The organism is Shewanella sp. MSW (assembly GCF_007636515.1).
In the GTDB taxonomy this organism is placed as follows: Bacteria; Pseudomonadota; Gammaproteobacteria; order Enterobacterales; family Shewanellaceae; genus Shewanella; species Shewanella indica.
On the sequence record NZ_LVDR01000015.1, the window covers coordinates 1 to 57,671 of the forward strand.

Below are 57,671 nucleotides of genomic sequence, written 5' to 3' on the forward strand. Positions count from 1 at the left end.
CGCTCCCATCAGTCTTGATATCGATAACTTTGGCGGAACTTTTATAACTAAATGAACATGGTCTACCTGAACATTTAACTCTACTACTTTGCACCCAAGTTGCTCACTGTAAACGTGAATACAGCGGTAAACGTCCTTACCTACTTTGTTTTTGAGAATCCTAAAACGGTACTTTGGAGTCCAAACTATATGATATTGACATCGCCAATACACATGCGATGCTTGCTCGTATCTACTCATGCTTTTTGTCCTTTGACTTCGCTAAAAATCAAAAGAGCAATTAGCATGGGTAGCCTTTACAGGCCAAGCCTAAATTGATGATAACCACCTACTGAAGTAGGTGGTTTAGGGGCTGAAAACAAAAACGCCCGCTGCTGCGGGCGTTTTTCATCTTAAGCGGTTAAAAGCTCAGGCTGGTGCTGGCCTTTTGTTTATCATTGTCGGTCACGGTCAAGGTCACTTCATTGGCACGACCGCCAATACGCATGGCAACCGGGCCGTTGAATCTTCGCCCATCGTTGAAGCGCCACTGCTGCTTTTTGATATAACCGTCAGGATCATAGCTCTCGGAGATAAACACCTGCAGCAACCAAAGATCCAGATGGCGGATAACCGCCACAGGCTCGGTCGGCTCAGGGGCTATCTCAACGGTCACCTCACGGCTGACACTGTGCTGGGCACCTTTGTCGTCAGTCACAGTCAGAGTGATGAGGTAGACGCCGCTTTGCTGGTATTCATGACTCACCTGCTCGCCAAAGGCTTGAGTACCATCCCCCAGATCCCACTCCTGGCTCACCAACTCACCGTCGCTATCACTCGACGTGCTAGAGAGCGCCACAGCAGCACCATTTTGCTGCACTGAAAACTCGGCAACCGGTGCCTGATTGGCCGCGGCAAAGTCCAGCGCGATGATCACAGGGTCGTGATCCGATGAACGGAAGGCATCGTTGCTGTAGAAACTTTGCAGTTGCTCCGGCGTCTTGAACTCAGTGTTATAGTCCAGCACTCTGGGTTCATCGGTATTGATATGCCAATCGGTCACATCACGAACATTGGTCAGCATGGCTTCATTGGCCAGTGCATGATCTAACTGTCCCGACTCACCTGAGAACACATAGGAGTATGCTGAAGGCTTACCAAGCTCGCCAAACAACTCGGCGTAACCGGCATTGGCCAGGGTTGTCAGTGGATCTTCCTTGGCATAGGCATTGAGATCCCCTATCACCAGTACCTTGTCACCCTGATATTCAGTCTGCAGGAACTGGCCTATCGCCATGGCAGCGCGGGTTCGGGTCAAATTACAGTTACCCTGGCCGTCGTTCATGTCGGGATCGCCCAGCGCATTACAATCACTGCCCTTGGACTTGAGGTGGTTGACCGCCACCACAAAGTTATCCTCACTGTCGTTGACGCTAAACTTCTGGGTCAGCATGGGACGGTTCTTGCCATCGTTGAACAGCACCTGACCATTGTCATCCAGCGCCGAATTACTGCTGTCCAGAATCGCCGCTACCCCTTCCGGGGTGACTCTGTCCTGACGATACAGAATACCGACGCTGATCTCATCGTTGCCAATGCGATTAACCTGTGGCGCCAGATAGCGATAGCTGTCAGTGCCAATGGCGTCGTTGAGACCGCGGGCCAGATCGGCAATTGCCGAGTTACGGTCGAAACCATCGTTCTCGATTTCCATCAAACCGAAGACATCGGCGTTAATGGTTTTCATCGCCGCGATTATCTTGGCTCGTTGGCGCTCAAACTCCGCTTGAGTATCGGCGCCACGGGAGGTGGGGAAACCGCCGCCCTGGCCATCGCCGTTAAAATAGTTGAGCACGTTGAAACTGGCAACTGTCAAGGCATCGAGACGATTCAACTCAGGCTCGGACGCTCTGGGATTGGCGGCAACAAAGTTGACGGTATCGACCGGCATCAAACGGTAAATACCAAAACCGTAATGCATCACCGCGGTGAGGTTTGTGACAGTATCACCGACTCTGAGCGGGTTAGCGGCGCTCAGACCCGGGGCCGGATAAATAACAGGATCCGGGTTTTGTGCCGTCAGGCCATCGTCAAGCACTATGGAATCCAGGGCATTGGCTGCCGTAACCGCCAAGGCATCGGCGCCGGGATTGGCTACCTGAGTACCGATAAAGTGACGGCTTGAACCCAACAACACCTCACCATAACGGCCAAGGTTGTAGACTTCGTTTACCGTAAGATGCTGCTCAAAGCTGACCAGCATGCCTTCGAAGGCTTCAAGTGCACTGCTGTCATTGACCGGCAGGCTCACTCTGGCTGCACTCGGCAGAGGTTGTGATGTGGCACACAAGGCCTTGGCACTGACATTGGTCAGTTCGGTCAAGCCTTGATATTCAGTGACCTGAGCCCGCACCCGAATTCGGTCGCCTGCCTGATAACCACTGGCGCTATTGCCTGTGTACAGGAACACCCCTTCCGAGGTTAAAGGATCGGCATCCGCTTCGGCATCGGCCATCTGCAGGAACAATCCCTTGAGACCCGCTTCCTGGTTACTGGTGACTATTGCTTCCACTTCCAGGGTTTCACCAGCCAATGGACTGGCCTCGCCGCTACCCTGCAATGCATGAATGGGTGTAGCCGCATCGCCGCAAACCAGGGCGCCATTACCGGGATCTGTCGGTTCACCCGGCTCGCCGGCATTACCGCCAAAGGCCCCCAGATCGTCGATATTATCGATGGCAAAGCCGTCCCAACCACTGAGGTCGACCGCATCGAAGGGGTCGAGATCCGCACTCAAGTTGTCCAGCTTACGCCTTATGGTATTGTTTTGAGTGGAAACATCACCGCTGCCCCACTCGGAGCCTGGATCCACCCCAACCTGGCCGAGACTGTCGACCACCTCACCATTACGGCTCAGCACCAGGGCATCATCACCGTTGAAGAAACTGGCGCTGCTGGTTTGCTGCGCCAACGCCAGGATTGCAGCGTCGGCATCATTGTCGGCCAATACATGAGTGCCACCGGCGGCCAGCATGCCGCTCAGGGCAATGCTGCTGCCAGCACTGCTACTGCCATTGAAGAAGATATCCAGCTGATACTGGCTGAGATCGACAGCTTGACTGCCGGTGTTAAAGAGCTCGATGGCCTTATTATTGCCTGAACCTTCAACGTATTCGGAAATGATCACTTGCTCACTCGCCTGAGCCTGGGCAGCAATACTGCCCACGGCCAGGGCAAGCAGACTTGCCTTGGTTAACATATTGACCCCTGAAATATATCCTGATTATAGTGATTTTCTTATTTATCAATAAGTAATGTTATTTCCACATCTCCGCATCCGGAGAAGCAGCCACTATAAAGGCCACAGGTTACAATCAAGTTGCAATATGTAAAATATTTATCAAACTTTAGTGCTAGTTAATTAGTCTTATCAATGAGTTAGCTTGGAGGAAAACGTAAAAAAACCTAAGTCACTCTAGTGGTTTAATGAACACGGCCTTACCACTCTTAGGTTCAAAGCGGTTTAAGTTGGCCGTCACGCAGGCCCACTAACATCAGCTCCCCGTCAGTGCCCAATCTCAGCTCGCCATAACGTCCCTGACTGAAATGCTCCGCCTGGCCCTCCTCAAAGAAAAAAGCCTGGCTCGCCAATTGCACATCTCCCTGACGGACTTTAAACGGCAAGCGTCTTTGCTGCTGCAACAAAGGAGCATCCGGGTCACTCTCCAGCGCCACAAAAGCGGCGCGCTGCTGCTCATCGAGACTCACTCTGAGCCAGCCCTGCATATTGTCCTGAAACAGCCCTTTTGCGCGCAGCTCATTGGCCAATTGCCGGGCCAATTTATAGTCGAGTTGCATATAATCCCCCTGCATCAGCGAACGGGGATCCACAGGTGCAAGCTCAAGCAAGATGGGCTCACCGTGCTGCCAGAGTTGCTCTTTCTGCCACACGGAAATGTTGATGACCAGCAAACAAAGCAGCCCCCACACGAGGCACAACCCCATGATTTTGGGCGTCAATTTGGGTTTCATCACTGCTCACCCCCATTCTGCGCCGCCAGCCACTCAGGCCTGTCGCTCAAAGGCTTCAGCGCAAACCAAAGCAGTAGCAGGCTCACGCCAAGCAGCATCAGCAGCAAGGATTTTTCCAACAAGGTTTGCTGCAACGAGTAATAGTAATAACCGCAGTAAACCGGCATCGCCAGTACCCCGAGCCAGAGCAGCAAGCGCTCGGCCAGCACAAAGCCGAAAACCGCCACCAATGCGCCGGCGATAAGCCCGGGGATCCACCAAAACCAAACCAAGGCCGACAGCAGTCCCAGTAGCAACAGCATCTGCGAACGCCCATCCAATTGATGCCGGATTGCGTTCATTCGACTGCCGAAAAGACGCCAAAGTTGCCACAGCAGCAAAGCTTCAAGTAACCATTGCGCGCCCTGCAACATAGCCGGGCTCATACCGGGATCCTTTAACTCCCAGACGCCTTCCAGCCAAACCAATTGCGGCGTTTGACAAAAGAGCAGTGCCAAGGTCATGGCCATGGCAAGGGAGCGCCAGCGAAGCGGCGCCTTGCCCCAGTCGGCCTCATGGCGCCAGAGCAGCACAAAGCCCAGTAGCAGTGCCGGCGTCACCAAGGGTGGTGATAAAAGTGTCTGCAGCAGCGCAGTCAAGGCCAATAATGCCAGCAGCGCGCAACTGGACCGGGTCAAATAAGGTGGCAGCAGATACCAATGAAGCGAGGCCGCCAGGGCCAGCATCAACCACCAGCGCCAGGAAGCCACTTCAAACAGCAGCTCATCAAAGGCGATGCCATAGAGCACCAAGGCGGCCACGGCAAAGCTCAAGGCAAACTGAGAGATAAACAGTCCACTTTGACCTCGGCTCAAACCAAAGGCCACTGCAGATGCCGCCAGCGCCAGGCTCAGCAGCAACCCAGGCTGAATATCGTCCAACAATAACGCCAGGCCGGTGCCGATGAAACCCAGTAAACAGATCCCGGCTAACCAGCCAAACAGGATAAGCATCGCCTTGAGATACCAGGGACTTTGCAACTCTGGAGTCTCTTGTGCCACATCCCCCGAGACAATGCCTGCCTGCTGCAGCCGTTGCCAGAAAAGGCTGCCCGCATTAGGGACGATTTTCTCATCCTCCCTGGGCTCTGTGTTGGCAGTCGCATCTTTGTGTTTTTGGGCCTGTTGCTCCGGTACCGCGGCCAGATAGTCAGCCTGCAAGCGCTTTAGCAGCAAGGCGGCGACTGAGGCACTGAGCAGCACGCAAAGCGTCATCAGGGCAAACAGCAGTACCACGGCATCACCGTCAAACACTTCAGAAAGCAAGCGCAGCAACCAGAGATCAAATAACGCTGCCGTGCTGAAAAGCCCGAGCGCCATGCCGTAGAGTTTACGCCTTGTGTGGTAGCCTCGTATCAGCGCCGCGGCAACCACCCCGTAGAGAACCACAGCAATAAACTGCTCTTTGCTCAAGGAGTCGAACAGTGTCCAACAACTCGCCAGCAACAAAAAGCCCCAACCGAGCAACCCGCTGGTTACCTCGCTGAGGGGGATGCCTTGCTTGTCTGTCAGCGCAAAACGAAGCAGGCATTGATGCAGCAGCCAATTAAGCGCAAACAGTGACCAAGGGATGGCGAGCCTGTCATCCCCCAGCAAGCTAAACAGGTCTGCAAACGGCAATGAGGTTATCTGCAATAACAAGTACAGGGTCAGGTTCAACAGCAAGATAAGCAGCAGATAACCGGCTTCCAGTTTCAAAAATACCACCCAGGGCAGAATAAGCAGTGCCCACACGGCAAACAACTGCCAGTTGTCGGCCCCTTGCTGATAGCTCTGGCCGATAAAGGCCAGCAAGACGCCGACAAACACACAGGCCACAAACAGGAGCCAGGGCAAAGCGGCTTGTGCCTTGTCGGCAAGGGGTGACTTTAACCATCGGCTCAATGCAAAGGCCAGCAACAAACAGCCCAGCAAACCGGTTTCCAATAACGCCAACTTGCCCATGCGCGGCAAAGCGGCCCAGTTGTAGGCAAAAAAGCAGATAAGCGCCGAAGCAAAACAGAGCGCAGCACACCCCAGCAGCAGAGGGTTAAAAAAGCTCAGACTCTGCTTGGCCCCTGGTGATGGCAGCAATCCCAAAGCTTTGCGCCACGCCGTCCCCGAGACAAGATGTTGCGAATGCCATAAATAGAGTCGCTGCTTGGCCTGGGCTCTGTGTTGTTGCAAAGCATCCATGAAATGACCTGCCCACTTTCCTTGAAAGAATTAGGTTCCTATATTTAATCACAAGATCAAACAGATCAGCACAGTTGTAGGCAGAGCCTGTGTGCCGACAGTTTCTATCCAGAGGAACATCGACACAATGACAATAAAGCGCCTGTCTAACCGTTGCCGCTTTTGCAGAACACGCCCTTGCGAGCGCCGTCCATGGCGCCAAAACCTCTGACAGCGAAGAAAGAAACCTCTGTCAGTCCCGTTGCAAGGCAATTATGGGATCCAGTTTGGCCGCCTTCTGCGCCGGATAGAGGCCGAAGCCGACCCCGATACTCATACAAACCCCAAGCGCCAGCAGTATCGCAAAGGGAGACCAAGCCACAGGCCAACCGGCCGCTGTTGAAATAAGCAGCGCCAGTCCCAGCCCCACAACTATGCCAAACAGACCGCCGGTAGCAGAAATAGCGATACTTTCAATCAAAAACTGCCGGGCGATATCCTTACGCCTGGCCCCCAGCGCCCGCAGCAAACCTATCTCGGCGGTACGCTCCAAAATGGTGGCCAGCATAATGTTCATAATGCCAATCCCGCCCACCAGAAGCGAGATCCCGGCGACACAGGCCATGACGATATTGAAGATCTGTTGGGTCTTCTGATGTTGGGCCAAAAGGTCGGCCGGCACCACTATGTCATAGTCCTTCTCACCGCCATGACGGCGCTGCAACAAATGATTCAGGCTCTTGGCCGCCAGCGAAGGCTCAACCTCTTCCCTGAGCGACAGCTTGATCATATCCAGCTCATCTTCAAGCGCCTTGAACTGCATCTTTTTCAGGGCGCTCGACAGTGGAATGAACACCTGATTGCGCTCGCCCCCAAGCTTGACGCCCTGGATTTTAGACTTACCGCGATTGGCATCGGCCAAGATACCCACCACGGTAAACCATTGATGATTAATCTTGATGTGCTTGCCAAGGGCGTTGCCCTTGGGAAACAGGCTGCGAGCCGCCTCTGGTCCCAACACGGCGACCTGGCGGTAGTAGACCTCATCCTGCTCGGTAAAAATCTGCCCTTCATTGAGCTTTAGCGACGTCAGCCCAAAATAGCTGGGAGTCACCCCCATCACACTGGCATCGCTACGCCCTTCGGCGGAAAACAGACTGAAGACTTTTACTTCCTTGGCGGCGCCCCAATCCTGAATAAAAGGCAAGGTGTCTCTGGCACTGTCGATATCACGCAGGCTCAGGCCAACACTATGTTCACGAATCGATTTCAGCGCCTCGCCGTCATTGCTGCGGCTGTTGACCACCAGATTTCGAACCCCCATGGATTCAATCATCTTCAAGGCTTCACGCTCGGCACCTTCACCGACGCTGAGCATGGCTATAACGGCGCCGACACCGAATATCATCCCCAGCAGTGTCAAGGCGGTACGCAGTTTGTGGTGGCGCATCTCATCGAACGCCTGGGTAAATCCTTGCCATAGTCCTATTATCGAACTCATAGCTGACTCCTCTTGGGTGGAGTTGTCAGGGCTATTACATCACCGGGATTGAGCCCAGCGATAATTTCGGTGCGGTTAAGGGATCTGTGCCCCGGAGTCACATCCCGGCGCATAAAGCCGCCGCCCTGCTTAAGATACACCCAGTAGCGGCCGTCTTTTTGAAACAGGGCCTGATTGGGCACAGTCAATACATCATTGAGATCCAGCACCTGCACCTTGGCATTCACTTGCCTTCCCGGCTGCATAATGGCCGGCAGAGTTTGCTCCAGGCTGATGGTGAACTGGAAATAGTTCACCGGGCTATCTCTGTCTTTGGGCTTGGCCAGCGCATCGACCTGGGTCACAGTGCCGCTAAAGGGTCGCTCAGGATAGGCATCCAGAGTCACTGTGGCCTGCTTGCCGATGGCCAGCCCCACAGCTTCTGATTCAAGCACATAGACTCTTGCCTGCATCACGGAAGTATCCGGCAATATGCCTATGGGGAATCCGGACCAGATCATGTCCCCCACCACGGGAAAGGCGCCATCCCAGCCTGCCTGATAGACAAACAGCCCGTCGTGCGGCGCGATAATCTCCATCTGTGTCAGATTGCCCTGATACCTGTCAATCTTGGCCTGATGGCCTTTCTGTTTCAGCTTGATAAGCGCCTGCTCGGCATCGGCCTGCGCCTGGTGCTGAGTGCCGCCCCACTGGAAATAATCCAGCTTGGCATCCAAATATTCCTTGTTGCGCATCTGATCTATGATGTTGATTTTGGTGTAAACCCGCTCATCCGCACTGAAAAAGCGCTCGGCCAACTGCCGCTCATTACCTGTGACCTTGCTTCCCAAAGTCAAACTCTGGCTCAAGGTGAGATCTTTCTCTGTCTGGATCTTGGCATCCTGCGCCAGGCGCTCAAAGTCGAAGGCTTCCATCTGCAAGCGAAACGACTCCCTTGTATCATCGAGCCTGGCCACCACATCACCGGCCTTGACCTGGGTAAAGTTGTTCTGGATCCAGGCCAGGGACTGAGGCCCACGTAACCCCGTGGGCACCACAACGGGAGTGGACTGCGCCGCTTCCAGCTCACCGCTGGCGGGGATATTAACCTGAAACTCGCCACGGCTGACTGTCATGGTGAGCACACCATCATTACTGCTCGGTTGGCAGCCACTCAAGGCCAAGGCTATCAAGGCCTGCATTATCAAGGCAAAGGTGATTAGCAAATGATTCTTCATGGCAGCAATACCTCATCGCCCACTTGCAAGCCGGTGAGTATTTCAACCTGATCGCCCCCCATGGCACCGACCCGCACCGACTGTTTGCGAGCCCCCAAGAGCCCGTCCAGCAGCACATAAGGATGACCGGCCTCGTAATGCACCGCATCCTGAGCCACCAGAGTACGCTGACTGTCATCGGCAATTTCTATGCTGATCTTGGCGGTCATTCCCGGGCGCATCAACTCGGTATCCGGCTCGTCTATACTGGCAACCGCATCGAACACCACCAGAGGAACCTCCTGGCTTTTGTTACGAAAAACTGCACCCAACTCTTTGATTTTTCCTGTAAAGACTTTATCAGGATTGGCATCCAGACGGATCTTGAGTTGCTGGCCCAGTTTGACTCTGCGGGCTTCTACCTCAGGGATCGCCATATTGACCTGCATGCTGTCGAGATCAGGAATGGACAACATCACATCACCGGCAAACACAGATTGGCCCTCTTTGAGCTTGTTGCCCTGAGGATCGTTGCCATAGACCACCATACCGGCACGGGGCGCCACCAAGGTCATCGAGGCGATACCCTTTTTCAGCGCCGCCACTTCGGCGGCGAACTTCTGCCTGTCTCCGTCGAGCATGGCTTCCCGTTGCCTGGCGCTCTGGGCCTCCAGCACCAGTTGCTGCTGCACCAGAGCCACCTTGTCACGGGCGATCACCGCGTCACGCTGGTACTTTTCTTTATCCAGCGCCGCAACAGTGTCATCAGAGAGGGCAAACTTACGCTCGGCCTTGTCCAAACCCATTTTGGCCTCAGCCAGTTGCAACTTGAGCTCCTCCATCTTCTTGGCATTACGCAGCTTGGAGGTCTGCAAGTCCTGCACCGTAGCCTCAAGCTCGGCCGATTTGACCGACAGCCTTTGAGTCAGTTCCGAGGTATCCAACTGAGCCACCATCTCGCCACTTTCCACCTCGCTGCCTTCCGGCGCCAGCTGCTTGACCTGGTATTGCCAGATCCGCCGCATTACAGGCGGCATTAAAGACACGGTATCGGCCGCCACCAGCTCGCCGGTGACTTCTATTTTTTGACTCAAAGGCCCCTGCACTACCTGAGTGCTCACCCCATCACTGCACGCGCTCAACGCAAGCAGTGCCAGCCAGGCCAAACTAAAGCGCTTCATGTTTGCCTCCGGTTTCCACCAGTACACTCATGCCGGGGATCATGGCGATATCATCAGGCGCCTTGAAACGGATCCCCACTTCAAACCAGTTACTGCGGCCCCAGGCCGGTAGATTGATGGCCTGGCGACCGATACTAGCAACTTGTCCGGGAAAGGCGCGCTCAATTTCCGCATCCAGACGCATGATCACGGCTTGCCCGGGTTTCAGGCGATCCACATCCACCTCATTGACCCAGGCGATCACTTCCAGATCTTCCATAGCAGGCACAGTGGCGATTTGTCGCCCCACTTGCACCGTATCTCCCACCTCGAATTTTTTATTGCTCCAAGGCTCCCGTCCAAGCAGCAAAGGGCCGGCGATTTCGGCTTTCAGCTCCAGGCTGTCCAAGTCCTTGAAGGCCTGGGCCAACTCGAGCGCCGCCTTTTCCTTGTCAATCTTCAGCTGTGCCAGGGTCGCCTTCTCGGTATCCAGAGCTTCGGCCAGTGCCTGCTTGGCCTTGGTCACCTCGGCATTTAGCTGCAGCAGCTTGAACTGATTGTCGGCGTACTCCTTGGCAGCGATAAAATCTGCCGGCACGGCCGCCACCAGTTGCGCCTTTTCCTGCTCCAGTAACTGCTTTTTCAGCTCGAACCTGGCTTGCAATACCTTGGATTTGAGCTCTATGGTCTGGCTTTGCTCCTGCGCCGACACCCTGAGCATGCTGGCTTCCAACTGTTCTATCTGGTTGGCCACCTGACTCTTGTCAAACACCACCACCACTTGCCCGGGAGAGACCAAAGAGCCCTCGGGTAACATCCACTGAATTTGATAGCGCCAGGCATCACCGGCCTTGGGGACGCTGAAGGTCTGCGACTTGGCGGAACTGACTTTACCTGTCAGTAGCAGCTGCGCGGCAGGCGGCGACTTGGCATCCGCTCCCTTGTCCGTTAAAGGCTCCAATGGAGAAACTATCGAAAAAGACGAGCCGGCCGCCGCCGGTATCGCGATTTCTGAAACAGCCAAGCTTGAAAAAGTCAGGCCAGAGACCGCCAGGCTCAAAAGTAAAAGAGAATCAGGCCGCATTAGCCCTCCTGTCACTCTGCAGGCAACCATCACGCATACGGATAACCCGCTGGGCGTAAGCGGCCACTTCCTCTTCGTGGGTCACCAGAATAATGGTTTGCCCTGCGGCATGCAGCTCGGTAAACAGCGCCATGATCTCAAGCGAAGTCTTGCTGTCCAGCGCCCCGGTGGGCTCATCGGCCAGTAAAATGGCCGGGCGATTGACCAGGGAGCGAGCTATCGCCACCCGCTGACGCTGACCGCCGGAGAGTTGGTTGGGCCTGTGATCCAGTCGCTCTCCCAGTCCGACACGCCTCAGCAATTCTATGGCGTGGGTTTCATCGCCCTGCCCTTCTGGGCTGTATCGCAGCGGCAGCATCACATTTTGCAGCGCTGTGAGTCTCGGCAAGAGGTGAAAACTTTGGAATACGAAACCTATCTGGCGGTTACGCACCGCAGACAAGGCATCGTCATCCAGTTGTCCCACCTCTTCGCCATTGAGCAGGTAACTGCCACTGCTGGGTTTATCCAGGCAGCCGATGATATTCATCAGCGTCGACTTGCCTGAACCTGAAGGCCCCATAATGGCCACAAATTCATTGGCTTGAATGTCGAAACTGACTTCATCGAGCGCTCGCACACAGGCGTCGCCCATCTGATAGGTTTTGCAAAGTTGTTGAAGCTTTATCATTGCTCTTGTGGGTATTGCGACAGGCGCTCAACCACTCCTTGTTATTGTCTGCAGCTTTGAACCTTGGATAAAGGTGCAAGTTCCCTATTTAATGCCAAATTCCAGCGCCGGGCCGCAAGCTAATTGTAAGCTGACATTTCAGCGCCCGAGAACCAATGCTGTGATGCCCTCAAACAGCTTGAGGCCGATGCAACGCTTCTTGGTGTAATTCGGGCCGGGCTCATGAATTCTTGCCTAGGAATCGGGCTTAGGGCCTGACTTACGGCTTGACTTACGGCATAGCCCCCATCCAGGCAAACAGGGCCGCGAGGCCGTAAAGCAGCGGCGGCAAGAGGCTCTGGCCACTTTTTTGCCCGCCAAGCAGTCTGGCATAGAGATGCCAGACCATCAACAGCAGTAGGTTGAGAACAATAAAGAGTATTAAACCAAATACATAAGTTTCCGGCATCAACTCAAATGCGCAGGCTATCAAGGCCAGACTGGCAGTAAGCAGGAAAGGTGTGAAACTGAGATCCGCAAAGCATCCTTGCTGTTCACGCCCGCTGGCGCGGCTATGGTTTTCCAGTGACCACAGGCCGCCTTGCCGGCGTTCGCGGGCAGAGGAGCGGATCCTGGGCCAGAACTCAATCGCGAGCGCGAGCAAGATGATAAAAGCGGCCAGTAACAGACTCAAAAGCATATTGCCTCCCTTCCTTGGACAAAGAGACAGGCGGCGGCCGCATTTTATTGCATCACATGTTAGCCATTATCCAGTAGTCGAGGCGCTTTTGCGGCTCGGCCAAGATGGTTTTACAGCTGTCTTTGTATTGGCTCATCAAACCGCCCAAACTCTTGCTGTTGCCCATGGTTTCCAGCATTTCGGCACGGGCTGCTGCCACGCCTTTCTCGGCATCTTGCGCCGAACTGTACTGGGCAGCTAAAGCTTCGGCATCCTTGGCGGATTGCTTGAGTCTATCTCCAACGGCGGCCATCTGAGGTGCATTCATTGCCCCTATGGCTTCAGAACTTATCTGATAATAGGCGGCGCATTGTTGCAACTCGGCGCTAAAGGCCTCCTCGGCGGGGCCGGCGAGCACATTGGCACTGGAAAACAAGCCGATGGTGGCAAAGACAGACAAAGCAGTTTTTTGGGACATCTTGGTGATCCTCTTGATATCGATGAAGGCAAGCTACTTTAGTGCCTAATGAATTTCAAGGTTTTAGAGTCAGACTGTAATGGAAAAATTCATTGTCCCGGACAAAACCAATGGACTCATAGAGCGCCTGCGCCCTGACGTTATTACGCAGGGTTTCGAGGATCAACTCATCAATGCCCTGCGCTTTGGCATAATTCAGCGCGGCATCGAGCAGCGCACGACCTATGCCGACACACCTGGCATGTTGAGTAACATAAATATCATTGAGGATCAGCAGCGGCGCCGCCCGCAGCGAAGAAAAGCCGGGATAGAGCTGCACAAACCCCAAAGCCTGGTTTTGCTCATCCGGCAGATAAAAGATCACGGATTCATCCCGCTTAAGCCTTTGGCTGATAAAGCTTAACGCCAGTTCGGGCTCGCTGGGATAACCATAAAACTGACGATACTCATCAAACAGCGGTGAGATAATCTCGGCATCCTGTGACTGTGCCCGAATAACTTGCTTTAGCATGAATGGTTTCCCTTCGATTCAATATTGTCCTAAGTGGCGCTTACTCACTGTGCGAGTTCGGCACGGTACTGATCACTGTAAAATGCCAGCCTGTCCTTGAGGCCTTGCTTCACCTCTGGCCATTCGCTGTCAATGATGGAATAAACCACTGTATCCCTGACGCTGCCGTCCTTGAGCAGTCTGTGATTGCGTAAGATACCATCTTGCTTGGCCCCCAGGCGGGTGATGGCCTCCCGCGAAGCCTGGTTGTGAAAATGGGTTCTGAACTCCACCGCCATCACATCCAGAGTCTCAAAGGCGTACTCCAGCAACAACAGTTTGGTTTCGGTATTGATGGCGCTGCGCTGCACACTTTTGGCATACCAGGTATACCCAATCTCCAGCCGCCGGTTGGCTTGATCCCAGTTGCAAATGCGGGTACATCCAACGATTGCACCGCTGCCTCGGCTACGTACTGCAAAGGCCAAGGCTTCACCGCGCTGCTCACTGTCCAAAGCCTGCTGGATATAGTCCTTCATCTCATCCGGATGCGGCACGTTGGTGTACCACAAGCGCCACAACTCACCATCGGCAACCGCCAACGACAGCGCCGGCAGATGATCCTGACTCAAAGGTTCGAGGATCACATGTTCTCCGGTCAAGCATGCTTCCAGTCCCATGATTTGCCTCCCTAATAATGCAAGATAATGATTTAACGCTTGTTTAAATACCAGACTAACATGAATAAATCATTAAACCAGATTAAATGTTAACAAATGGTTTCTTTCAAAACGACTGTAAAAATCAAAGCCAATGATAACAGCAGGTCAGTTCAAAGGGCACGGCAATAAATTGAAATGCGGAGGGGAAATAGCTAACAGCAAAGAAAGCACAATGACCCAAATAAAGCTCGGTCAATTAAGAAATACTATGATGCCCAAGCCTCCCTAAACTATGTCACACACGGAGAGACTTGGGCATAAACAGGCAACCTTGTTAACGCAGGATCATCTGCGCCCGCTCTGGGCCAACAGAGATCATTTTCACCGGAACACCCATCAGCTCTTCAACCCGCTGCACGTACTTTTGTGCCGCCAGTGGCAGGCTCTCAAAGGTGCGGCAAGCCGTGATGTCTTCGCTCCAGCCTTCCATCTGCTCATAAACAGGCGCCAAAGCAGAGGTTTGTGGCCAAATCGGGTTTTCGCTGTGATCGCCCTGATAATCGATGCAGATTTTCAGATCCTGCATCCCACTCAAACAATCCAGCTTGGTCAGCGCCACTTCGGTCGCCGCCTGCAGCTCGACACCGTTGCGGGTGGCCACAGCATCGAAATAGCCCATATCACGGGGACGCCCGGTTACCGCGCCGTACTCATTGGCGGCTTCGCGGAAGTTGTCCTGCTCTTCCATGGCGGTGATCAAGGTGCCGGTTCCAACGGAGGAGCTGAAGGACTTGGCTACCGCAATCACCCGCTCGGGGCGCAGTGCCGGTAAACCACTGCCAAGACCGGCATAAGCAGCGGTCACGTTGGAAGAAGTGGTCCAAGGGTATTCACCGTAAACCAGATCACGACCCGCGCCCAACTGGGCTTCAAACAGCAGGTTTTGATCTTTTGCCTGCAGCGCTTTCAGCGGCTCACTCACGTTGCAGATGGCATCACGCCAAGGGGCGGACACTTCCAGCAACCAGGCGGTCATCTCTTCTGCGGTTTGCGAAAATTCAAAAGAGGGATACAGCGCCTTAAGCTGCGGCAGTTTCCAGTCCAGCATAAACTGGATACGTTCACGCAGTACTTCAGGCTGCTTCAACCAACCCACCAGAATGCCTTTTTTCATTACCCGGTCACCGTAAGCCGGGGCAATGCCCTGGCGGGTAGAACCATAAGCGCCGTCACCGAGACGCTCTTCTTCCAGAGTATCTTCAATGGCGTGGATTGGCAGGCACAGAGTCGCCCGGTCGGAAATACACAGATTGACATTGACGCCGGCGGATTTCACCTCGGCAATCTCTTCGGAAAGTGGCGCAGGACTTATCACCATGCCGGGGCCCAATACCGCCAAACAACTTGGATTGAATACGCCGCTAGGCAGTTGATGCAGTTTGAATGTCCCATAGTCATTCACAACTGTGTGGCCGGCATTGTTGCCGCCCTGAAAACGTATACTCGCCGCCGCGCTATCTGCCAGATAGTCCACGATACGGCCTTTACCTTCATCACCCCAGTTTGCACCAACTACAACAATAGACGACATTTCCAGTTCTCCTAAACAAAAACCTGTCTATCCTATGACCACGGCATGAATAAGAAAAATTAATAATCATTATAAGCTTGATAAGAAATCCATATCAGGATATTTTGCATCGGAATCGAAGATAGTGGGCAATTGCCATGACCAAGCCGCCAACCATAAAGCGCCTGCCCCTCAAACGTCAAAAGTACCGTTTAAAAAACCCTTAAAGAGGCTGCTATGCTCGAACTCCATTGGCTTAAGACCTTTGTCACCCTGGCCCGTCTGGAACACTTCGGCAAGGCAGCCAATGAGCTGCATATGACTCAACCCAATGTCAGTTTGCATATCAAGCAGTTGGAGCAAACCACCCGGGTAAAGCTGATTGAGCGTAATCCATTTCGGCTGACCCAAGCCGGTGAGCGCTTGTTAAGGAGTGCACACAACACCCTGATGGAGCTGCAAAGCTGCCAGGCCGATCTCAACGCCATCAATGATCTGTGCCAGGGCACCATGACCATAGCCGCCAGCGATATCATTTCCAGATGGCTGCTGATAGGCCCTTTTCAGTCGTTCAAAACCGAATTCCCCGGCATCGACCTGACGTTGCTGAACACCACATCCTCCCAGGCAGCAGACCTGGTAAAAAGTGCCAAGGCCGATCTCGGCTTTGTTATGGCGCAAAAAGAGAGTCAGCCGCTGCATTTTACCGAGCTGAAACAAGTAAAATGGTACGCCTTGGGCAATGATCTCAAGACCTGGCAGAAGGGTAAAGTCCCAAGCCCGCAGGAAGCACCTACCTTGATACTGCTGGGACATGATACCCGCACCCGGGATCTGATTGACCCGGCGCTTCCCGAGCTCAAACTACCGGAATATCGCATCATGGAAGTGGGCAGCGTGGATGCCCAAATAGACTGGGCCGAAGCCGGTTTCGGTATTGCCATAGTGCCGGACTTTGCCCTGCATCCCAAACTCAATTTGCAGTCCTGCATGACGCCACTGCCCAGTTTCCCCTCGGCCAGCCTGGGATATATAGTGCGCCAGAACCAAGTGCTATCCAAAGCCATCAAAAAACTGCTCCATTGGGTAGATGAAGAGATTCTGCGCTCACCGAGTGTTAGCTGAAGCTACTGCATAAGCCTGATGCCCCTGGATTTAGCTTGTGCTCAAAAATACCGCCCAGAGGCAACATGCCAGTAGTGTTATTTATGGTAGTTCATAGCTACCGGCTACCCGAAACCAACCGGCTATGCTGGCGCGATCTTTATGGGTTGGCAGTACTTCATGGGGGAAACGCTCGCTCAGGAAGATCACCAGAGTGCCCATTCTCGGCGGGATCTGCTCAAGCAAAGCGTCGTCCTCTTCATAGAGCATCAGCTCACCGCCATCACCCTGTTGCCAATCGGGGTTCAAAAAAAATACCGTGGTCAAGATCCGGTTGCGACTGCCCCGCAGCGCATCTAAGTGTTTACGGTAAAAAGTACCAGGGCGATAAAAGGCGTAATGGCTTTCATAATCGAATAGCCCCATAAACAGGCGCTGGTTAAGCCCATGACGCAAGTAGGCCATATACTCCAAATAGTCGGCATCCGGCTGTTGTGCTTCATGCAACCAGCGGATCCTGTCTGAACGTATCTCCTGCTCACGCACGCGCTCATTGCCTCGGCCGATTTCAGCCCAGCGAAAACTCTCTACCGGCGAGTGGTTAACCTTATCCAGCAACGCGCGGCTCAATGTCTCCGGCAGCACATCCTCAAGCACTATGTATCCCCTGTCTGTAAGTGCATCGGCAATCCTGTCCAATAGTTCATCGTCTAACAGCGAAACCAAATGGGTATCCTCTCTGAAATGCTGCGGCTGTTGTTGCCTGTGTACTGACAAAGCCACAACCTAAAAAGCCCCCACTCGAATAAAGCAGGGGCTGGTTCTGATAGTTGCGGATACTAGAGCATTCGATTTGGGCTGACAATCAAAATAAAACTTTCAATTCATATGGTTACAACACTAAGCATCTATTCTCAAAGAGGCTCTTCAAGCTAAACAGGGTGCAAATTCAAGCGCTTGAGTTGTAGCTTGAATCCATTGGTGGGAAAAATCAGCTCGCGCCTGTGGGCAAGTTAATTATCTTCTATACTCTCAAACAGGATTATGACTGTAAAACAGTGAATTATGGGATCAGAACGTCAACCAACGCGTCAGTTCTATGTTCGTGCCGCCATCATAGCCGCCGAACTGGAAAAGACTCAGGGCCACTGCAAAGAGATTAATATCATCGCCAGCAATGCCCAGGCGGCATCGATTCGTGCCGGCAGTATGGCGCTGGGCTTTAAGGCGCTGACCCACTCCATCGACGAACTGGCGCATTTCACCACCCACTCAGCCGCGAGAATCAATCATCTGGCACAGACCATCAGCCGCCTGACCAGCGAGCAGACCAGAGTCCGCAAGGCGATGCTGCAATTTGCCCGCGCCAGGGAGAAAGCCCGCAAAGCCCGTTATGGCGACAGCATCATGTCGGCGCTGGAGAAGAACAGCCAACACTTTATGGCCCTTGAGCAGCAGTGCAAACGCCTGAGCCTGGATATTGAATTGCAATTGGAAGAACTCTGCCAGCAGCTGAAAACCGCTAAAGTGCTGGCCTCGCTGTGCCGCATCGAAGCCTGCCGGATAAAACCCGCCGATCAGGCCACTTTCAACCATGTTGCCAACCGGGTCGATGCCGCTGCCGGCGCGATCCGCACTCAGGTAGATAAGGCGATTCAATTACTTGAACAATAAGGGAGTACAGGGATGAAGAGCCAACTCTTGTTGGAAACCCATAGCCACAAATGGATCTATTTTGGCCGTGATCCGGACAAACCCGACGGCATCATAGACACCAATCAATATATGTTGGTCACTGCCGAGCAGGCTCTGCTGATGGACCCGGGGGGTATAGAGCTATTTGCCCCCATGCTGGCCAATGTGGTTTGTCACATCCCCATTGAACAACTCACCCATCTATTCGCCTCCCATCAGGATCCCGATATCATCTCCTCCCTGGGGCTGTGGGATCAGACGCTGGAGCGTGCCCAGCTGCACGCACCCTGGATTTGGGAAGGTTTTATCCGCCATTTCGGGATGGAGCATATCCAATACCAGGCCATTAAAGATCAAGGCGGCAAGCTGACGCTCGATGGCGTAGAGGTGCAGTTTATTCCGGCTCATTATCTGCACGCTTCCGGCAATTTTCATGTCTACGACCCTGTCGGCAAAGTGCTGATGTCGGGCGATATAGGTGCGGCACTGGAAGACACGGATGCCGGGCTATTTGTCGATGACTTTGGCCGTCACACCGAGAAGATGCGCTTTTTCCATCAAAGATGGATGCCCTCCAACCGCGCCAAGCAGGACTGGATAGCCAGAGTGAGAGAACTGGAGCTGGACTATTTATGTCCGCAGCACGGACGGATATTCAGGGGCGAGCAGATACCTGAGTTTCTCGACTGGTTTGAACGCCTGGAAGTGGGGGTTGCGGTCACAGGCAACTGAATGTAATAGCTTGATGCCATGAGCTTAGCTCATGGCAAATTCTCCGCCATTAAGTGTCCTGCAGCAATCAGAGATAGCGGGCAAAGGCGCTGCCCTCTTTGGTGGCTTTGAGCGGCGCTTCAACCACAGGGGTGCCCAGATAGAGAAAGCCCACTATCTGATCGCTGCCATCAAGCCCCAGCGCCGTATTGACAGTAGAGTCAAAGGCAAAGGCACCTGTGCGCCATATTCCGCCAAGTCCCTGGGCAAATGCGGCCTGTTGCATCGCCATTACGGCGCAGCCGGCTGCCAATTGCTGCTCCAGCTCAGGCACCTTGGGATGATCTTTGGTCTTGGCAACCACGGTTATCACCATAGGCGCCCTAAGCGGCATACCGGCAGCCTTGTTGATAAATCCCTCGTCGGCACCATCTGCTGTGGCAGCCGCCACAAAAATATCCGCCAGGCGATTGAGTCCTTCACCGGTAGCAATAATAAACTCCCAAGGCGCCAAGCCACCGTGATCCGGTACTCTGGCCGCGGCATCCAGGATAATTTTCAGTTGCGCCTCATTCGGCGCCGGAGCCTGCAGTCGTGGACATGATTGTCGGGTAAGAAGAAGAGTAAGTGCGTCCAATGCGCGATCCTCAGCTGAGATATCAATGACTTCACAGGATACCAAATCCGCCCCGGAACGCCAGAGTTTAAAAACCGGGACTCAGCAACAATCAGCCGAGATTAGCGGTTTTGGGCAGCCATTTACGGCCAATAAAATAGTCCACACTGGTGTAACGGCCGCCGCCCATAAACAGCAATACCAACAGCATAATGAAATAGGTGGCCGCAAACTCAATGCCGTTGTTGAGGATCACCAGGTTACCCGAACTGGTCAGCCAGTCGTAATTGCCGTGTTGCTGCAGTATCCCCTTGGCCCGCTCAAGCTTCTCCACCGAAGCCATCACCCTGTCGTTTGCGAGCCAGGATGAGGGGTCGGCAATCGCCAGCCAGCCGTTGGACCAGTGCACACTGAAGGCCGCCACCAACATGGTAATACTCATGGGGATAGCCACCAGCCGAGTGGCCAACCCGAGCAGAAGCAGCAAGCCACCAAAAAATTCGGTCCCGGCGGCCAGCGCCACCATCACTTCAGGCATGGGCAAGCCCAGCCCCCAGTCCGGATTACCAAACCAGGCCGCTGTGTCACTGAAGTGGCTGAGTTTGTTGTAACCGGCCTGCACCAGCACCGGCGCCAGATAGAGCCGCAGCGCCAAAGGTGCCAGGCCATCGAAGTGGCGCAGGGATTTGAAAAATGCCGCATAGGTTTGAATGATGGCTTGCATGAAAACCTCCTTATTCGGGGGAGTATTCCTGTCATGTTGCAGTTGACCCGACAATAAACGATTTTATTTCAGTCTTTACTTTAGGAAGCTGCAAACAAGTCCCATGCCTGCTCTGCGTCCGCTTACGGGCCTGGATGCAAGGCGTGGTTCGCGGGCAAATGCCCCTTCTACAGACCAAAGACTCGCTTTACGACCCCATAAGCTCAGGGCTATGTCTGCCTCATAAGCTCAGGGCTGTGCCTGACTCAGTTCATCCAGATCGTCAATCAAGTTGCCCAGCTTACGCTTGAAGTGTTTTTGCTGGCGCTCACTCAGGCTCTGGTGCAATTGCAATAACAGCATGCCGAAGTTTTCCGTGTTCTGCGCCAATTTCTGCTTGTGCACATCTGACTTGAGCTCATCGGGCGTTGTTATCAGCAGCCGTAAGCGCTGTGCCAACAAGTCAGAATCACTGCGTTGCAGCAAGGCTTGTTTGAACTGCCGGAGCCACTCGTGACGATACTCGAGCCACATATCCAGGGTCGCCAGTCGGCGGCTGTTGTGCTCATGGATCAGGGCCTTTTGCTGCTCACTCAAACGCCCCAGCCAATCGGCAAACAGCTCCTCCAGCCGTTCATCCGCATCTTCAATCAGTTGTTCCTGGTTCTTGTCCTTGTATTCATCCACCAGCTCCTGCTCATCGGCCTCCAGTTTGGCAATCACCTGGGCGACCTGTTGGTCACTCAAAGAAGCGATAAGGGGCAAAAGATCGTCAAACACCTGGGCAAACAGCCGAAACCAGTGATCTCTTGCCGTATCCACATGACGACGCCAACTCTGTGGCGTTAAAGTGCCATCGGCAAGCTCGGTTTGCAGCGTTTTTAACTGGGCACTGTATCTGGGTAGCTCCTGGCGGCGATGCCAGGCGAGAAAAGGGTCGAGAATGGCGTCAAACGCCTGCTCCTGTTGCCGGTCGAGAGTGACATAATCTTCCAGCTGCCACTCTATGGCCCAATCGAGGAAATAATAGCTGACCTTGGTGGAGCAGGCACTGAGCGCAATAAGCAGCGCCAGGGCAATAACAATGCGTTTCATCCATTAAATACTTTAAGTTGGCTAAGGCCAGGCGACCGCTTCCCTGCCTGACTCATTGATGCTTTACAAGATGCCAGAAGTCATCAAACCAGTCGAGATAAGACTGCTGCTGATTGTCCCAGGCCATCTGCAAGGCCCAGCAGCAGGCAAACAGCCAGTAGACATCGACGGCTGCAGCCACGGCCAGGTGGGCATCGTCGGTTAAATGCGGATGCTGCTCAAGATAGTGATAGATGAGCCACTGCTGCCCCTCGGCGCTCAGTTGATGGGATGACAGCACCCCGGCCAACTCAAACAGCGGGTGGGAAGCGCAGGCATATTCAAAATCGACGCACTTGAGTCCATCCTCGGCCAGCAGCAAATTATGAGGATTGAGATCCCTGTGACAATACTGCGGCCTCAGCAGACAGGCCTCCAGCCGAGTGTTGCACTGCTCGAATAACCCTTGGGCCGAATGAAGTTGCATGAGCCGTTGTTGCCAGCTTGAAGGCTGCCCCCGGCTCAGTGCCATGTCATCGAGCCGCTCCAGATAGATGCGCCACTGCTCGGCAACACTGATTTCGAGCTTGGGGGCCGGCAATGCCCTCAGCCCCAGCAGCAACTCCAGCAGTAAGGCCTGAGGTGATTTGCCTTGCCTGGCTCCCAATACAGCGCCTGAGCCAACTTCATGTTTAGGCTCATGTCTAGGCTCATGTTTAGAATCATGTTTAGGCTCATGTTTGCGCTCAGGCAGGTCAGAGAAGCTGTTGCGATTAACAAAGGCATTATGAGCCGCGCTTGCGATCTCGGCCGCGCCTTTGGATGCGAGTAACTGCTGCCAGTTGGCTTGCGGCGCTTGTTCGATAAAGCGGCTCAGATATAACCCCTTGTCAGCGCTGACCCAAATCAGCCCTGGTGCCAAATTCGCCTTCTCGGCAACCCGCCAACATGCCAGTTCGTTGTTTCTGTCGCAGATACGGTCTGAGCCCGGGGAATTGACTCTCAGCACCATTGACTCGCTACCGGCTTGCAAGAGCCAGTTTTGGTTGCTTAGCCCAAGGGGGAGCGGCTTGGCCCCCTCAAGCGGCCACAACTGTAGCCGCTTGAGGGCGGCGTTGAGCTCGCAGCTCAAACCTTCACCCAGACTGGCCTCAAGTTCTGTCAGCGGTTTGCCTTTCATGCCGCGCCGCTTTCAAGCTGTGAGGAGTCGCGACCGCGGGATTCCTGGGCTCTGGCGCGCCAGATAAAGTATCCGGCTACCGCCATCCCCACGTAGAGCACAAACAAGAGTGAGGTCAACATCAAGCCCTTGCTTAAATAGAGATAGATGGACACCAGATCGATAACCACCCAATAGAGCCAGTTTTCCAGCACTTTGCGCGCCACCAGAAAAGTCGTCATCACAGCAAAACAGCTGGTTGCCGCATCCAGGTAGGGGAAGGCTGCCTGAGTGAAAGTCGCCATCATATGACCGACAAACAGAGACACCAACCCAGTCAACAGAATCAGCACCAGGTGCCGCTGCCAGGGCCAGGAGGTCACGGCCACTCCTTGATGGTTTTCCCCACCCCGGCGCCAGAGCCAGTATCCGTACAGCGCCATCGCCATGTAATAGACGTTGAGCACTGACTCCATCAGCAGCGCGACTTTCCAGAACAGCACAGTGTAGATGGCGGTGCTGGCAAAGGCTGCCGCCCAACACCAGATATTGGCTTTCATGGCCAGCAGCAGATAGGCCAAGGCCAATACCACGGCTACCGCTTCCCAGGCGCCCATCCCCTGGGCCTGAGAGCCGGCCTCGGCGAGCCAGTGCCAGAATTCACTCATGGGTTATTCCCTGTGGCCCAAGTTCAGCTCACCGCCGATAAATTTACAGACAAACACCGCCTTGCCAAATTTCTCGTGCGCTGCCTGCATCTCAGTGGCCAGCATGGTCATCACCTCGGCATAATCTCCGCACACCTGAGTCGCCATGGCATTGGTGGTTCTCTCAATGTTGGCATAACTGTCCAGGCGCTTGATAAACCATTGAATAGGTTCCAGATACTCATCGTGGAGCGGATACATGCTGATTTCGGCAGTTAACTTCATTTTACATCTCCTGTAATGAACCGGGGCGCTGCAACACGCCCCGGCCGACAACGGCTTATGCCATCAGATAAATTTGACGTTGAAGGTCACACCAATCTGGCGTGGGTCCCCGTAGCGGATATATTGCTTCTCGGCCCAGTTTTGATCCGGCTCATTGCCGAAGTAGAAACCGCGCACGCCGTATTTTTCATCGAACAGGTTGCGGCCCCAGAGGTAAACCGACCACTTGTCGGCCTCATAGCCCAGCTTGGCGTTGACCACTTGATAGTCTTCAGAGCGAGAGTCATTGCTGTCTGAGTAGTAGAACGCACTCTTGCCACTGCTGTTGAGGTTGGCAAACCAGCCCATGTCATTGCGCCAGGTCATGCCGAGACTATAGGTCCATCTCGGCGAGTGGGCCAGTTCCCGGCCGCTGAGATCCACAGGGTTGCCATATTTATCCTGATACAGGTAATCACCGTATTCTGTCTGCAGATACCCAAGGCTGGTGTAGAACTGCAGTGAATCTGTGGGATACCAGTTGGCTTCCAGCTCGGCGCCATAGTTATTGGAGCTGCCGGCGTTTTCGGTGAACAGAATAAAGCGCTGGGGATCGACAGGATCCTGCAGCGAGGCCGCTACCTGCTGATCTTCCCTGTCCATAAAGAACAGTGCCAGACGGGTATCCAGCAAGCCATCGGCCCAGCTGGATTTCAGCCCCAGTTCATAGTTGTAGAGGATTTCGGTATCGAACTCTTTCTTGTCGGCCAGCTCCTGGGGCAGCGTCATATTAAAACCACCGGCCTTGTAGCCTCTGGCTATCCGAACATAGGCTTCATGGTGTTCAGCCAGCGCCTTGGATAGGGCGATATGGCCGCCCCACATGTTTTCCGATGGGCTAAAGGCATCACCATTGCTGTCGCTGTAGTCACTCTCACGTCGCTCGATACGAGCACCGATAGACAGGCTGTAGCCCGCCCCCAGATCTGAGTCCAACTGGGCAAACACCGCATAGTTACTGGCGCTGTAGCGGGAAGTCAGCACTTCATCCGGCCCGCCGTTGTATTCAGAGTAGAGATCATTGTCCTCATCGAGATCCATAAAATAGAGCCCGGCCAGCCAGTCGGTGCTGCCGCCGAAAATCCGCCCGGCCTCGTTGGAACTGAATCTGAACTCCTGTGACAGAGTGCGCCGCTCGCCACGCTTATCCCAGGTGTAATCGTACTCACAGGGTGCGCCGCCGCACTCTTTTCCGGCCCAGTAATCCGGGTTGGCCCAGTCACCGTCGTAACCGTGGTGATGATCTGTGGCGGCATAGCTTGACAGGGACACCAGCTCAAAAGCCTCAAAGCCGGTATAACTCAGCTTGAGGCTGGAACCCGTGGTGCGCTGTTTGTCGACGCCCGGCGCATCGGTAATGGTATCGAAGCCGTTATTGTCCAGAGTCCAGGCATCATAACCATTGTCAAAATCGGCGTGCAGTAGAGTGAAGTCTGCCTGCAACTTGTCGGTGGCGTACCAGCGCAGCTTGATACGGCCGCTGAATTCATCACGCTCATTGGTATCGTCACGGCCCAGATACAGGTTGTCGCGATAACCGTTCTGCTTGTGTTGCTGCAGCGCCACACGATAGAGCAGCTTGCCGGAATCTGTCACTGGGCCGGAACTGAAGCCGCTGAAGGTTTGCAGATTATCATTACCGAGCGAGACTTCGGCGCCGTGCTCGAATACGTCTGTGGGATCATTGCTCTTGAGATAGATAAGACCGGCCAGGGCATTGGCGCCATAGCGGGTGCCCTGAGGGCCGCGCAGCACTTCAAACTGCTGCAGATCGTACAGGCTGGAAACGCTGCCCAGCCCGGAGAGATCGATATCATCGATAATAAAGCCCACAGAGGAGTTGGGCGCTCCCTGGTATTGCTCCTGCTCACCGACCCCGCGGATCTGGAAGTATCTTGGCCGGGAGCTGGCACCTGACCAGTTGAAGTTGGCTACGTTACCCAGCATATCTTCGAAATGCTCGGCGCCTTGATCTTCAATGCGCTGCTCGTCGATAACAGTCACGCTGGAGGGCATCTTCTCCAGCGTCAGGCCACGAAAGTCGCCGCTGACGACTATCACTTCCATGGCTTGTTGCTCATCTTGCTTTTCAACGCCGGGATTATCGGCGGCATGAACGGGTGCCCACAGCAGCATCTGAATGGTACTGGCGAGCAGAGTAGGTACGGTAAACTTGGACATAGGACCTCAAATATTCACAGTTTGAGATCCGGCAATAAGAAAGCGAGTTGAAAGTGCACGAATTGTGGCCCATTCCTACGCCGGTACTAGCCGGATCAGGTTCTAAGGGTTCGTCATACGACATCTCAGTCAACCGCAATGCGGTAAACACCCCTTGGCGAGGGCCAGTATACACGAGTTACCAACAAAAGTGAGCCAGGTTGCCAAATTGTATCTGGGGGGATAAAAAACCGCCCACTCCATTAGTCCCATTCGTTGAGCATCAACTGGAATAATGGTTCGGGCGGCAGTGGTGCCGAGGTTGCAACTTTTAGTTTGAAAAGGCCTCGCGCACATAGATCTCAAAACGACTGGCAGTCGGATTCGGCGCCACGGCGCTCACCTGCAACTGCTGTTTGCCATGTAGTTTGACCGACTTCCAGGACACACCTTCATCATCCAGGGTATAACCGCTGGCGTCATACCAGGTGAATTTGTACTGAACACGCATATCGGTAGCGACTTTGCTGCTGATGGTGGCAGTACCTCTGAGCAAACCGCCCTCACCTCTGGCCATAAGATCACCCACACTCACCGAGCGGGCAAAGCTGCTGTTGTCGATGCGACTTTCACCGGTCGAGCTGGCATACACCCCGGCCGTATGGTTGGCGCAGCCTGCCAGAGCCAGCAGGGTTGCTGCTATTACCAAGACTTTTTTCATCTGCCAATCCCTTATTCTCAATCAATCAAAAAGTGTGCCCGGGCGGTTGCAATCAGCTGCTTGCGGTTGGTCTGCCAGCAGTCGATATTGACATTGGCCACTCGCCGTCCCTGACGGGTTATTCGGCACTCGGCGAAACTATCCTTATGATAACCGGCACGTAAGTAGTCGATGGAAAAATCAACCACCTTAGGCACCTTACTGGTTTGCATAAACACCATAAGCTGGATGATGGCCGACATCTCCATAAACCCGGCTATCACGCCGCCATGAATGGCCGGCAGTACCGGGTTACCTATGTTGTCATCTTTGGCCGGCAAGCGAAATACCAGCTCATCGCCAAACCGTTCTACCAACATGCCAATAAAGCGGGCGTAGGGAACATGCTCAAGTAAATGACTGAAATCATTGGTTTCTGTCACTTTGGCAACTATGCTTTTTACATCCAGGGATGCCTTGGGATCTGTCATTTCGTCTCCTCACCCATCAGTGCCTTACGGAAAGTGTCCCCAATCATTTCAGGGCTTATCCGCATAAAGGAGCCAACCGCATGGGCGATGGGGTCGTCTATGCTGTCCTGATAGGCGATGGCCCGGGTAAACGCGACGCTGGATGACAACTTATAACACTCGGCAAAACCATACACCGGCTTGTGGGGCTCGGCGGGCTTCATATAGTCGACCCGCAGATCCAGAGTCGGCGAGATCTCCAGCGAACCGTATTTGTCCTTGATGGCACAAACCACGGCGCAACCACTGGCAGTATCCATCAAAGTGGTGATAACCCCACCATGGATAACTCCGGTTTCAGGGTAACCCACCAGCTCAGTGCTGTAAGGCAACTCTATCAGTACATGGTGTTCACTGCCCTCATGCACCTTGAGCCCGAGGCGACGGCACTGGGCCAACTGGTTGACAAAACGGCTCGCCAGGGTCGTCAGCGGGAAAAACTCCGGATTGACTTTCATGACGCTGAACTCACCATAGGCCCCAAGGCTTTACCGCCAAGCAGATGCATGTGGATGTGGAACACTTCCTGGCCGCCATGCTCATTACAGTTAATGATTAAACGATAGCCGTCCTTCGCGATCCCGGCTTCGGCGGCCAGCTTGGCCGCCACTGTCACCATACGGCCTATGGCCTGCTCGTCGGAAGCCTTGGCGTCATTGACTGTGGGGATCAGATGATTGGGCACTATCAGCACATGGGTGGGAGCCTTGGGATTGATATCCCGAAAGGCAGTCACCAACTCGTCCTGATACAGTATGTCCGTGGGTATTTCACGGCGAATAATTTTGCTGAATATGGTTTCTTCGGCCATTTTGCCACTCTCCGGTGTATCGGTTCAGACTCGGCCCAAGGGCCAAATCACTGTGTTCTTGGCAGTATAATACCATTCGGCCCAGAGATGTAATCGGCCGCGGCGATTTGCCCCCCAAGCCTGTTAAAACTCGGCAAGTAATTGCCGCGGCCTGGCTTTTTTGGCAGCATTGTCGCCATGCTCAGCCGGAGATGAACCAATTTGGCTCCCGGCACTCGCCAACGATTCATACGGATATCAGATGATCAGTTATCAGATTTGCCCCATAGATCCACACGCTCACCTGTTCGAGGTCAAAATCACCATTCAGGCACCGGCCCCGAGACAGGAACTTTGGTTGCCATCCTGGATCCCAGGCAGCTACATGGTTCGCGATTTTTGTCGCAATATCATAGATATTCAAGCCTTTGATGAGCTGGAGCGTCCACTCAGCATTACTCAGCTCGACAAGCAGCGCTGGCAGATAAATTCCAATGCCGAATCACTGCAACTGCGCTACTCGGTTTATGCCTGGGATATGTCGGTGCGCAGCGCCCACCTGGATCAGACCCACGGCTTTTTCAACGGCAGCAGCGTCTTTCTTGCGGTGGCCGGCAAAGAGCTTGAGCCGCTGGAGCTGGAAATTCTGCCTCCCAAAGAGGAAGCCAACTGGCAACTGGCAACAACCCTGAGTCGAATCGAAGGTGAAGAGTGGCAGTTCGGCCGTTTCAGCGCCGCCAACTATGATGAGCTTATCGACCATCCGGTGGAGATGGGCACTTTTACCCACGGCAGCTTTGAGGCCTGTGGCGTGCGCCATGATGTGATACTGACCGGGCGTCACCGCTGCCACATGCCCAGGCTGCTTGACGATCTCAAGGCTATTTGCGAGAGCCAAATCCGCCTCTTCGGTGAAGCGCCGTTTGAGCGCTACCTGTTTATGACTCAGGTATTGGGCAATGGCTTTGGAGGGCTGGAACACAGAGCCTCCACCGCCCTGCACTGCTCCCGCAAAGATCTGCCGCTGAGTATGGAGATGCCGGTCAATAAGGATTACCGCACTTATCTGTCGCTCTGCAGTCACGAATACTTCCACAGCTGGAACGTCAAACGCATTAAGCCGGCCAGCTTTATTCCCTACGCGCTGGAAGCCGAGAGCTACACCCGTCAGCTGTGGGCTTATGAAGGCATCACTTCCTACTATGATGACTTGATGACACTCAAAGCCAACAGGGTTTCCAGTGAGCAATATCTGGAGATGCTATCCCAGACTATGACCCGGGTATATCGCATGCCGGGCAGGCAGTTGCAGAGCCTGACAGAATCAAGCTTCAACGCCTGGACCAAGTTCTACAAACAGGATGAAAACGCCGCCAACGCCATCGTCAGCTATTACACCAAGGGAGCTTTGTTTGCCCTGTATCTGGACTTGACTCTGAGACTGGAAACCCAGGGAAAATACACACTGGATAACCTGATGCAAAAGCTGTGGCAGGCCTTTGGCAGCCAGGGGATAGGCACTGAAGATGACTCCCATCGCCGCCTCTATGAGGAGCTGCTTGGCCGGGATGCCAGCGCAGAATTTGCCTTTCTGGATAATACCCAAGAGTTGCCACTGGCGCCCCTGCTGGCGCAATTCGGAATCGAGATGCAGCTTCGCAGTGCCCAAGGCGCTCAGGATCAGGGCGGCGGGGATGTTGAGGGGCAAAAAATCGGCTTGGGAGCCCGCTACAAGGCTGAAGCCCTGGGATTAAGGATTGTAAGTGTGACCAACGGCAGCGCGGCTCACAGCGCCGGGCTCGCGGCTCAGGATTTGCTAATCGCCGCCAATGGTCTGCAGGTCGGCGCTCAATTTGAAAATGAACTGCAACAATATGAGCCCGGCGATAGTCTGGAGTTGCACTTCTTCCGCCGTGATGAGCTGATGACAGGCCTGCTGCCTATCAAACCGGCGGCAATAGATACTGTGTCACTCAAGCTCACCGAACCAGCCAAAGCCAAGGCCTGGCTGGGTTAAGGAAGGTGCGAACAAGTCCCATGCGTGCTCTGCGTCGGCTTACAGGCCTGGATGCAAGGCGTGGTTCGCAGCAAATGGCCCTAGTCCTTTGCAAGAAGCATAACACAGCAGGCAGGCCTGTAAGCCACGCCCTTTGGGGCTTTCACAGCAACCGGCTCTCTACGTTATCCGACTTCGACAGGCCCCGGCATGCCTTCAGTCAGATGCCTTGAACGCCAATTGCTGTGTAAGCCAGAGTGCCGCGAGGACTTATTCGCACCTTCCCTAACTCTCGGCCACAGCGGCCATCAAGTGACGCTGGGCCCAGGTCATCACCTGGGCCCGGTTGCTTAAATTCAGTTTGCGAAATACCCGCTAAAGATGGTTCTTGACCGCAGACGGCAACAGCAGGCATTCATACTCCACCCTTTTGGGGATACCACTTTGCGACCGCGACTCCTGGCGACCTGTTTAAGAATCTTATAGCCCAAGGCCAACGCCACTGTAACCAAATCCAGCAACAGAGTGTCGACATCACATCAGTGTCCATCTATCGGGAGATAAGCAGGACAAGCGTATCAGAAACTCCTGCGGCCAAGGGATATTCATCAGCTCGGTCAACAGAGCAGTTCTGGAAACCACCAGCCACTGCATCACCTTGAACATAGGTTGCCCTCAGCTAAACACCCGCGAAATTTGCATTAACGAAACATAAGCATCAAATCAGACAGCTGCTTGAAACGGAAGTACAGATCTCTGCCAAAAAACTCAAAATGAATAAGAGTTAACTGAACAAGCGCCGCCCCAGGCATTAACATAAAGGGGTAAAACAGATCTGGGGGATCAAACATGGAAACAAATACTGCGGGCGAAGTGCGCCTGTCTCGCTATAAGGCCTGGGATCTTCCCACTCGCCTTTTTCATTGGATAAACCTACTTTTGGTGCTGCTGATGATGACCATCGGCGGGATAATGATGTTCAAATCTAACTTTGGGATCAGTGGTCTCGACGCGAAAATCGGCTTAAAGACACTGCACGTCTGGATAGGTTATGCCTTTGCCATCAACCTGGCATTCAGATTGTTGTGGGGATTATTCGGCCCCATCAAGGCGCGTCTAGGTAAACTACTCCCAAAGAAAGGGGAATTGGCAGGCTATCGCGCAGCCCTCAAGAAAGGCGAAAATCCACAATATCTCGGCCATAATCCGGCGGGCAAACTGGCGGTTATCGCTCTGTTTGGTCTGCTGACCCTGATCATGGTGACAGGTTTAGTGCGAGCCGGTACTGACATCTTCTATCCACCACTGGGCGGCATGGTTCAGGAATATATCGCCGCGGATGGGGTTGAACCTGCCAGTCTCAAACCCTACGATGACACAGGCGTTAATCCAGACAAGGCTGCAGCGATTAAGGGCGCCAAAGGCTTGGCAGGGAAAGTCCATGTCTACAGCGTATATCTGTTACTTCTCTTGGTATTGCTGCATATAGCCGCGGTGATCCACGCCGAGCGTAAGCGTCAGCCCGGTATTATTTCAGCTATGTTTTCCGGCAATAAATATCTGCCAACAACGCCGCTGGATAAAGACTGACAGTGATATGGGCTCACCACACAGAGCCAGAGATAAGCACAAGCCAGAAACAATAACGCCGGCATCAAGCCGGCGTTGTCATTCGTGCGATATGCGCTTACTTCAGAGTGCTTTCCGAAGTACGGCCGTCATCGTGGCAGCTATCGCAGGTAGGCTTCTGACCTACGTTCATGTCATGGGGAGCGTGGCAGTCAGCACACATCAAAGCGCCATCGTGTGGCTTGTGTACCGCGTCCATTTCTGCCAGCGAACCGTGACAGCTCTGACACTGTTCAAATTCATAGGCGCCATCAGCTGAAGGGGAACCATCGGCATGACAGCTTTCACAGCCACCCATATCCGCGTGGAAATCTGACAGTTTCTGATCTTCTGCAAAAGCAGATGGTGACATGGCCAGCGCGGCCAAACCGGCACCGAACAACACACTTAAGAGTTTCTTGCTCACAATAATATCCTCCGATGATGACAGTCGAGCAAAGGTTCTTATGTCAGGTATGACCTTTGTCTCACTATCAGTAAATAGCACGACTTGGATTAACTTAGCCAAGCTTTTGCCAATTGGCAAACTAATTCTGAGTCGCCGCCACTTTAACAACTTGCGCAAAAGCAAAATGTGCGCTGAATCATGTAACCATCGGTTAATTACGGAATTTTACATTTCGTTTACCTATAAACATCTGTATCAATAAGCGTTTCAAGCGCATAAAAAAGGAGACCAACAGGTCTCCTTTAGAGAAAGTATCGCTGAATTATCCGCGGTTTCTCAGCGCTTCAATACGCTTTTCAAGCGGTGGGTGACTCATAAAGAGTTCAGTCATTGAACGCTTGCCATTGATACCGAAGGCCGACATATTGGCCGGCATGGCACCGGTTTCCGGCCCGGTACGCAGACGTTCAAGGGCAGCAATCATCTTGTTCTTACCGGCAAGGCGAGCGGCACCTTCGTCGGCGCGGAACTCACGAATGCGGGAGAAGTATGCCACCACAATGGATGCCAGAATACCAAACAGCATATCCAGCACAAATACCACAGCCATGTAAGCGATAGTGCCCAGGCCTTCACCCTCTTCATCGTTGCTGGCAACAAAGTTGTTGACGATACCGGCAACCACGCGGGCGGCGAAGATAACAAAGGTGTTCACCACGCCCTGGATCAGGGTCAGTGTCACCATGTCACCGTTGGCCACGTGGCTGACTTCGTGCGCCAGTACGGCTTCGACTTCATCGGCGCTCATACCGTAAAGCAAACCTGTACTCACGGCTACCAGAGAGTTGTTTTTACTTGGGCCTGTAGCAAAGGCGTTCAGTTCAGGCGATTGGTAGATGGCCACTTCCGGCATCTTAATCCCGGCCTGCTGCGCCTGACGGGCTACGGTCTCGAGCAACCAACGCTCTGTGTTATCACGGGGCTGAGTGATCACCTCACAACCCATAGTTTTCTTGGCCATCCATTTGGAAATCGCCAAGCTGATAAAGGCGCCACCAAAACCGAAGATCGCCGCAAATACCAGCAAGCCACCCATGGTTTGAGTATTGACACCCAAAATAGACATGACAATCGATGCCACCAACAGAATGGCAAGGTTAGTCAAAATCAATAGAAATACACGCTTCATATCAGCTCCTGTAAGGTACCCTTGTACCGGAATTGCGTCATTGCAGACATAATATGTCCACTTGGCGGGAATTCAAGAGGAAAAAGGTAAATTATTGTTTAGCTTTCTGCCTAAACGCCCCGGCTACGCAGAGGAAGCAGTCTAGGTAGAGTTGATTAAATCAAACTTAATCAATTGCCGAGTGCGGCTTTTTAACGCGACCAAAAGCACCTGTGGCGATTGTTGAGTGTAAAGGCTTTTTGTTACCATCAAGCAACGCAAATCAATCTGAAGGACAGCGACGATTATGACAATAAATACCCTGCTGCTCAGCAGCTCCCGCGCTGGCGATACCCCCTACCTGGAACATGCCCTGCCCTATATTGAGCCCATGGCAGAAAAAGCCCGCAAGTGGATATTTATCCCTTATGCCGGTGTCAGCATGAGCTACGACAACTATCTGGAAGCCGTGGTTAATGGCCTGGCACCATTGAGGCTGGATATCTCCTCTATCCATCAACATGGCGACCCCAAGCAGGCCATTCGCGATGCTGACGGCATTCTGGTTGGCGGTGGCAACACCTTCCACCTGTTGCATGAGTTGTACCGCTACGACCTGCTGCATCTGATCAAAGAGGAAGTCGCCGCCGGCAAACCCTATATCGGCTGGAGTGCAGGCTCAAATATTGCCGGCCTCAGCATACGTACCACCAATGATATGCCTATTATAGAGCCGCCATCATTCAGTGCCCTTGGCCTGCTGCCACTGCAAATCAATCCGCATTACAGCAACTACAAAACGCCGGGGCACAATGGTGAAACCCGGGCCCAGCGCTTGCTTGAGTTTACTTGTGTCGATCCCAAGACGCCGGTACTGGCCATCCAGGAAGGCAGCGCCCTGTTGCTTAAGGACAATAAACTGAGTCTTTTGGGAGATAAGGAAGCTTATCTGTTCAGCGGTGTAGAGCAGGAGATCCCCGTGCCTGTAGGCAGTGATCTTTCCAATCTATTGAGCTAAAAAAACCTCGGCCCCACGGGGCCTTGCTGCTTTTTAACTCCAGGGCTCAAGCATGCGCTTTGGCCAGCAGAGGGCTCAAATCCAGGTGCTGAGACATGGCCTCGGCACTGGGATGAGCCAGATGCGGCACCACTCCCAACAGCGGCGCCTGCATCAAGTCTTTAAGGCTGGCCAGGTTTTCATCGAAGCGACTCATATCGGCTTCGGCGCGGTTGGCGACCCAACCGGCGATTTCAAGTCCATCGGCGCGGATCACCTCCTGGGTCAACACCGCATGATTAAGACAGCCAAGCTTCATTCCGACCACCAGAATCACGGGCAGAGCCAGTCCCTGCACCGCTTCCGATAAGAAACGCCCCTCCCCCAAAGGCAAACGCCAACCGCCGGCCCCTTCTATCAGGCAGAAATCAGCCATGGCAAACTGGGTAAAATCCAGCGCCGCCAGTACCGCCTCTGGGCTGATATCCAGGCCGAGATCGGCGGCAGCAATATGAGGGGCAATCGCCGGCTCAAAACTGAAAGGATTTACCTTGTCGTACTGCAGTTTCAGAGTGGATTCATCCATCAAGGCCAGGGCGTCCGGGTTTCTCAGCCCGTAAGGAGTGTTATGGCAACCCGAGGCCAGAGGTTTGACCCCCAAGGTTTTCAAGCCATGCTCGACTCGTGCCTTATGCAGCAGAGCGGCTCCGACCTGAGTCTTGCCACTGTCGGTATCTGTACCTGTTACAAAAAAAATCATCGCTGAACTACCCCTACAGCCAAAACATCAATGGTTATTTTCGAGCCTGAACCATTACTATCCTGTATGTCAGCGGCAATCCCTTGTCCGTTCTAAGGACCTCGGCCTGCCCGTTAAGTGTATGCCAAAAACCCTTTCCCTTGAGCCCGGCGCCTGAGTTTTTGTCGGCGCCGACTGAAGCGCCGACCCCCTTGATGGAGTAAAGCAATTCCCTGAGATTGGCAAAGTGGCACTGGAAGGTGCGGCTTTGCGTGTGCAAGCTCTGCCAGGGATGCTGGCCCAGCGCTTGCGCCAACATATCCTCGGCTGCAAACGCCTTGACTCGCAGCCCCAGCGTCTGTAATTCGGGCAAACTGCCGCGGGCTACTATGGCAAGGCGCGCCGAGCCGCCCGGGCGCATAACCCGAAAAATCTCTGCCAAGGCGGCCGGAATATCGCCGCACCACTGCAGCGCCAGATTGGAATAAACCGCATCAAAGCTGTTGTCGCCAAAGGGAAGCTGCTCGGCATCGCCACAAACAGCCTGATAATAGGGGAAGTTTCCCTTCAGCTGCTTGAGCATTCCGCTGGCGATATCCAGGGCGGTCACGCTTTGGGGGCCGAGCGTGGCAAAAGCCGTGCCCGGACCTGCACCTATATCCAGCAGTTTTCCTGAGTGTAGGCAATCGTTCCAGTCAAGTAAGGCTTCGGCCGTCAGACGCTGCACCTTATTGTGGCGCTCATAAGCGCTTGCCGCCTTGGAAAAGCGCCCGGCGACGTCACCAAGCGGCACGGATTGCACCAGGCCTGCGTGACTAGCCAGAGGCTCATGACTCATGTTGCTCATGCCATCAGCTCCGCCAGTGCCGAGGCCAAGGCCAGTATATCCTGCTCCCTGTGCTCGGCGCTCAGGGTAATACGCAGTCTGGCACTGCCTTGGGGGACTGTGGGGGGCCGAATCGCCCCCACCAGGAAGCCGCGTTCCAAAAGCCTTGCCGCAAGCGCCATACACCTGCCACTCTCTCCCACCAACAGAGGTTGAATTGGCGACTCAGATGGCATCAAGGAGATCCCCGCCGCTTGGCAGCTGCGGCGAAACAAAGCGATATTGGCGTTGAGGCGCTCGAGCAAGGGCTCTTGCAGGATCAGCTCCAGAGCCTCGAGTACGCCCATACAGCAGGCCGGTGACAGCGCGGTGGAATAGATGTATTCACGGGCATTGGCCACCAGATAGTCTATCAATTCCTGCGAGCCCACAATCGCCGCGCCCTGACCACCGAGCGCCTTGCCAAATGTCACCAAGCGGGCAAATACCGGCAAGGGTGAAGACTCAAATAGGCCGAAGCCGTGGGCATCATCGAGAATAAGCGGGCTGCAGTGCTCTTGGCACAAGTGGCTCAATTTACCAAGCGGCGCCCTGTCGCCATCCATGCTGAACACGGTTTCGGTGAGCACAGCGCTGCCGGGATGCCGGGCCAAAAGCGTTGTGGCGGCCGCCATATCGTTATGGGCAAAACGCCGTATTTTGGCCTTTGAGTCACGCAGGCCATCTATCATGGAGGCGTGCACCAATTTGTCGGCAATCACTGTATCTTCGGCGCTAAACAGGGTTTTCATCAGCGCAGTGTTGGCGGCAAAACCACAACTGAACAGTAACGCCGCTTCTGCACCGAGTGCCCGGCACAGACCTTGTTCCAGCTTGAGATGCGCCTCGCTGTAACCTGAAACCAGAGGTGAAGCGCCGCTGCCGCAGCCATAGAGAGTTGCCCCCTTGGCAAGCGCAGAGATGACCTTGGGATGACGGGCCAGGCCCAGATAATCATTGGCGGCAAAATCCAGCAATGGTTTGCCACTATCTGTTGCATGGGCAACAGGATGCAATAGTCGCTCACGGCCAGGCGCTGCAGCGAAGCAGCGCCTTTGCCTGAGCAAGCCGCCGCGCGCAAGCTCCTCACGGCGGTGGGCCATTTTGTCCAGCAATGAGGTCAAGTTACAGGGCTCCGGCGTCGTAAAACTGTCCCTGAGCCTTGTTATTGATAGCCTCTGCCTTGGCCGCAACGCGGGCTATTTCGGCGCCCTCTTCCTCGACCGTGGCGGCCTTGCCTTGCTCCGGGGTCAATCCCAGACGGCGGAACAGGCTCATATCGTCATTTTCTTCCGGGTTGGCGGTGGTCAACAGCTTGCACCCATAGAAAATCGAGTTGGCCCCGGCAAAGAAACACATGGCCTGCAGCTCATCTGTCATATTTTCACGCCCGGCCGACAAGCGAACCCGCGACAAAGGCATCATGATTCTGGCCACGGCTATGGTGCGCACAAACTCCAGTGGATCCAGGTCGTCCAGGCTATCCAGCGGCGTACCGGCCACCTTGACCAACATATTGATAGGCACAGAGTCGGGATGTTGCTCCAGATTGGCCAATTGCTGCAGCAAACCCGCCCTGTCGGTGGCCTGCTCGCCCATGCCGACAATCCCGCCGGAGCACACCTTCATACCGGCGGCGCGCACATTGGCCAGGGTGTCCAACCGCTGCTGATAGGTGCGGGTGGTGATGATGTCACCATAGTATTCCGGCGAGGTATCCAAGTTATGGTTGTAGTAATCCAGCCCGGCTTCGGCCAGCTCGTTGGCCTGGTTTTCGCTGAGCATACCCAGAGTCATACAGGTTTCCATTCCCAGGGATTTAACCTCCTGCACCATCTGCTTGAGATAAGGCATATCGCGCTCATGGGGGTTACGCCAGGCGGCTCCCATGCAGAAGCGGGTCGCCCCGGCTGCCTTGGCACTTCTGGCCTCTGTCAGTACCTTTTCCATCTCCAGCAGACGCTCTTTTTCCAACCCTGTGTCGTAGCGGGCGCTCTGGGGACAATATTTACAGTCTTCCGGACAGGCCCCCGTCTTGATTGACAACAGACGACTGACCTGAACTTCATTGGGATTGAAATGGGTTCTGTGCACGCTGTGGGCACGAAACAACAAATCATTCATCGGCAGGGCAAAGAGGGCTTCAACCTCTTCGCGGCGCCAGTCATGGCGCAGCTCTGTATTGGACATATTCTGTGTTACCTGAGTCTGATCTATTTGTTGCTGAAGCCGATTTTGCCGATTAATCCATCGGGCTCCGGGTTCAGTTGGCTGCTTGAAGGCCTGAATTATTTTCGTTAGCATACCCGCGACACTCTCACTGTCAACGCCAACCAGTTGCACAGGTTTACCTTTGGTTAATATATGAGCATAGATTATCGTTTTGACCGTCAGCATATCTGGCATCCTTACACTTCCATGAGCCACACCCTACCCGTTTATGGGGTCAAAGCCGCCAAGGGCGTACGCCTGACGCTGGAGGATGGTCGCGAGCTCATCGACGGCACCAGTTCCTGGTGGGCCTGCGTCCATGGTTACAGCCACCCGGCAATTCTCAGCGCCATGGAAGAGCAACTCAAACGCCTGAGCCATGTGATGTTCGGAGGGATCACCCATGAGAGCGCCATAGAACTGTGTCGCCAACTCATCACTATTACCCCGGAGCCATTGACCAAGGTGTTCCTGGCTGACTCAGGCTCCATTGCGGTGGAGGTGGCGCTGAAGATGGCACTGCAATACTGGCAAGGACAAAACAAGACAGAAAAAAACCGCATCATGACGGTCAAGCAGGGCTACCATGGCGACACATTCGCCGCCATGAGCGTCTGCGACCCGGAGGGCGGCATGCACACCATGTTTGGTGACAATGTGGCCCGGCAACTGTTTGCCCCGGCGCCGAGTACACCCTTCGGTGAAGCCGCTAAAGCAGATGACATCGCCGGACTCGAGGCCATGCTGGCCGAACACGGCAAACAAACCGCCGCGCTGATCCTCGAACCCATAATGCAAGGTGCCGGTGGCATGTGGTTTTACAGCGCCGACTATCTCAAGGCAGCAAGAGCCCTGTGCGACAAGTACGATGTACTGCTGATCCTGGATGAAATCGCCACAGGTTTTGGCCGCACCGGTAAGCTGTTTGCCTGCGAACACGCCGACATAGCGCCGGACATCATGTGTGTCGGTAAGGCGCTCACCGGCGGCTATATCAGTCTGGCGGCGACGCTGTGCAGCGATAAAGTGGCGGCCGGCATAGACAGCTCCCCTGCCGGCGTATTTATGCATGGGCCGACCTTTATGGCCAATCCTCTGGCCTGTAGTGCTGCCCGCGCCAGCCTGGCCCTGCTGGCAAACGGTGAGTGGCAAGCTCAGGTCAAGGCCATTGAAACTCAGCTTAAACAGGAACTGGCACCGGCAGCAGCACTGCCGGAAGTCAAAGCAGTACGGGTGCTTGGCGCCGTCGGCGTACTGGAGATGCACAGACAGGTCAATACCGCCGCGCTGCAGGCCGAATTTGTTGCCCGCGGCGTGTGGATCCGCCCCTTTGGTAAACTCATCTATATCATGCCGCCCTATGGTATCAGCGCAGAAGAGCTGAGCTGCCTGAGCCGGGCCATGCTGGAAGTGGCCGCACTGACGAGCAAGCAAAATCAAGATGACAGCGCCTTCGTCAGTCACGGCTGAGCCCGCTACACCTCAACTCTACTCTGGACAGCAAAAAAAGCGGCTCAAATGAGCCGCTTTGTCTTGAGGTAAACCAAGCCTTGCAGGGAATGTTTACTCAATAAAACGCTAATTAGAACTTATGGTACTTATCGATACCAAAGGTTCTGCCTGTGTCATGACAAGTCGCACAGGATTCGGCACTTGGCTGCTTGAACCACTCAACCGCCGGAATATCCACGCTGATATCACCGCCGTTCTGGCTCATGTGTGCCTTGGCTGAATCACTGGTGTGGCAGGCATAACAGTTTGCGGTGACCGGGCTGGTCATCTTGCTGCCGGGCTCCAGAATATACTGGTTGGGCACAGCGGCCAGCGACAGGCCATCCTGGTGACAGGCCACACAACTGCTGGCCGGTGCAATCGCTGCGGCGCCGTTGGCTTTTCCTGTCTGACTCCAGTTACCATCGGCATCCTGAGCCACTTCACCGACGGTTGCCCCCTTACCCCAGTGCCAGCTGTGGATCATGGGACCGAAGCCGGCACCATAATCGGCACTGGTACGGGCCATTCCGTTGCCGTGACAAGCAATACAACCCTTACCACCGTTATCGAACTCACCGTTCTTGTGGAAGGCAGTCACATCGTTATGACAGGTAATGCAGCTGCTGTCGGCCACCACCTGACGCCGATCAAAGCCGGAGATCTTGCTGCCATCGGCCGGATTGACGACATCTGAGTAAGCTGTGAAGGAGACCCCCATGGAGCCGTCATAGCCATTGGCACGAATGCGATCGCGAGTTTGACCACGTACCTTGCCATCATAGTACTGCCAACCTTCGCTGGAGAAAGTCACCCGCGCCGAGAACATATAACCGGCATTCTCATAACCTGCGGCTATGTTGGCCGCCGCATAACACACAGTGCGGGTACCATCGGCATTGTCCGTCTTGGTTTCTGAGTTACGGGCGCCCGGGCGGCCCACCAGGCCATGGTTGTCATAGGCATGCAGATATGCGCCGGCATAGACTATCGGCTTGGCGGCAACATAACCGGCGTCGGCAGGGTCGGCATTATAGTTGTTGCCGATATTGACCAGATTACCCTCTTTATCCTTGACACTGATGGTAGAACACCAACCACCGGCACCATCGGATTCAGGAGTAGAAAGTTCAACTGTGTAAGCCGCTCGCAGCGCTTGCAACTTGGTGATCCCCACCTTCTGCTCATGCAGCTCACGGAAATCCAGGCCATTTGAAGGCACTATATCGCCTATCGGGGTTCCTTCTTTACCATGGCAATCGATACAACCAGGGCCGGTAAAGTTGCTGTTAATAGGCGCATCTGTATGACAACTGCTGCAGTTGAGCACGCTGAAGTCTTTGCTGAACTCCCTGTGATTGATATGACCTATCCTGGATAAGGTATTGCTGGCATAACCACCGATAGAGAATCCCTCATCGTTGGTCACTGTTTTGCTGACTGAGCCATGACAAACCAAACAGCCGGCAATAAAATCTACTTCACCGTCCATGCCTTCAGCCACATAGCCGGCGTGACGACGTGGGCTCTGGGAGTAGTCCACGTGACAGGCATAACAGGCTTCTGTGGTAGTACTGAATTGACCCTCCGGCTTATTGACAACCAATGCCTTTGAACGGGCAATGGCATCATTACCGCCAACACGCAGCCAAACAATGCCTTCAGTGGCAGCATTAACACCTGCCATCGGCGCTTCAAATATATAATGTCCATCATCTACTTGAGTTAACTTGGCACCTTCTGTTGCCTGAGTTACCGCGCCGCCGACATGAACATTGTCCTCTACATTATTAATTGGATTTTCATCCCGATTGAGAATAAAACCTTTGGCAGTCAAAGCAGCCACTTTGGCCTGAACATTGGTAAGGTCATTAATTAAATTACCATTTTCATCCGTCACTTCAAACTCGTAGGTAATTGTCCCCTCACCCAAAGTATAATTAATCACTTTAACTTGGGTTTCAACCGATTGGGTTACTGGAGGATTCGTCCCGGGTTTTCCCGGTTCCCCCGGTTTACCTGGCTCACCAGGCGCACCATCTCGGCCATCATCACCATCACTGCAGCCTGCAAGCAGTATTGCCATCACCATCAAAGCAACTCTTTTCTTTTTAAATATGGTCATCTTTCTCTCCTACCCAAGCACAGGCATACTGTTTGCTCAGCCTTTGTTTTATGGCGAACAACCTCGACTCCCGAAACTCAAGCGAAAGTTATAATAATGATTAATGGGTCTATCCTGACCCGTGAAGATATTATGACCAAAAATAAAATAAAAGAGTGAGCAAAGACACAAGATATAACAAGGAAACAAATTAACACTAATACTATTATTAAAATAACCTTAAAAATAAAAACAATATTAACGACTGTCTTTGTTTTAAATAAAAGTCAACTCGGCTATTTCTTTAGTAGAACCATTTTATACCGATATATTGCAATTTCTGAAACCAGATATTTTAATTCCCGCCAAGAAGTTATTTTTCAATTGTCTGAAATTGGCTGGCCATTCTTTGAATGGATTTAAGACTGACACCATGTTTATTTCGCTCGGCACACTCTTGCAGATGTGTTTTGCAACGCACATCACCAATCTGCTGAATATGCACTCGGTAACCCAAAGCCTTCGCAGCCGCTTGATAGGCAGCGAACTCCCACAGCGCCATGTTGGTATTATCACAGATAACCACAGGCACCCCGGTTGCCAATGCCTCGATGAAACGACTCAGATTGAGTTGATGAAATTCCGCCAAACGCGCAGCATCGAAACAATAACGGTCATTTCGATAAAAGAAACGGTCGGTTGAGCAAAGGCCCTTCTCAGTAATACACTGTACAAGCTCTACAGATAGTTCCTGGATAAACTGACGAACCCAGTAGGATTTGCCGCTACCCGGCAGACCGCGCATTATGATCGCCAAGCGACTGTTACCATCGATAGTACGTGGCTCAGGCATCAGTTATGCCCGGTTTGGTTACAGATAGACTGACCCGCAAGAATACGCTCCACCAGTGGCGCTACCATCTCACTGGCCTTTCCTTGTAAATGGATCTGAAACTGGCTGTGTCTGTCTGCCGGCATCAGATTGACCTCAACGGTGAGCGCACCATGGTGATTGGCGCTATCGACAAAACCGGCAGCGGGATAGACAGTGCCAGAGGTGCCAATGGCAATGAAGAGATCGCAGTGATCCAGCGCATCGTGAATTCTATCCATTCCCAGAGGCATTTCACCGAACCAAACCACGTGAGGCCGCAAACGCTGAGCTGGAATACAGCAAGTGCAGGTATTCTCAGGCCCGAAGGGTTCGTGCAATGTAAAAGTTTGCCGGGAGCGCGGACAACGCCCTTTGGAAAGCTCGCCGTGCATATGCAGCAAGCGCCTGGAGCCTGCTCTCTCGTGCAGATCGTCTATGTTTTGGGTGACAATAAGCAGCTCCCCCTCAAACTCTTGCTCAAGGCGAGAGAGCGCCGTATGAGCAGCGTTGGGTTCTATATTGCCCGAATGCAGTTGTTGCCAACGACCATTGTAAAAACGTTCAACCAGCTCAGGGTCACGTTCATAACCTTCAGGAGTCGCCACATCCTCGATATGATGTTCTTCCCACAGGCCATCTTGATCCCTGAAGGTACGTAAACCGGACTCGGCAGAGATCCCGGCGCCGGTTAAAATCACGATTCGACGATGCATCTGGTATCCTTTTGTTTTTCTGCCATCCTGCCAATAGCGACTCAACAGCGCAATTATGCCTTGGTATAACCATACAAAATGTATGCTTAAATTGCTTGTTTTTATTCAAAATTATGCCGATTATAGCTAAGTTACCCCACAGAAGTACCAAAAGCCGGATCAGAGGTTTAAGTTTTAGAACAGTACACATATAATGGGGTCTATTATCCACGGACGAACCTATGTGTAATACCAAGGGTTCTGCAATCAAGAGATTAGCCATGACAGATGGAAATCAAGCGCTGAAGAAAGCGGGTTTGAAAATCACCCTGCCACGAGTCAAAATCCTGGAGCTGATGCAAGAACCGGAAAACCAGCATATCAGTGCCGAAGACTTATATAAGAAATTGCTGGATATCGGCGAAGAGATAGGTTTGGCTACTGTTTATCGGGTATTAAATCAGTTTGACGATGCCGGCATTGTCAGCCGCCACCACTTCGAAAGTGGCAAAGCCGTATTTGAACTCTCCACCCAACATCATCATGATCACCTGGTGTGCCTGAGCTGTGGCAAAGTGATCGAGTTTTCTGATGACCTTATCGAGCGTCGTCAGCATGAAATTGCCATGCGACACAATATCAAGCTCACCAATCACAGCCTCTACCTCTATGGCGTCTGCACCAACGACAAGTGCGATCACGGCCAAGAGTGATAATTAAAAAAACCAGCGCCAAGCGCTGGTTTTTTATTGTCGGTAATCTTGAAATTACCAATTCAAAGCCAAAGGCTCACCCTTCTTCCTTGGGCAGGCATGACTGAAAAGCATCGGGTCCGCATAACAAAGAAAACGGTTATTGGCGAAAAGCCGAAATAACCAATCTCCCTCTTCGGCGAACTGCGCCGGAGGCGTCAGATTACCCACATGCTTGGGCTCCAGACCGGCAAACTGCATCAGCTTGTCGGCATCATGTTCACTGATCAACTGTGGATCCGCCGGTAATTTACCGCTGCCGGCAGAAAAACCATTGTGGACAAAGTACTGCTTCATCTTTATCTCCTTTCCCTGTCGTTGGTACATTCCGAGTGACCTGAAGAACAATCACTCTCGTATCCGTCCAAAGCCTTACCGGCTCCGGTGCCTAGCGGTGAAAATCACCAGAACGTTCCGGTTGATAGATGATCTCTTCAATCCGCACTTTCACCATGCCACCACCGGGACCCGGCCATTCGATTTCATCTCCCTGGGCCAAGCCCAACAAGGCGCCGCCAACAGGTGCCAGAATCGAAATTTTACCGGCGCTGCCATCGGCATCTTTTGGATAAACCAGGCGCAAGGTGAACTCTTCATTTGAAGAGGACATACGAAAACGGACTTCAGAGTTCATGGTTACTACATTATCCGGCATCTCCTTGGATGGCCTGATTTCTGCCCGCTCCAGTTCAGCCTCGAGTGCTTGATGGCCGGGAAAGGCATTCGCCGGCAATGACTCCAGCAAACGCTCCAGGCGATCCATATCCACTTCAGAAATTACTATATTAGGTTGTGTACTCACAGCAATCCTCTACTTTTCAGAAAAGCCGCCTGAGCGGCCCCACATCGGGTCATCCCTTCCCCCATTGAGGGTTGACGCCAATACCCAATCGCTGAAAATCGCCTGACAGGCGTTTCAGACAAATTCAGCTTGATCTTCGAACGCTTTCGCCCCCGAATTGCACTTCAGCGCCGCATCGGGCGAACCAATACGGCGCTGAAATGGTGTTAACACGAAATCAAACCCTCTGAGTTGGCTCGGATACCCGCGTCAGTGGCTGTCTTGGCGCAACCCACGACTCGGCTCCGGATAACAACAAAGCGACAACCCCAAGAGAGATGATTAATAACAATTTGAATTTTTTATATTTTTAGCACATTAATGCACCAAGACTCCCCGAAGGAATAGCCAAGCCCCAATCTAACCTTTTCCCAATCAAATATCCAGCCGGAGGCATCAGAGCTTCATCACAGCAGCCAATAAAAAAGGCGCCTCGCGGCGCCTTTTGTGAGCTTAACGACTGTGCTTACCAGCCGGTTTTCTCACGCAGCGCGCTGCCGATTTCGGCCAGCGAGCGTACGGTAGTCACGCCCGCTGCTTCCAGAGCGGCGAACTTGTCGGCAGCAGTACCCTTACCACCGGCAATGATGGCGCCTGCATGGCCCATACGCTTACCTGCTGGCGCAGTCACACCGGCAATATAAGAGACCACTGGCTTGGTAACGTTGGCCTTGATGTAAGCCGCCGCTTCTTCTTCGGCAGTACCGCCGATTTCACCTATCATCACTATGGCCTCGGTCTGAGGATCGTTCTGGAACATTTCCAGTACGTCGATGAAGTTGGTACCAGGGATCGGGTCACCACCAATGCCCACACAGGTAGACTGGCCGAAACCTTCGTCAGTAGTCTGCTTAACGGCTTCGTAAGTCAGAGTACCGCTGCGGGAAACGATACCCACTTTACCTGGCTTGTGGATGTGACCTGGCATGATGCCTATTTTACATTCGCCGGGGGTGATAACACCTGGGCAGTTAGGACCTATCATGCGCACGCCGGTTTCTTCCAGCTTCACTTTTACCTGCAGCATATCCAGCGTCGGAATACCTTCGGTAATACAAACGATAAGCTCGATACCGCCATCTATGGCTTCCAGGATAGCATCTTTACAGAAAGGCGCAGGAACATAGATAACAGATGCAGTGGCGCCGGTGGCGGCAACAGCGTCTTTCACTGTGTTGAATACTGGCAAGCCCAAGTGAGTGGTGCCGCCTTTACCAGGAGACACACCGCCGACCATCTGAGTACCGTAGGCAATCGCCTGCTCAGAATGAAAAGTCCCCTGACCACCGGTGAAACCCTGGCAGATAACCTTGGTATCTTTGTTGATTAAAACAGACATTATTTGCCCTCCGCAGCTTTAACTACTTGCTGAGCAGCGTCGGTCAGACTTGTCGCAGCAATGATATCCAAACCTGATTCGGCGAGTACTTTAGAGCCCAGCTCGGCGTTGGTACCTTCCAGACGCACAACCACAGGCACTTTCACACCGACTTCTTTCACTGCACCGATAATACCTTCGGCGATCATGTCACAACGCACGATACCACCGAAAATGTTCACCAGAACGGCCTTCACATTGCTGTCAGACAGAATGATCTTGAAGGCTTCGGCAACACGTTCTTTGGTCGCGCCGCCACCTACGTCGAGGAAGTTGGCTGGCTTGCCGCCATGCAGGTTAACGATATCCATGGTACCCATGGCCAGACCGGCACCGTTTACCATGCAACCTACGTTACCGTCCAGAGCCACATAGTTCAGTTCGAACTTGGCTGCGTGGGCTTCACGTGGGTCGTCTTGTGAAGGATCATGCATGTCTTTGATCTTTGGCTGACGGAACAGAGCGTTACCATCTACGCCAATCTTGCCGTCCAGGCAGTGCAGGTTGCCTTCTGTGGTGATCACCAGAGGGTTGATCTCCAGCAGGGCAAAGTCATGCTCCAGGAACATGGTCGCCAGACCCATGAAGATCTTGGTGAACTGCTTGATTTGAGTTGGGTTCAGACCCAGCTTAAAGCCAAGGTCACGCGCCTGGAAAGGCTGAGGACCTGTGATAGGGTCGATAATGGCTTTGTGGATCAGCTCAGGGGTCTCTTCGGCCACCTTTTCGATTTCCACACCACCTTCGGTAGAAGCCATAAACACGACGCGGCGAGTGCCACGGTCGACAACGGCACCCAGATAGAGTTCGTTGGCGATATCAGTGCAGCTTTCAACCAGGATCTTGGCAACCGGCTGACCTTTTTCATCAGTCTGATAAGTGACCAGATTCTTGCCCAGCCAATGTTCGGCAAAGGCTCTGATCTCTTCTTTGTCGCCAGTGACTTTAACGCCACCTGCTTTACCGCGGCCACCAGCGTGCACCTGGCACTTGACTACCCACATGTTTCCGCCAATGCGACCGGCTGCTTCAACAGCTTCCTGAGCTGTGTCACAAGCATAGCCTTCTGACACTGGTAAACCATATTCGGCAAATAGGGCTTTTGCCTGATACTCATGCAAATTCATGATGATCTATCCGTATACTACGTTTTAAATCCAACCGGCCCCGAGGGGCCAGTCACGAGGTTATTGTCTGGCGGCGCTTACAAGTCCAGCAGCAGACGAGTTGGGTCTTCCAGCAGATCCTTAATAGTCACCAGGAAGCCAACTGACTCACGACCATCAATGATGCGATGGTCATATGAGAGAGCAAGGTACATCATGGGCAGGATTTCCACCTGACCATTGACTGCCATTGGGCGGTCCTTGATGGCATGCATGCCGAGGATTGCGCTCTGTGGCAGGTTCAGAATAGGCGTCGACATCAAAGAGCCAAACACACCGCCGTTGGTCACAGTGAAGTTACCACCTGTCATATCTTCCACTGTCAGCTTGCCGTCACGACCTTTAATAGCCAGTTCGCGAACCGCTTTCTCGATATCGGCCAGGCTCATGGTATCTGTGTCGCGCAGCACAGGCGTTACCAGGCCACGAGGCGTGGAAACGGCGATGCTGACATCGAAGTAGTTGTGGTACAGGATGTCGCTGCCATCGATAGAAGCGTTGACTTCTGGATAACGCTTCAGCGCTTCGGTTACTGCTTTCACGTAGAAAGACATAAAGCCAAGACGGATGCCGTGCTTCTTCTCAAAGACTTCCTGATACTTCTTACGGATGTCCATGATAGGCTTCATGTTGACCTCGTTGAAGGTGGTCAGCATGGCGGTGGAGTTCTTGGCTTCCAGCAGACGAGTGGCGATAGTCTTGCGCAGACGCGTCATAGGTACGCGTTTCTCGCTGCGATCGCCCGCCAGGGTCACAGGTGCTGTGGCAGCAGCTGCAGCCGGCTTGGCAGAGCCTGACTTAACAAAGGCTTCCACGTCTTCTTTGGTGATACGGCCACCCACACCTGTGCCCTTGATTTTAGCGGCATCCAGGTTGTGTTCGGCTATCAGGCGACGTACTGATGGGCTCAGGGCATCGTTGTTTTCTGCCGCGGCTTCTTCAGCCTTAGGGGCTGCGGCTTCAGCCTGCTCTTTGCTCACTTCCTGACCGGCAACAGCGCCGGCGACGAAGTTGGCGATAACCTGTTCGGCCAGGACGGTATCCCCTTCCTGGAACAGCAGTTCGCTGATCTGACCATCTTCGGGTGCTACAACTTCCAACACCACTTTATCTGTTTCAATATCAACCAGGTTCTGATCACGGGAAACCGGCTCACCAGGCTTAACGTGCCAAGTGGCGATAGTCGCGTCGGCAACAGATTCGGGCAGTACAGGTACCTTGATTTCGATACTCATGGAAAGCTTTCCTTTTTGTATAAATTTCTATTACTTCAGTTTTAATGCGCTAGTGATCAGTGATTCCTGCTGATGCGTATGCAACTCAGGATAGCCACAAGCCGGCGCTGCAGAGGCGTCACGGCCAGCGTAGCTGAGCTGGGCACCTTTTGGAATGGCTGCCCAGAAATGATGCTGGCTGCAATACCAGGCACCTTGGTTCTGAGGCTCTTCCTGACACCAAACAAAGTCGGTCACATGCTGATAATCTTTCAGGGCGACTGCCATCTCTTCGTGTGGGAAGGGATACAACTGCTCTACCCGCACCAAAGCGACATTATCGATATTCTCTTTGCGGCGACGCTCCAGCAGCTCGTAGTAAACCTTACCGCTACAGAACACTACGCGATCAACCTTGGCGGCATCCAGAGTATCGATTTCACCGATAACGTTCTGGAATTGACCGTTGGCCAGCTCGTCCAGGGAAGACACTGCCAGCGGATGACGCAGCAGCGACTTGGGAGACATAACCACCAGCGGACGACGCATTGGACGCACCACCTGACGACGCAGCATGTGGTAGACCTGAGCCGGAGTCGAAGGCACACAAACCTGCATATTGTGGTTGGCGCACAGCTGCAAGAAACGCTCCAGACGAGCACTTGAGTGCTCAGGCCCCTGACCTTCATAGCCGTGTGGCAGCAACATGGTCAAACCGCACAGACGGCCCCACTTCTGCTCACCAGATGACAGGAACTGGTCAATAACCACCTGGGCACAGTTGGCAAAGTCACCGAATTGGGCTTCCCAGATAGTCAGGCCACCCGGCTCAGCTGTGGCATAACCGTACTCGAACGCCAGCACTGAGGCTTCAGACAACACTGAGTCGGTGATGTCAATAGGGCCCTGCTCTTTCGCCACATGGCGCAGCGGCAGGTACGTCGTGCCATCGTTCTGGTTGTGCAGCACGGCGTGGCGATGGAAGAAGGTGCCACGACCCGAGTCCTGCCCGGTGATCCTGACTCTTTGCTTGTCCTCGAGGATGCTGGCATAGGCCAGAGTCTCGGCAAAGCCCCAGTCCATCAGCTTCTCGCCTTTGGCCATCGCAACGCGGTCGTTGTATATCTTGGCAACCCGTGAGTGCAGCTTATGACTCTCAGGTACATAGCTTATCTTGTCGGCCAGATTCTGCAGACGCTCCAGCGTCATACCGGATTCAAACGACTCATCCCATTCGCGGTTCAAATAAGGAGTCCAGTCCACAGTGTGCAGCGTCATTGGACGCCACTCTTTGACCACACAATCCCCTTGATCCAGGGCATCACGATAGTTATTGATCATGGCGGTAACATCGTCGGCCGCAATGCTGTTCTCGGCAATCAACTTGTCGGCGTAGATCTTACGTGGCGTTGGGTGCTTCTTGATCTTGGCGTACATCAGTGGCTGAGTCGCACTGGGCTCATCGGCCTCGTTGTGGCCGTGACGGCGATAACATACCAATTCGATAACCACATCACGCTTAAAGGTGTTGCGGTAATCCACGGCCAACTGAGAGACAAAAGCTACGGCCTCAGGATCGTCGGCATTAACATGAAAAATTGGCGCCTGCACCATCTTGGCGATATCGGTACAGTATTCGGTAGAACGCACATCCTGGTGGTTGGAGGTGGTAAAGCCCACCTGGTTGTTGACCACGATGCGGATAGAGCCGCCGACTTTAAAGCCACGGGTCTGAGACATGTTAAATGTCTCTTGCACAATACCCTGTCCGGCAATGGCCGAGTCACCATGAATGGTAATTGGCATTACCTGCAAGCCATCTTCACTGCCGCGGCGATCCAGTCTGGCGCGCACCGAGCCCATCACGACCGGGTTAACGATTTCCAGATGTGAGGGGTTAAACGCCAATGCCAGGTGAACATTGCCACCTGGTGTTTCAAAATCGGAAGAGAAGCCCTGATGGTACTTAACGTCCCCTGAACCCAGCGTCTCATGATGCTTGCCGGCAAACTCATCGAAGAGTTCGGCAGGACGCTTGCCCAGAATGTTAACCAAAACGTTAAGACGGCCTCGGTGAGCCATGCCCACGACTATCTCTTTGGTACCCGCTTCACCGGCACGATAGATAATTTCGCGCATCATAGGCACCAGTGCATCACCCCCTTCGAGGGAGAAGCGCTTGGCGCCGGGGAATTTGGCACCCAAATACTTTTCCATGCCTTCGGCGGCATTCAATCCTTCAAGGATCCGGGTCTTGACTGCCTTATCATAGCTGCCCTTACCCAGTGAAGGTTCGAGACGTTGCTGGATCCAACGTTTCTCTTCGGTGTCGGTGATATGCATATATTCGGCGCCGATAGAGCCGCAATAGGTCGCCTTGAGCGCCTTCACCAGCTCACCCAATTTCAGGGTGTCACCGCCATAAGCAAAAGAACCTGTGTTGAATTCCCGCTCCATGTCCTCACTGGTCAAGCCGTGGAACGCCGGATCCAATTCGGCAACTGTGTCGCGCTTCCACAGTTCCAACGGGTCCAGATTGGCACTCTGGTGACCACGGAAACGGTAGGCATTGATCAATTGCAGAACTTTTACCTGCTTGGCATCGACATCAGGATCGGACACGCGGCTGGTACCTTTACTGCGGCCTTCCTGTGCGAGGGAGCGAAAATAGTCACGGATCTTGGAGTGAGAAGCTTCGGGTACATCAGCAGAGGCACCGTTCACGGGAGGGAGTTGCTCAAACACCGCACGCCAGTCGTCAGATACCGAGGTGGGGTCTTCTTGGTAGGCTTCATACATCTCTTCAACGTAGGTCGAGTTCGCCCCACTCAAGTGAGATGATTCGAGCCAGGCTTTCATGCTGCCTTGGTGCATTTCTTATCCTTTCAAACTTGATACACGTGCTTAGCCATATTTTCCCTGCCTTGGCAGGGTCTCAGCCGCCCCTGGGACATCCGGATGTTACGGCCTTTTGTAGTCCTTTACACACAAAAGAGCCACTTTCTGCCCAGAGAAAGTGACTCCCCACGAGCCTATGTAATTATTGGATTAAGCTCGTCGTCTTGCATTTATACAGCCCGCTTCAGCAACATGGACTTGATGTGTCCGATGGCCTTGGTTGGGTTCAAGCCTTTCGGACAAACATCCACACAGTTCATAATGCCGTGGCAACGGAAGACGCTGTATGCATCATCCAGCTCGCTCAGACGCTCCTCGGTCGCAGTATCTCGGCTGTCTATCAAGAAACGATAGGCATGCAGCAGACCACTGGGGCCAACAAACTTATCCGGGTTCCACCAGAATGACGGGCAAGCCGTAGAACAACAAGCACACATGATACATTCATACAGACCATCCAGGTGAGCACGCTCCTCCGGTGACTGCAGATGTTCACGGGCCGGCTTCTTCTCATCATTGATGAGGTACGGCTTGATCTTCTCGTATTGCTTGTAAAACTGACTCAGGTCAACCACCAAATCACGCACCACAGGCATACCGGGCAGAGGACGGATTTCAATCTTCTTGCCCTTGAATGCAGATACAGGCGTGATACAGGCCAGACCGTTTTTACCGTTCATATTCATGCCGTCGGAACCACAAACCCCCTCACGGCAAGAGCGACGGAAAGACAGGCTTGGGTCCTGCTCTTTAAGCTTGAGCAGGGCATCCAATACCATCATATCGGTGCCTTCGGCCACTTCCAGGCTGTAATCCTGCATGTAGGGTTTAGTGTCTACATCAGGATTGTAGCGATAAACTGCAATATCCAATTTCATCTTCGCAACTCCTTAGTAGGTACGCTTCTTCGGCGGGAAGGCTTCACGTGTCTTGGGCGCCATGTTCACTTCACGGGTGGACATGGTTTCGTTGACTGGGTCAAACAGGCTGTGACACAGCCAGTTGGCGTCATCACGCTCAGGGAAGTCTTCACGGCTGTGAGCACCACGGCTCTCGGTACGGAAGTTGGCTGCGTAAGCAGATGCGATAGCTGTTGCCATCAGGTTATCCAGTTCCAAACACTCGATACGCTGAGTGTTGAACTCTCTGGAGTTGTCAGATAGCTTGGCATTGGCCAGACGCTCACGAATTTTCTGCAGTTCTTTCAGGCCTTCGGCCATGGCATCACCGCTACGGAATACCGAAAAGTTCAGTTGCATGCACATCTGCAGATCTTTACGGATAACCGCCGGATCTTCACCGTCTTTATTGCTTTCCCAACGATTCAGACGCTCAAGAGACTTCTGAATGTCGGCTTCAGTCGCAGCTTTGGGATCTGCGGTTTCATCCAGCGCTTTACCCAGATGTTGACCGGCTGCACGACCGAACACTACCAAGTCGAGCAGTGAGTTACCACCCAGACGGTTAGCACCATGAACCGATACACAAGCAATTTCGCCCACGGCGAACAGACCCTTGATATCTTCTTCAGTACCATCGGCGTTCTTATGGATCACCTGACCGGATACCTTGGTTGGCAAACCACCCATCATATAGTGACAAGTTGGGATAACCGGAATTGGGCCATCGGCGGGATCTATGTGAGCAAAGGTACGGGATAGTTCACATACACCAGGTAGACGCGCTTCCAGGGTTTCTTTGCCCAGATGGTCCAGCTTCAGCTTCAGGTGTGGGCCCATAGGACCTTCACAACCGCGGCCTTCACGAATCTCTGTCATCATGGAACGGGCAACCACGTCGCGTGAAGCCAGGTCTTTGGCGTTGGGCGCATAGCGCTCCATGAAGCGTTCGCCGTCTTTATTGAGCAGGTAACCACCCTCACCACGACAACCTTCAGTCACCAGAACACCGGCACCGGCAATCCCGGTTGGGTGGAACTGCCACATTTCCATGTCCTGCAGCTGAACCCCGGCACGGGCAGCCATACCAACACCATCACCTGTGTTGATGTGAGCATTGGTAGTAGAAGCAAAGATACGACCGGCACCGCCGGTAGCCAATACAGTGGCCTTGGCTTTGAAGTAAACGATTTCACCGGTTTCAATTTCGATTGCAGTACAACCTACGATGGCACCGTCTTCGTTTTTAACCAGATCCAGGGCATACCACTCGGAAAATACCTGAGTCTTGTTCTTAACGTTCTGCTGATACAGGCAGTGTAGCAGCGCGTGGCCGGTACGGTCGGCCGCAGCCGCGGTACGAGCCGCCTGCTCACCACCGAAATTCTTGGATTGACCGCCGAAAGGGCGCTGATAAATAGTGCCGTTTTCAAAGCGGGAGAATGGCAGACCCATCTGCTCCAACTCGATAACCGCTTCAGGGCCGGTCTGACACATGTACTCGATGGCATCCTGGTCGCCGATGAAGTCGGAACCTTTTACCGTGTCATACATATGGTGTTCCCAGTTGTCCTCGTGGGCATTACCCAGAGCAACAGTGATCCCGCCCTGAGCCGAAACCGTGTGAGAACGTGTAGGAAAAACCTTGGACAGGAGCGCACAGCTCTTGCCCTCTTGAGAAATCTGCAGTGCTGCGCGCATGCCGGCACCACCGGCACCAATCACGACAGCGTCAAACTCGCGTACTGGAATAGCCACTTAAACACCCCACACTATTACTATGCCCGACGCCAGATAAGTAAAGGCTGTCACGACAAAGACAAACTGTAAAACCCCACGCAGTGCTACGTTTTTGACGTAGTCAGTCAGTACCTGCCAAATACCGATCCAGGCATGGATAAGCAGCGCAATAAGCGCCAGCAGAGTAAAGACTTTCATCGGCAGTGAAGCAAACAGCCCATGCCAGACATCGTAGGTGAGAGGTGAACTGCAAGCTGCAAATCCGACCAGGAATATAGTGTAAACGGCCAGAATGACGGCACTTGCGCGTAATAGGATGAAGTCATGAACACCACTGCGTCCAAAACTCGCTGCATTGGTTACCATACCCAGATCCCCGCTAATACAGAAAACACTGCGGTCAGGACAAATACTGCCTTGGCCGATGCCTTACCCGAAGGTAGCTCTTCCCAACGACCGGTATCCATTACCAGGTGACGCAAGCCGCCCAGCAAATGATAAGCCAGTGCGGTCAGAATGCCCCACAGGATAAACTTCACCACGAAGTTGTCTAACAGAGATTGTACGCCTTGGAAACTCTCGGCCGACGCCAGCGAGGCGTTCAGCAACCAGAGGAGTATACCAACAGCGAACAGCATGATCACACCGGATACCCGGTGCAGAATGGACACAATTGCAGTCGCCGGGAAGCGAATGGTCTGCAGATCTAAATGGACAGGTCTTTGCTTTTTCACGTTCTGCTCACTCAGCTCCATTGAGCATTTTTTTTGTTATGTGAACCGATTTTGCTCTTACACAGTTCTGTGACTGAAGTCACAGAGAAGGGTTTCACAATAGAAGGTTGAAACAAAAAGCTAACTTGTTGACAACACACAAAATTAGTTAATTAGTGATATGCTAACCAAGCCCGCCGTTTGTAGCTCTTGCGAGCCGCAGCAAGTATACTCGTCGTAAATGTCAAATACAAACATCACATTATCCAAATTTTGTTTTTTTGCCCTTTTTACAGGATAAGTGCTGGTGTTATCAGGGAAATTGGTCTTACCTATACCATGGTCTAACGAATTTAAACGCTTATTTAAATTGAAATGTGATCTGGATTGGCTGTAAAGTAATGGCCGTTTGACATGCCGCACTCACATAAGAATGAAGTAAGGAGAACGGGGTATGGCTGATTTAAAAGCCAAATTGGAATTACCAGGGAACGACTCGATTGAACTGCCAGTGAAACAAGGAACTGCTGGTTTCGACGTAATCGATATCAGTAAACTCGGCAGTAAAGGCTACTTTACCTTTGATCCAGGATTTCTCGCGACGGCCTCCTGTGAATCTGCAATTACCTATATCGATGGTGCGCAGGGTGTATTGTTACACCGTGGCTATCCGATAGATCAACTGGCGACAGAATCCGACTACCTGGATCTCTGTTACCTGCTGTTGTACGGCGAGCTGCCAAGTAAGGCAGAGTATGAAAAATTCGCCTACACAGTTAAAACTCATACCATGGTGCACGAGCAGTTGGCCTCCTTCTTCAGAGGCTTCCGTCGTGACGCTCACCCAATGGCCATGCTTTGTGGCGTGACAGGCGCTTTGTCTTCTTTCTATCAGGACTCTTTGGATGTCAACGATGCCCGTCATCGTGAAATTGCAGCCTTCCGCCTGGTTTCCAAGATGCCAACCATTGCCGCCATGTGCTACAAGTACTCCATAGGACAGCCGTTCGTGTACCCACGCAACGACCTGAGCTATGCCGGTAACTTCCTGTCGATGATGTTCGCTGTACCTTGTGAAGAATACAAGGTGAACCCGATTGTGGAACGTGCCATGGATCGCATCTTTATCCTGCACGCCGATCACGAGCAGAACGCTTCAACCTCAACCGTGCGTCTGGCGGGCTCTTCGGGTGCTAACCCATTTGCCTGTATCGCTGCCGGTATCGCTTCGCTGTGGGGACCTGCCCATGGTGGTGCCAACGAAGCTTGTCTGCGTATGCTGGAAGAAATCGGTACTGTGGATCGCATCCCTGAGTTTATCGAACGCGCCAAAGACAAGGATGATCCTTTCCGTCTGATGGGCTTCGGTCACAGGGTTTACAAAAACTTCGATCCACGCGCCAAAGTGATGCGTGAAACCTGTCACGAAGTGCTGGCCGAACTCAAGGTTAACGACCCTCTGCTGGATGTTGCCATGGAACTTGAGCGTATCGCCCTGGAAGATGAGTACTTCATCTCCAAGAAGCTCTATCCAAACGTCGACTTCTACTCAGGTATCATCATGAAGGCGATTGGTATTCCAACCTCCATGTTTACCGTTATCTTTGCCCTGGCTCGTACTGTTGGCTGGATTGCCCACTGGAAAGAAATGCTGGATCAGCCTGGTCACAAGATCAGCCGTCCACGTCAGCTCTACACAGGTGCGACTTCCCGCGACTTCGTGGAACTGGACAAGCGTTAAATCTAAGTGGTTAAAAGTCCAAATCCGATGACCTCTGGTCATCGGATTTTTTGTACCTCTTTGATGTCTATCAGCCCTTTATCCACGCCAAACTGCAACCGTACGCTTGAAACAGTCACTCCAATAAGGCTTGAGATAGTAATGAGCGGGTATAGAACCTGACCAAGCTAAACTCACCATAAGCCGAATACAAACTGCCCAAAACTTAAACCAAGCATCCAAGCATCCAAGCATCCAAGCATCCAAGCATCCAAGCATCCAAGCATCCAAGCAAGAATGTTAAGACAAGCTATCATTTACCCGACCACGCTTAAAAAATACGAATAATTCCTCGCGGTGGTCTCTGTTGTAAAGCTTAGCTTGCCGGTCAGTACGCCACCCCAGACCGCACATAGGACTTGTTCGCGCCTTCTATTATAGCCCCTTGTCTTTATCAGCCCGCATCAAGGACTCCAGCTCTGCCCTGCCCTTATTGGACAAGCGAATAAGCGCCTTAAGATCATCCTTGTGCTTGGCCCCGGCCTCAACCTGTGCCTTGTCGTGCTCGGCAAATATCTTCACCCGCTCATTGGCTTGAACCTGACTGAGTCCCAGTGTTTGCAACACACTCTCACTGGCACTGAGGGCCGAACCGAAGGTTTCCCGAAATACCGACGTCACCCCAAGACTCATCAAACGATAGGCATGGTTACGGTCACGGGCCCTGGCGACCACGGCCACATGGGGAAAGTGCGTCTTCACCTGAGTCACTATCTGCAATGAATCTTCCACATTGTTGACCGCTACCAGGATCACCCGCGCCTTGGGCAAACCGGCCGAAAACAGCATATCGAGCCGCTTGGCATCACCAAAATACACTTCACCACCAAATTGGCGCACCACGTCCACATGGCGGGCATCTTTATCCAGCGCCACAAACGGGATCCCTGAGGATGCCAAAATACGGCCGGTGATCTGCCCCATACGGCCAAAACCGGCGATGACCACTTCACTTTCTGACCCTTCTATCACATCAGGTAAACGGCTCGCTTCCACCGGTTTGCCAAGCAACCTGAACAACTTCAGCAAATAAGGCGTTATCGCCATCGACAAGCCTATAGCCAATACCAACATCTGGCTGATTTTCTCAGATAAAAGCCCTGACAACTGTGCCTGGGAAAGCAATACAAAAGCAAATTCACCGCCTTCGGCCAAGATCAACCCCAACACCATGGCACTGCGCCAGGTATGGTGTCTAAACTTCCCAAGCAACATAAGTACCAAAGTCTTCACCGCCAGCATGCCAAAGAG

At 53.3% G+C, this 57,671-nt stretch carries 56 protein-coding genes and 1 riboswitch (1 of these 57 running past the window's edge); of the genes, 9 read left to right on the top strand and 47 right to left on the bottom strand.

Annotation, left to right across the window (positions count from 1 at the left end):
- The 14 genes from tnpA to AYI96_RS15320 all read right to left on the bottom strand — a co-directional run.
- Positions 1-240, bottom strand: a 240-nt coding sequence (tnpA, locus tag AYI96_RS15255) for an IS200/IS605 family transposase (RefSeq protein WP_144361917.1), incomplete at its 3' end; no start/stop codon positions are given.
- Positions 241-400: 160 nt separating this feature from the next.
- Positions 401-3,238, bottom strand: coding sequence for an ExeM/NucH family extracellular endonuclease (locus AYI96_RS15260; RefSeq protein WP_144361918.1), 2,838 nt, complete (start codon positions 3,236-3,238; stop codon positions 401-403).
- A gap of 254 nt (positions 3,239-3,492) precedes the next feature.
- Positions 3,493-4,011 carry a GDYXXLXY domain-containing protein gene (locus AYI96_RS15265; protein ID WP_222116210.1) on the bottom strand — a complete coding sequence of 173 codons (519 nt, stop codon included), beginning with the start codon at positions 4,009-4,011 and terminating at the stop codon, positions 3,493-3,495.
- The gene (locus AYI96_RS15270; RefSeq protein ID WP_144361919.1) at positions 4,011-6,224 is read right to left on the bottom strand and encodes a DUF2157 domain-containing protein; all 2,214 of its coding nucleotides are present in this window, start codon (positions 6,222-6,224) and stop codon (positions 4,011-4,013) included. Before AYI96_RS15270 ends, AYI96_RS15265 begins: the two co-directional genes overlap by 1 nt.
- A gap of 232 nt (positions 6,225-6,456) precedes the next feature.
- Entirely contained in the window at positions 6,457-7,704 is a 1,248-nt protein-coding gene (locus tag AYI96_RS15275; RefSeq protein WP_039032758.1) for an ABC transporter permease, read from the bottom strand.
- Entirely contained in the window at positions 7,701-8,921 is a 1,221-nt protein-coding gene (locus tag AYI96_RS15280; protein ID WP_039032757.1) for an efflux RND transporter periplasmic adaptor subunit, read from the bottom strand. Before AYI96_RS15280 ends, AYI96_RS15275 begins: the two co-directional genes overlap by 4 nt.
- Positions 8,918-10,081: an efflux RND transporter periplasmic adaptor subunit gene (locus tag AYI96_RS15285; protein WP_039032756.1), complete on the bottom strand. Its 1,164-nt coding sequence runs from the start codon at positions 10,079-10,081 to the stop codon at positions 8,918-8,920. The genes AYI96_RS15280 and AYI96_RS15285 overlap by 4 nt, the downstream gene beginning before the upstream one ends.
- Entirely contained in the window at positions 10,068-11,144 is a 1,077-nt protein-coding gene (locus tag AYI96_RS15290) for an HlyD family secretion protein (protein WP_144361920.1), read from the bottom strand. The genes AYI96_RS15285 and AYI96_RS15290 overlap by 14 nt, the downstream gene beginning before the upstream one ends.
- The gene (locus AYI96_RS15295; RefSeq protein WP_025887136.1) at positions 11,134-11,814 is read right to left on the bottom strand and encodes an ABC transporter ATP-binding protein; all 681 of its coding nucleotides are present in this window, start codon (positions 11,812-11,814) and stop codon (positions 11,134-11,136) included. Before AYI96_RS15295 ends, AYI96_RS15290 begins: the two co-directional genes overlap by 11 nt.
- A gap of 271 nt (positions 11,815-12,085) precedes the next feature.
- A complete protein-coding gene (locus AYI96_RS15300; protein ID WP_144361921.1) occupies positions 12,086-12,493 on the bottom strand; it encodes a hypothetical protein in 408 nt (135 codons plus the stop codon).
- A gap of 52 nt (positions 12,494-12,545) precedes the next feature.
- Complete coding sequence (locus AYI96_RS15305) at positions 12,546-12,950, bottom strand: hypothetical protein (RefSeq protein WP_052247891.1); 405 nt, start codon at positions 12,948-12,950, stop codon at positions 12,546-12,548.
- 55 nt (positions 12,951-13,005) lie between these two features.
- Positions 13,006-13,461, bottom strand: coding sequence for a GNAT family N-acetyltransferase (locus AYI96_RS15310; protein WP_039032754.1), 456 nt, complete (start codon positions 13,459-13,461; stop codon positions 13,006-13,008).
- A gap of 44 nt (positions 13,462-13,505) precedes the next feature.
- Positions 13,506-14,120, bottom strand: coding sequence for a GNAT family N-acetyltransferase (locus AYI96_RS15315; RefSeq protein WP_071475972.1), 615 nt, complete (start codon positions 14,118-14,120; stop codon positions 13,506-13,508).
- A 316-nt stretch (positions 14,121-14,436) separates the two neighbouring features.
- On the bottom strand, positions 14,437-15,693 hold the full coding sequence (locus tag AYI96_RS15320) for an adenylosuccinate synthetase (RefSeq protein ID WP_144361922.1): 1,257 nt from the start codon (positions 15,691-15,693) through the stop codon (positions 14,437-14,439).
- Positions 15,694-15,909: 216 nt separating this feature from the next.
- On the opposite strand from AYI96_RS15320, the gene AYI96_RS15325 reads away from it, so the two are divergent.
- On the top strand, positions 15,910-16,797 hold the full coding sequence (locus AYI96_RS15325) for a LysR family transcriptional regulator (protein ID WP_039032751.1): 888 nt from the start codon (positions 15,910-15,912) through the stop codon (positions 16,795-16,797).
- Between the two features lie 81 nt (positions 16,798-16,878).
- On the opposite strand, the gene AYI96_RS15330 is transcribed toward AYI96_RS15325, so the two are convergent.
- Positions 16,879-17,502, bottom strand: a complete 624-nt coding sequence (locus AYI96_RS15330) for a 2OG-Fe(II) oxygenase (protein ID WP_144361923.1) — start codon at positions 17,500-17,502, stop codon at positions 16,879-16,881.
- Positions 17,503-17,841: 339 nt separating this feature from the next.
- Here AYI96_RS15330 and AYI96_RS15335 point away from each other — a divergent pair, with 339 nt between their 5' ends.
- The gene (locus tag AYI96_RS15335; protein WP_144361924.1) at positions 17,842-18,450 is read left to right on the top strand and encodes a chemotaxis protein; all 609 of its coding nucleotides are present in this window, start codon (positions 17,842-17,844) and stop codon (positions 18,448-18,450) included.
- 12 nt (positions 18,451-18,462) lie between these two features.
- A complete protein-coding gene (locus tag AYI96_RS15340) occupies positions 18,463-19,203 on the top strand; it encodes an MBL fold metallo-hydrolase (RefSeq protein WP_100142411.1) in 741 nt (246 codons plus the stop codon).
- Positions 19,204-19,270: 67 nt separating this feature from the next.
- Here the strand turns inward: AYI96_RS15340 and AYI96_RS15345 are convergent, their stop codons facing one another.
- The 11 genes from AYI96_RS15345 to hinT form a co-directional block, all read right to left on the bottom strand.
- The gene (locus AYI96_RS15345) at positions 19,271-19,819 is read right to left on the bottom strand and encodes an NAD(P)H nitroreductase (RefSeq protein ID WP_025887130.1); all 549 of its coding nucleotides are present in this window, start codon (positions 19,817-19,819) and stop codon (positions 19,271-19,273) included.
- 91 nt (positions 19,820-19,910) lie between these two features.
- Entirely contained in the window at positions 19,911-20,522 is a 612-nt protein-coding gene (locus tag AYI96_RS15350) for a DoxX family protein (protein WP_144361925.1), read from the bottom strand.
- 228 nt (positions 20,523-20,750) lie between these two features.
- The gene (locus AYI96_RS15355) at positions 20,751-21,596 is read right to left on the bottom strand and encodes a DUF6279 family lipoprotein (protein ID WP_144361926.1); all 846 of its coding nucleotides are present in this window, start codon (positions 21,594-21,596) and stop codon (positions 20,751-20,753) included.
- Between the two features lie 52 nt (positions 21,597-21,648).
- A complete protein-coding gene (locus AYI96_RS15360) occupies positions 21,649-22,755 on the bottom strand; it encodes a phosphotransferase (protein WP_144361927.1) in 1,107 nt (368 codons plus the stop codon).
- Positions 22,752-23,402, bottom strand: coding sequence for a nicotinamide riboside transporter PnuC (gene pnuC, locus AYI96_RS15365; RefSeq protein WP_025011200.1), 651 nt, complete (start codon positions 23,400-23,402; stop codon positions 22,752-22,754). The genes AYI96_RS15360 and pnuC overlap by 4 nt, the downstream gene beginning before the upstream one ends.
- 3 nt (positions 23,403-23,405) lie before the next feature.
- Complete coding sequence (locus AYI96_RS15370) at positions 23,406-23,666, bottom strand: hypothetical protein (RefSeq protein ID WP_039032745.1); 261 nt, start codon at positions 23,664-23,666, stop codon at positions 23,406-23,408.
- A gap of 63 nt (positions 23,667-23,729) precedes the next feature.
- Positions 23,730-25,886 (bottom strand): TonB-dependent receptor, encoded by a 2,157-nt coding sequence (locus AYI96_RS15375; RefSeq protein WP_144361928.1) that lies wholly within the window; start codon positions 25,884-25,886, stop codon positions 23,730-23,732.
- 55 nt (positions 25,887-25,941) lie between these two features.
- Positions 25,942-26,051, bottom strand: a riboswitch (TPP riboswitch).
- Positions 26,052-26,196: 145 nt separating this feature from the next.
- Positions 26,197-26,586: a YcfL family protein gene (locus AYI96_RS15380; RefSeq protein ID WP_039032744.1), complete on the bottom strand. Its 390-nt coding sequence runs from the start codon at positions 26,584-26,586 to the stop codon at positions 26,197-26,199.
- Positions 26,587-26,603: 17 nt separating this feature from the next.
- Positions 26,604-27,056, bottom strand: a complete 453-nt coding sequence (locus tag AYI96_RS15385; protein WP_039032743.1) for a PaaI family thioesterase — start codon at positions 27,054-27,056, stop codon at positions 26,604-26,606.
- The gene (locus AYI96_RS15390; RefSeq protein ID WP_039032742.1) at positions 27,053-27,553 is read right to left on the bottom strand and encodes a PaaI family thioesterase; all 501 of its coding nucleotides are present in this window, start codon (positions 27,551-27,553) and stop codon (positions 27,053-27,055) included. Before AYI96_RS15390 ends, AYI96_RS15385 begins: the two co-directional genes overlap by 4 nt.
- Positions 27,550-27,906 carry a purine nucleoside phosphoramidase gene (hinT, locus tag AYI96_RS15395; protein WP_039032741.1) on the bottom strand — a complete coding sequence of 119 codons (357 nt, stop codon included), beginning with the start codon at positions 27,904-27,906 and terminating at the stop codon, positions 27,550-27,552. Before hinT ends, AYI96_RS15390 begins: the two co-directional genes overlap by 4 nt.
- 241 nt (positions 27,907-28,147) lie before the next feature.
- On the opposite strand from hinT, the gene AYI96_RS15400 reads away from it, so the two are divergent.
- Positions 28,148-29,902 (top strand): M61 family metallopeptidase, encoded by a 1,755-nt coding sequence (locus AYI96_RS15400; RefSeq protein ID WP_144361929.1) that lies wholly within the window; start codon positions 28,148-28,150, stop codon positions 29,900-29,902.
- A 513-nt stretch (positions 29,903-30,415) separates the two neighbouring features.
- On the opposite strand, the gene AYI96_RS20600 is transcribed toward AYI96_RS15400, so the two are convergent.
- Positions 30,416-30,547, bottom strand: coding sequence for a hypothetical protein (locus AYI96_RS20600; protein WP_260853010.1), 132 nt, complete (start codon positions 30,545-30,547; stop codon positions 30,416-30,418).
- A gap of 183 nt (positions 30,548-30,730) precedes the next feature.
- Between AYI96_RS20600 and AYI96_RS15405 the strand changes: the two genes are divergently transcribed.
- Positions 30,731-31,471 (top strand): cytochrome b/b6 domain-containing protein, encoded by a 741-nt coding sequence (locus AYI96_RS15405; RefSeq protein WP_039032739.1) that lies wholly within the window; start codon positions 30,731-30,733, stop codon positions 31,469-31,471.
- Positions 31,472-31,568: 97 nt separating this feature from the next.
- Here AYI96_RS15405 and cctA read toward each other — a convergent pair whose 3' ends face one another.
- Positions 31,569-31,916 carry a tetraheme c-type cytochrome CctA gene (cctA, locus tag AYI96_RS15410; protein ID WP_039032738.1) on the bottom strand — a complete coding sequence of 116 codons (348 nt, stop codon included), beginning with the start codon at positions 31,914-31,916 and terminating at the stop codon, positions 31,569-31,571.
- A 304-nt stretch (positions 31,917-32,220) separates the two neighbouring features.
- Positions 32,221-33,087 (bottom strand): protease HtpX, encoded by an 867-nt coding sequence (gene htpX, locus AYI96_RS15415; protein WP_039032737.1) that lies wholly within the window; start codon positions 33,085-33,087, stop codon positions 32,221-32,223.
- Between the two features lie 286 nt (positions 33,088-33,373).
- Between htpX and pepE the strand changes: the two genes are divergently transcribed.
- On the top strand, positions 33,374-34,084 hold the full coding sequence (gene pepE, locus AYI96_RS15420) for a dipeptidase PepE (RefSeq protein ID WP_039032736.1): 711 nt from the start codon (positions 33,374-33,376) through the stop codon (positions 34,082-34,084).
- 46 nt (positions 34,085-34,130) lie between these two features.
- On the opposite strand, the gene bioD is transcribed toward pepE, so the two are convergent.
- Genes bioD through bioB form a run of 4 tightly spaced genes read right to left on the bottom strand, consistent with a single transcriptional unit; the run spans position 34,131 to position 37,857 of the window.
- Complete coding sequence (gene bioD / locus AYI96_RS15425) at positions 34,131-34,820, bottom strand: dethiobiotin synthase (protein ID WP_039032872.1); 690 nt, start codon at positions 34,818-34,820, stop codon at positions 34,131-34,133.
- Positions 34,821-34,857: 37 nt separating this feature from the next.
- Positions 34,858-35,649: a methyltransferase domain-containing protein gene (locus AYI96_RS15430; RefSeq protein ID WP_039032735.1), complete on the bottom strand. Its 792-nt coding sequence runs from the start codon at positions 35,647-35,649 to the stop codon at positions 34,858-34,860.
- Complete coding sequence (locus AYI96_RS15435; RefSeq protein ID WP_039032734.1) at positions 35,646-36,791, bottom strand: aminotransferase class I/II-fold pyridoxal phosphate-dependent enzyme; 1,146 nt, start codon at positions 36,789-36,791, stop codon at positions 35,646-35,648. The genes AYI96_RS15430 and AYI96_RS15435 overlap by 4 nt, the downstream gene beginning before the upstream one ends.
- A gap of 1 nt (position 36,792) precedes the next feature.
- Positions 36,793-37,857 (bottom strand): biotin synthase BioB, encoded by a 1,065-nt coding sequence (gene bioB, locus AYI96_RS15440; RefSeq protein WP_039032871.1) that lies wholly within the window; start codon positions 37,855-37,857, stop codon positions 36,793-36,795.
- 174 nt (positions 37,858-38,031) lie between these two features.
- Here bioB and bioA point away from each other — a divergent pair, with 174 nt between their 5' ends.
- Positions 38,032-39,348, top strand: a complete 1,317-nt coding sequence (gene bioA, locus AYI96_RS15445) for an adenosylmethionine--8-amino-7-oxononanoate transaminase (protein WP_039032733.1) — start codon at positions 38,032-38,034, stop codon at positions 39,346-39,348.
- Between the two features lie 112 nt (positions 39,349-39,460).
- Here the strand turns inward: bioA and AYI96_RS15450 are convergent, their stop codons facing one another.
- From AYI96_RS15450 to cobB, 3 genes are all read right to left on the bottom strand, one after another.
- Positions 39,461-41,494 carry a multiheme c-type cytochrome gene (locus tag AYI96_RS15450; RefSeq protein ID WP_039032732.1) on the bottom strand — a complete coding sequence of 678 codons (2,034 nt, stop codon included), beginning with the start codon at positions 41,492-41,494 and terminating at the stop codon, positions 39,461-39,463.
- A 352-nt stretch (positions 41,495-41,846) separates the two neighbouring features.
- Positions 41,847-42,326, bottom strand: a complete 480-nt coding sequence (locus AYI96_RS15455; RefSeq protein WP_039032731.1) for an AAA family ATPase — start codon at positions 42,324-42,326, stop codon at positions 41,847-41,849.
- Positions 42,326-43,060 carry a Sir2 family NAD+-dependent deacetylase gene (cobB, locus tag AYI96_RS15460; protein ID WP_039032730.1) on the bottom strand — a complete coding sequence of 245 codons (735 nt, stop codon included), beginning with the start codon at positions 43,058-43,060 and terminating at the stop codon, positions 42,326-42,328. Before cobB ends, AYI96_RS15455 begins: the two co-directional genes overlap by 1 nt.
- 260 nt (positions 43,061-43,320) lie before the next feature.
- Between cobB and fur the strand changes: the two genes are divergently transcribed.
- On the top strand, positions 43,321-43,752 hold the full coding sequence (gene fur / locus AYI96_RS15465; RefSeq protein WP_025011008.1) for a ferric iron uptake transcriptional regulator: 432 nt from the start codon (positions 43,321-43,323) through the stop codon (positions 43,750-43,752).
- A gap of 54 nt (positions 43,753-43,806) precedes the next feature.
- On the opposite strand, the gene AYI96_RS15470 is transcribed toward fur, so the two are convergent.
- The 10 genes from AYI96_RS15470 to sdhC all read right to left on the bottom strand — a co-directional run bounded on the left by AYI96_RS15470 (position 43,807) and on the right by sdhC (position 54,682).
- Complete coding sequence (locus AYI96_RS15470) at positions 43,807-44,088, bottom strand: hypothetical protein (RefSeq protein WP_039032729.1); 282 nt, start codon at positions 44,086-44,088, stop codon at positions 43,807-43,809.
- Between the two features lie 91 nt (positions 44,089-44,179).
- On the bottom strand, positions 44,180-44,593 hold the full coding sequence (rnk, locus tag AYI96_RS15475; protein WP_039032728.1) for a nucleoside diphosphate kinase regulator: 414 nt from the start codon (positions 44,591-44,593) through the stop codon (positions 44,180-44,182).
- A 505-nt stretch (positions 44,594-45,098) separates the two neighbouring features.
- Positions 45,099-45,971 carry a succinate--CoA ligase subunit alpha gene (gene sucD / locus AYI96_RS15480; protein ID WP_025011011.1) on the bottom strand — a complete coding sequence of 291 codons (873 nt, stop codon included), beginning with the start codon at positions 45,969-45,971 and terminating at the stop codon, positions 45,099-45,101.
- Complete coding sequence (gene sucC, locus AYI96_RS15485) at positions 45,971-47,137, bottom strand: ADP-forming succinate--CoA ligase subunit beta (RefSeq protein WP_039032727.1); 1,167 nt, start codon at positions 47,135-47,137, stop codon at positions 45,971-45,973. The genes sucD and sucC overlap by 1 nt, the downstream gene beginning before the upstream one ends.
- 77 nt (positions 47,138-47,214) lie before the next feature.
- A complete protein-coding gene (odhB, locus tag AYI96_RS15490; RefSeq protein WP_039032726.1) occupies positions 47,215-48,411 on the bottom strand; it encodes a 2-oxoglutarate dehydrogenase complex dihydrolipoyllysine-residue succinyltransferase in 1,197 nt (398 codons plus the stop codon).
- 30 nt (positions 48,412-48,441) lie between these two features.
- Positions 48,442-51,264, bottom strand: coding sequence for a 2-oxoglutarate dehydrogenase E1 component (gene sucA, locus AYI96_RS15495; RefSeq protein ID WP_039032725.1), 2,823 nt, complete (start codon positions 51,262-51,264; stop codon positions 48,442-48,444).
- A gap of 194 nt (positions 51,265-51,458) precedes the next feature.
- Entirely contained in the window at positions 51,459-52,166 is a 708-nt protein-coding gene (locus tag AYI96_RS15500) for a succinate dehydrogenase iron-sulfur subunit (RefSeq protein ID WP_039032724.1), read from the bottom strand.
- A gap of 12 nt (positions 52,167-52,178) precedes the next feature.
- Positions 52,179-53,945 carry a succinate dehydrogenase flavoprotein subunit gene (sdhA, locus tag AYI96_RS15505; RefSeq protein ID WP_071477404.1) on the bottom strand — a complete coding sequence of 589 codons (1,767 nt, stop codon included), beginning with the start codon at positions 53,943-53,945 and terminating at the stop codon, positions 52,179-52,181.
- Positions 53,946-54,293, bottom strand: coding sequence for a succinate dehydrogenase, hydrophobic membrane anchor protein (gene sdhD, locus AYI96_RS15510; RefSeq protein WP_039032721.1), 348 nt, complete (start codon positions 54,291-54,293; stop codon positions 53,946-53,948).
- The gene (sdhC, locus tag AYI96_RS15515) at positions 54,287-54,682 is read right to left on the bottom strand and encodes a succinate dehydrogenase cytochrome b556 subunit (RefSeq protein ID WP_025011017.1); all 396 of its coding nucleotides are present in this window, start codon (positions 54,680-54,682) and stop codon (positions 54,287-54,289) included. Before sdhC ends, sdhD begins: the two co-directional genes overlap by 7 nt.
- 412 nt (positions 54,683-55,094) lie before the next feature.
- Here sdhC and AYI96_RS15520 point away from each other — a divergent pair, with 412 nt between their 5' ends.
- Complete coding sequence (locus AYI96_RS15520; protein ID WP_039032720.1) at positions 55,095-56,381, top strand: citrate synthase; 1,287 nt, start codon at positions 55,095-55,097, stop codon at positions 56,379-56,381.
- 414 nt (positions 56,382-56,795) lie between these two features.
- Here the strand turns inward: AYI96_RS15520 and AYI96_RS15525 are convergent, their stop codons facing one another.
- Positions 56,796-57,671, bottom strand: partial view of a monovalent cation:proton antiporter-2 (CPA2) family protein gene (locus AYI96_RS15525; protein ID WP_039032719.1) — the end only. Its footprint extends 894 nt past the window's final position; 876 of the gene's 1,770 nt are visible here — the last part of the coding sequence; its start codon lies off the right edge, out of view; it ends in the stop codon at positions 56,796-56,798.

Coding starts and splice junctions, on each gene's coding strand:
- AYI96_RS15260 (WP_144361918.1), bottom strand. CDS start 3,238: ATGTTAACCAAGGCAAGTCTGCTTGCCCTGGCCGTGGGCAGTATTGCT.
- AYI96_RS15265 (WP_222116210.1), bottom strand. CDS start 4,011: ATGAAACCCAAATTGACGCCCAAAATCATGGGGTTGTGCCTCGTGTGG.
- AYI96_RS15270 (WP_144361919.1), bottom strand. CDS start 6,224: ATGGATGCTTTGCAACAACACAGAGCCCAGGCCAAGCAGCGACTCTAT.
- AYI96_RS15275 (WP_039032758.1), bottom strand. CDS start 7,704: ATGAGTTCGATAATAGGACTATGGCAAGGATTTACCCAGGCGTTCGAT.
- AYI96_RS15280 (WP_039032757.1), bottom strand. CDS start 8,921: ATGAAGAATCATTTGCTAATCACCTTTGCCTTGATAATGCAGGCCTTG.
- AYI96_RS15285 (WP_039032756.1), bottom strand. CDS start 10,081: ATGAAGCGCTTTAGTTTGGCCTGGCTGGCACTGCTTGCGTTGAGCGCG.
- AYI96_RS15290 (WP_144361920.1), bottom strand. CDS start 11,144: ATGCGGCCTGATTCTCTTTTACTTTTGAGCCTGGCGGTCTCTGGCCTG.
- AYI96_RS15295 (WP_025887136.1), bottom strand. CDS start 11,814: ATGATAAAGCTTCAACAACTTTGCAAAACCTATCAGATGGGCGACGCC.
- AYI96_RS15300 (WP_144361921.1), bottom strand. CDS start 12,493: ATGCTTTTGAGTCTGTTACTGGCCGCTTTTATCATCTTGCTCGCGCTC.
- AYI96_RS15305 (WP_052247891.1), bottom strand. CDS start 12,950: ATGTCCCAAAAAACTGCTTTGTCTGTCTTTGCCACCATCGGCTTGTTT.
- AYI96_RS15310 (WP_039032754.1), bottom strand. CDS start 13,461: ATGCTAAAGCAAGTTATTCGGGCACAGTCACAGGATGCCGAGATTATC.
- AYI96_RS15315 (WP_071475972.1), bottom strand. CDS start 14,120: ATGGGACTGGAAGCATGCTTGACCGGAGAACATGTGATCCTCGAACCT.
- AYI96_RS15320 (WP_144361922.1), bottom strand. CDS start 15,693: ATGTCGTCTATTGTTGTAGTTGGTGCAAACTGGGGTGATGAAGGTAAA.
- AYI96_RS15325 (WP_039032751.1), top strand. CDS start 15,910: ATGCTCGAACTCCATTGGCTTAAGACCTTTGTCACCCTGGCCCGTCTG.
- AYI96_RS15335 (WP_144361924.1), top strand. CDS start 17,842: ATGGGATCAGAACGTCAACCAACGCGTCAGTTCTATGTTCGTGCCGCC.
- AYI96_RS15340 (WP_100142411.1), top strand. CDS start 18,463: ATGAAGAGCCAACTCTTGTTGGAAACCCATAGCCACAAATGGATCTAT.
- AYI96_RS15350 (WP_144361925.1), bottom strand. CDS start 20,522: ATGCAAGCCATCATTCAAACCTATGCGGCATTTTTCAAATCCCTGCGC.
- AYI96_RS15355 (WP_144361926.1), bottom strand. CDS start 21,596: ATGAAACGCATTGTTATTGCCCTGGCGCTGCTTATTGCGCTCAGTGCC.
- AYI96_RS15360 (WP_144361927.1), bottom strand. CDS start 22,755: ATGAAAGGCAAACCGCTGACAGAACTTGAGGCCAGTCTGGGTGAAGGT.
- pnuC (WP_025011200.1), bottom strand. CDS start 23,402: ATGAGTGAATTCTGGCACTGGCTCGCCGAGGCCGGCTCTCAGGCCCAG.
- AYI96_RS15370 (WP_039032745.1), bottom strand. CDS start 23,666: ATGAAGTTAACTGCCGAAATCAGCATGTATCCGCTCCACGATGAGTAT.
- AYI96_RS15375 (WP_144361928.1), bottom strand. CDS start 25,886: ATGTCCAAGTTTACCGTACCTACTCTGCTCGCCAGTACCATTCAGATG.
- AYI96_RS15380 (WP_039032744.1), bottom strand. CDS start 26,586: ATGAAAAAAGTCTTGGTAATAGCAGCAACCCTGCTGGCTCTGGCAGGC.
- AYI96_RS15385 (WP_039032743.1), bottom strand. CDS start 27,056: ATGACAGATCCCAAGGCATCCCTGGATGTAAAAAGCATAGTTGCCAAA.
- AYI96_RS15390 (WP_039032742.1), bottom strand. CDS start 27,553: ATGAAAGTCAATCCGGAGTTTTTCCCGCTGACGACCCTGGCGAGCCGT.
- hinT (WP_039032741.1), bottom strand. CDS start 27,906: ATGGCCGAAGAAACCATATTCAGCAAAATTATTCGCCGTGAAATACCC.
- AYI96_RS15400 (WP_144361929.1), top strand. CDS start 28,148: ATGATCAGTTATCAGATTTGCCCCATAGATCCACACGCTCACCTGTTC.
- AYI96_RS20600 (WP_260853010.1), bottom strand. CDS start 30,547: ATGTTCAAGGTGATGCAGTGGCTGGTGGTTTCCAGAACTGCTCTGTTG.
- AYI96_RS15405 (WP_039032739.1), top strand. CDS start 30,731: ATGGAAACAAATACTGCGGGCGAAGTGCGCCTGTCTCGCTATAAGGCC.
- htpX (WP_039032737.1), bottom strand. CDS start 33,087: ATGAAGCGTGTATTTCTATTGATTTTGACTAACCTTGCCATTCTGTTG.
- pepE (WP_039032736.1), top strand. CDS start 33,374: ATGACAATAAATACCCTGCTGCTCAGCAGCTCCCGCGCTGGCGATACC.
- AYI96_RS15430 (WP_039032735.1), bottom strand. CDS start 35,649: ATGAGCAACATGAGTCATGAGCCTCTGGCTAGTCACGCAGGCCTGGTG.
- bioB (WP_039032871.1), bottom strand. CDS start 37,857: ATGTCCAATACAGAGCTGCGCCATGACTGGCGCCGCGAAGAGGTTGAA.
- bioA (WP_039032733.1), top strand. CDS start 38,032: ATGAGCATAGATTATCGTTTTGACCGTCAGCATATCTGGCATCCTTAC.
- AYI96_RS15450 (WP_039032732.1), bottom strand. CDS start 41,494: ATGACCATATTTAAAAAGAAAAGAGTTGCTTTGATGGTGATGGCAATA.
- AYI96_RS15455 (WP_039032731.1), bottom strand. CDS start 42,326: ATGCCTGAGCCACGTACTATCGATGGTAACAGTCGCTTGGCGATCATA.
- cobB (WP_039032730.1), bottom strand. CDS start 43,060: ATGCATCGTCGAATCGTGATTTTAACCGGCGCCGGGATCTCTGCCGAG.
- fur (WP_025011008.1), top strand. CDS start 43,321: ATGACAGATGGAAATCAAGCGCTGAAGAAAGCGGGTTTGAAAATCACC.
- AYI96_RS15470 (WP_039032729.1), bottom strand. CDS start 44,088: ATGAAGCAGTACTTTGTCCACAATGGTTTTTCTGCCGGCAGCGGTAAA.
- sucD (WP_025011011.1), bottom strand. CDS start 45,971: ATGTCTGTTTTAATCAACAAAGATACCAAGGTTATCTGCCAGGGTTTC.
- sucC (WP_039032727.1), bottom strand. CDS start 47,137: ATGAATTTGCATGAGTATCAGGCAAAAGCCCTATTTGCCGAATATGGT.
- odhB (WP_039032726.1), bottom strand. CDS start 48,411: ATGAGTATCGAAATCAAGGTACCTGTACTGCCCGAATCTGTTGCCGAC.
- sucA (WP_039032725.1), bottom strand. CDS start 51,264: ATGCACCAAGGCAGCATGAAAGCCTGGCTCGAATCATCTCACTTGAGT.
- AYI96_RS15500 (WP_039032724.1), bottom strand. CDS start 52,166: ATGAAATTGGATATTGCAGTTTATCGCTACAATCCTGATGTAGACACT.
- sdhD (WP_039032721.1), bottom strand. CDS start 54,293: ATGGTAACCAATGCAGCGAGTTTTGGACGCAGTGGTGTTCATGACTTC.
- sdhC (WP_025011017.1), bottom strand. CDS start 54,682: ATGGAGCTGAGTGAGCAGAACGTGAAAAAGCAAAGACCTGTCCATTTA.
- AYI96_RS15520 (WP_039032720.1), top strand. CDS start 55,095: ATGGCTGATTTAAAAGCCAAATTGGAATTACCAGGGAACGACTCGATT.